Origin of the sequence: Cytophaga aurantiaca DSM 3654 (assembly GCF_000379725.1) — a bacterium.
GTDB classification, from domain to species: Bacteria; Bacteroidota; Bacteroidia; order Cytophagales; family Cytophagaceae; genus Cytophaga; species Cytophaga aurantiaca.
The window spans coordinates 1-45,493 of record NZ_KB903640.1 but is presented as its reverse complement, the minus strand read 5'-3'; the positions used below and the strand labels follow the sequence as shown (position 1 = coordinate 45,493).

The window sequence follows — 45,493 nt, the reverse complement described above, 5'->3', positions numbered from 1 at the left end:
TAGCTGAGCAGTACTAATAACCCGATAATTTTCTTTGCAAGAGTACTTTGATATACCACTAATCATTAGGTCAAACTATTATCGTTTGCAGCGGAGTTCCAACGGAACTTGACAGTTACAGACAACATCCTTAATGGTGGTTATAGCGTTGGTGTTCACCTCTTCCCATTTCGAACAGAGAAGTTAAGCCCAACAGCGCCAATGGTACTGCAGTCAAATGTGGGAGAGTAGGTCGCCGCCAACTTATTATTAAAACCCCTTCACTAAACAGTGAGGGGTTTTTTTTATTTTAGAGTATTTTTTAGATTAGTCAGTCAAACAAAGTCGTTTCTTATGTTGAAGGAATGCTGCCGACTTTAGATTGTACGTACGAATTTCTGTACGATACCTTGGGACGCAAAAAATAAATAATAAGAAATCATAAAGGAGATGTATTATATATATGATCGCTCATTGTAGAGGCTTTTAAAGTGGTTTTAAGCCTGCTCAGCAATCTTTCTCATTAATTGCCACCATCTCAACGGAAGATTGTCGTTGTTAAATTTAAAGATACCAACGATCACCACATTCGATTTTGGATTAACATATATCTGTTGTCGATACATACCAATCGCTGTGAAGTCACCGACTTCTTTTTCTCCAATATAAAAACTGCTGTTGTATCCAATATTCTTTCCTAATCCATTAACATTTGAAGTGGATTGCTTTACCCAATTGCTGTCAATGATCTCTTTTCCATTCCACATACCCTTGTTCATATAGAGCCTGCCAAACTTAGCTAAGTCTCGTGTAGAGCCACCAAAGAAACTGAATGAGCGTGTATGGTGTGATTGAAAATCATATCCCCAAACAGTAGAGTCACATGTACCTATCTTAGTCCAGATATTTTCAGAAAAATATTCATGCATATCTTTTTTCGTAACACGCTCAATCAGTAAACCCAACAATGTATAATTTGTATTAACATATTCGATCTTCTCACCAGGCTTGCTGGTAAATTTAATATTTCGTAAAACCATTTCAATCTTGCCATAATTAGTTCTTGCCAGATTATTTACGGATTCTTTAACACCGGATTCCTGATTTAACAGGTGGTTTAATGTAAGCAGATCAAAATTTTTGTCGTAATTAAGTTCTGGTAAATAGTCTTTTACGAGGTCATTTATAGATTTTATATAACCCTGTTTAATAGCAACTCCCAGACTTGCGGATACCATGCATTTGGTAATAGAAAAGATAGGAGAAGGCTCGTAGCTTGTTAATTTTTTATTATTGTATTCAAAAACAATACTGTCGTTTTTGATGACCATAAAATGGTTGCACTTCTGATTTTTAAGAAAATCCTCTAATGGCAGATAGGATAAAGGTGATTTGTGCGTCCAGTTGCTAACAAAAATAGGCTTATTGGGAGCTTTATGAAATTCAAAACACGTATCTGCATGTTTAACGGTGACATGCTTAAAACGCTTTATATCTTTCTGGTCTGGTACAATATGAATGTATGCATCATAAGGCAGACAACTGCTGAAACTAAAGAAAATAATGAATACGTAAAGAGTGATTTTATTAAGGGTAAAAGCAGATGACATTGAAGAATAGTAAATTGGAAATACGATGATATGCAAACGATTTATCAAGCCAACAATTTACGAGAGTTTTTAAAAAATATCTTATTATACTGAATAAAAGATGCTAAAAGGTCAATTAAACTGATTTTTATAATTTGCCTTTGTCTTTTTTCCTTGGACGTTTCTGTTTGGCAGACTATCGCTTGGTGCAACAATATATGTTCTGGACTGAGATTTTTGTGTTTTTTGATCCCGAAGTGAAATGGTATCCTCTCTTAAAATGTTGGAGTGGCGGTGGTGAAATGTATTGGAGTGTTTATAGTTATCTTCTTCTGGAGTAGCAGGGATCTGGGCAACGGTAACCTGTGTGCTTATAATAAATAATACAAAAGACAATAGAATAAATTTCATTATTAATTTCTAAATTTTAATCGGGGGGCTTTTACTGTTAAGAGTAAAACACGTATAAAATAACAGGTATTTAGTTGATTATGGTATCCGTTAAAATACTTATTTTGTTGCTTAACAAAGAACAATTCTATTTATTGAGAGAATCTGTTAAATAGAAAAATCAACATATTGATTGCGGATTTATATTTTAATTTATACAAAAGAACATGTCGAATATTAAGCTCATTATCGAAGAACGTTCAGCCAATATTGGAAATTTTATGGTTGGCCGGTTGCTGCCATTTCGGGAAAAGCGCATGGTTGGCCCATTTGCGTTTATTGATCATATGGGACCTGCAAAGATGAATGCATATGAGAATCTGGATGTGCCTCCGCATCCACACATTGGTCTTTCAACCTTAACGTATTTATTTGAAGGTAGCATTACACACAAAGACAGCCTTGGTTCGGATATTGAAATTAAACCCGGTGCCGTAAATTGGATGACTGCAGGTAAAGGAATTACACATTCTGAACGCACACCAGAATATCTGCGCCATAGCGATAAAGGATTACACGGTTTGCAGATCTGGGTTGCATTGCCAAAGCATCTGGAACAAATGGAACCCACATTTACACATATTGAAGAAACAGATATCCCGACATGGAATGAAGATGGTTTAACCTATACCTTGATAGCCGGAGAAGTATTAGGGAAAAAGTCTCCAGTGCCCGTTTATAGTCCGCTGTACATGATTGAGATTAAATCTTCGAAGCGCAGTACGGTTTCTATAGGCGAAGCATTATTTGGTGAAAGCGCTTTATATATTTTAGAAGGAAAAGTATTTAACGAAGGAAATTCATTTGAACCAAAACATATATTGATAGCAAAAGATAGTAAACTTTGTACATTTGAATTAGAAGCAGGTTCAACGGTTTACATTTTTGGCGGTGATGCCTTTCCTGAAGAACGATATATCTATTGGAATTTTGTAGCAAGCGATTTGGCTTTGATTGAAAAGGCAAAGACTGCATGGAAGGAACAGCATTTCCCAAAAGTACTTGGTGAAACAGAATTTGTGCCCTTGCCTAATTAGTGATCAGTTGACAGTATTGAATATCATAGAGTAATTGGTCGTTGGGACAACATCGGGGTGATTTGTGCGGAAGCATTGTCAATTACTGAGTACTGTCTACTGTTCACTGACCATTAATAAGAGTATTAACAATCACTTAACATCTTAATTTTTTTAAGGTGTTTTTTTATGTGTAACTCACAGAATAATAATTTATTCAGCTGGAAATAAAACACATTGAACTAACCGCATATGCCAATAGCAATCATACTTGCAGCCGGTAAAGGAACTCGAATGCGCTCGCATTTACCTAAGCCGATCGTACCATTTAAAGGCAAACCTATTGTATCGCATTTGATCGATGCTTTTATGCATGCAGGAGTTAATGATATTTATCTGATTGTTGGGCATGGCGCAGATGAAGTACGTGAGGAAGTAGGAGAAGAAGTACATTATGCATTTCAGAAGGAACAGAAAGGAACAGCGCATGCAGTATTACAAATGCAATCAACGGAAGCATGGAAAGATACCAATGTGTTTGTATTTGTTGGTGATAGTCCGTTGATACAAGCTTCAACGATTAAATTATTAGAAAAGTATCACAGAGATTCAAATGCAAGCTGTACGTTTTTAACAGCTGATTTTCCAATCGATTTGCCTTATGCGCGTGTTTTGAAAAATGAAGCTGGCCAATTGATTGGATGTGTAGAAGAAAAGAATGCTACAGTAGATCAATTAGAAATTAGGGAACTGCTTACTTCACATTTTATTTTTAATGGCAACGATTTGTTTGATAATCTTTCTGAGATCAAAGCAGACAAGGATAATCAGGAATATTATTTAACGGATATCATAGATGTGTTCTTACGTAAAGGTATGCTTGTTGAAACCTTAAAAATAGATTCTTACAAAGAACTGGTGGGTTTGAATACCCCTGAAGATATAGCATGGGCAGAAGAAGCCCTTCAAACAAATTAAATGTTTATGGAAACCCTCGAACAATTAATTTCAACAAATTGTAAGAACTTTGAACAGTTCTTTCAATCGCCTCCGGCACTAGTAGCCTATGCTCCGGGAAGAATAAATATCATTGGCGAACATACCGATTACAATCAGGGTTTAGCAATGCCCTGTGCAATTAACAGATGGGTTACTGTGAGTATCTCTCCACGGACGGATGATCAGGTGCATGTTGTAAGCATTGATTTTGATGGCAAGATGATATTCAGTCTCAATTCAATATATGAACCTAAGACGCTATGGGAGCAGTACATATATGGATGCATTACATTGTTCATGCAAATGCATTCGATCCCATCCGGCTTCAATGCCATGATATCCGGGAATGTACCCATTGGTGCCGGCGTATCTTCATCGGCGGCTCTGGAAGTTGCGTTTGTGAATGCCTTAAATGAATTTTTCAAAGTAGAATTAAACGGTCTTGAAATCATAAAATTATGCCAGCAAGTTGAACATCAATATTTGCATGTTAAAAGCGGTTTGCTTGATCAATATGCTTCTCAGTTTTCTAAAAAGGATAAGGTATTGATGTTGGATTTTCATTCACTGAGTCATACGTATATCAATGCAGAAACAACCGGATATGTATGGGTTTTATGTGACAGCAATATTAAAAGAACTTTGGCTGGAAGTAAATACTCTGAACGCGTACAGGAAACGCAGGCGGCGCTCAAAAACCTACATGAACAAATTTCGGATATTACGGAATTTAAAGATATTGAATTAGAGCATCTTTCTTTGTTAAAGGATATCGTTCAACAAAAACGAATGCGACATTATTTAAGTGAAAACTATCGGGTGAAAGCGGTTGCTGAAGCATTAAAAAATCATGATTTTATTTTATTCGGAAAGCTGCTTACGGCATCACATATATCGTTGAGAGAGGATTACGAAGTAAGTTGTAAAGAATTGGATTATCTGGTTGAACTGGCGCTTGATACAGACTATTGTCTTGGAAGCAGAATGATGGGTGGAGGCTTTGGTGGCTGTACGATTAATTTAGTGAAAGAAGAATATGTAAAAGAATTTTGCAATAAAATTCAAGAAGGGTATTATCGCAAATTCAATATCGAAGGAATCATTAACATATACGAAACCGTAAACGGAGCAGGTACATATCCTGTACATAAAAATGTTCAGTATCACGCGTGAAGATTTTTTTGGAGAAGAAACAATTAAATTATCTGACCCTATAACAGGTGCTTATACTTCAATCATACCAAGCTTTGGAGGGAATCTAAATGAATTGGTTTTAGAAGAAACAGGTCGGCTGCATTCAATTATCTCTGGTGATGCCTCTTTAGATAGTTTGAAGGGGGAGCAGGTTAATTTTTATCGTGGTGCAAAGTTGAGTCCATTTCCCAATCGGGTTGCAGATGGACAATATAATTTTCGAGATCAGATATATACATTGAATAAAAACAATGGTGCATATGCCTTGCATGGATTGATTTGGAATTGTCCTTTTCGAATTGTGAGGGAAGAAGTAACCGCAGATTTTGCTGTTATAGAATTGACATATGATTATATATCCAATTATACCGGGTACCCATTTAATTATTCCATATGCATTGTATATCGATTAGAGTGTTTTCAGTTGATCTGTTTTACAACGCTTCAAAATAAAGGAAATGAAACCATACCTATAGGTGATGGCTGGCATCCATATTTTCACGTAAACAATATGGATCTGATGAAGTTGAAATTACCAGCATGCAGACAACTCGAAATGGATGGATGTATTCCTACAGGCTCTTATGTTGAATCAGATCTTTCAAATAAAGAAGTTTCATTAAAGGATCAGGAATTGGATCATTGCTTTGAACTTATAGTTGAAAACGGTATTACTGAAACACACCTTATTGACCAGGATCATAAGCGTGAAATTGTTTTGTGGCAGGAATGTTCTGAAAATAAATATTCGTTTCTTCAGATCTATATACCACCGGATAGGAAGTCTGTTGCAATTGAGCCTATGACCTGCGCCCCGGACGCATTCAATAATAAAATGGGATTAATCGAACTGGAGCCAGATGAAAGGATTAAAATTAGTTTTGGTATTCAATTAAAACCTCTATGACAAATTCATTTCAAAGAGTATATTTGGTTATTAACTCTTAAGAAAATGAAATTTTATTCCACTCTCTTTGTTTTTTTATTCTGTATACATTCTTCTTTTTCTCAAACTTCAGCATCCAAAGCACTTGAATCAGCTGAAGCGCTGGCTGTAAAAGGAAAATACAAGCAAGCGATTGCTGTATTAGACAAGTTGTTAAGTTCAGAAAATTCTTCAACGGCGATTATAAATAAAACGGGTTACCAGTTTGCATTGAAGGATTATGAAGGAGGCTTCACTACTCTTAGCAATGGAATAGAGCGTATGCCTGATTCGGTAAAGTTATATATGTTGAGGGGGAATATACTTGAAAAAAATCGCATGTATAAAGAAGCAATCAGCGATTATTCAAAAGGATATTTAAAATCTAAAAATGATAAAACCGCTGCTGTATTCTTATCCAATAGAGGTGGTACAAAAGCAAATATATTGGATTATCAAGGTGGCTATAAGGATTTGATTTTATCCATAAAGCTGGATTCAACAAATGTGAATTCTTATATTAACATTGCACCCATATGTAATCATTTAAACAAAAATGATGAAGCGATTTTTTATTTAAAAAAAGCAATCCGTTTGGATTCATTAAATGAAGGCATCTATGTGAATATTGGTTATTGTTATCAAAATATGGATAAGCATCAATTAGCTGTGGATGCATTTAATAAATCTCTAGAGATAAATCCGAATGAACCTTTGGGATATAGCAACAGAGCCTATTCAAAATACAAATTGGGGGATCTGAATGGAGCAACTGTTGACATCAATAAATCCTTAAAACTCTTTTCAACAAATTCTTATGCTTATAAGATAAGAGCATTGATCGAGTTTGCAGAAGGCAAGACAAAGGCAGGCTGTGAAGATATTAATAAAGCTATTGAATTGGGTTATATAAACCAGTATGGAAATGAAGTGCTGGAATTGAAAGCAAAGTATTGCGAATAATAATAAATAATCCTTAATCGAAATCCGGACAAGGTATTTTTTTCATTGGTTTGGTACGCGACTTTGGATCACCAAATAAAAAAGTAATGTTTAGTTCGTGCGCACCGCCAGTCTTGGCTGTTGTAAGCTTCGAAACAGTAAAGTCGTAACTATAACCGATACTAAAGTTTTTGATTTTATAACCAAGCAACACAACAACAGATTCGTTATTGATCACTTTTTTAGAATAATTTTTAATCGGAATTCCTCTGTACCACATACCTAACATGGTATGATTTAAGATTGCATATATCCCTAGATCTAATTGATCTGACTTGCCCTGAGATTTATAATGTGCTGTAGGAATTAAATACGATTTACCTTTATCTGATAAAGAATTCGCAAATGAATTTCTTGAAATTAAAAACTTATAACCTCCTGTTAAACTGTATTTGGATGGGAGTGGACTATTATCGCCATAAAAGGATTGATTGGGTTTATTCATGTGTGCGTAAGCCAGGCTGACCCAAAACTTCTCGGAATAGAAAACGCCTCCGGAAGAAAGATCTAAATAATTTTTCTTTTCACTTCCATAAGGCTCTGCAGTGCCGCTTCCGGTGGGACCGTTTACGGTATATTGATCCGGAAAAGTCAATATGGAATAATTGATATTGCGTGATACATAACCTGCTTGCAAACCTGCACGGAAAGAATATTTTTCTGTTAAATGCAATTCATAGGAATATTGAAACTGAATGTCGTTGGTGCTGATATTAGAACTGCCTTGCACATCTTTTGTATACAAAATTCCGATGCCGCTGTTTGCATTGTTGAAGTAGTGATCAAAAGAGATGGCAGATGAAGTATATTTCGCATCTAAGGCTGGCCATTGCAGACGTTGATGCAGAATGACTCTGTTCTTATGTGCACTACCTGCAAAGGCAGGATTCAGATATAATATGTTTGCATAGAATTGAGAAAATTGATAATCCTGTGCATAGGTTTTATACAAAGATGCAATAAGCAACAAGCCGGTCAATAGATATTTTAACAGAGCTTTCATCAATAAAAATTAAACTCGCCGTTAAATTTCTTATTCTTCTTCGTTGCTTTGCTTACTTTGGCATTTGCTTCATTTAATTCTTCCTGCTGTTTGGCGTTTTTCTTAGTCGCTTTTTTAACATTTTTGTCTCTGTTCTCCAGATTTTCGCTTGTTAAAATATGCGCCTGTTTGGCTAAATAGTGGTGCGATTTTTTTGCCTTCTCACTTAGCTGATGGTCTTTGTTGGTGCGATACGTTTCAGTATTACACGAAATAAAAACCAATAAGAAACAGATGTGTAGGATGAATATTTTCATACTTACTTTATTAAAGTTACGCTGCCTTCTAATGTATACGGACCTTTATAAGTGTCTGTATCACCTTCGTATGTTATAATGTAAGGATAAACACCAACAGGCATTACTTCACCTTTATAGTATCCATCCCAGAATGTTTTTTTATCCGTTGATTGAAAGATCACTTCTCCCCAGCGGTTAAAAATTGTTATTGAATATGCTCCAACGTGATTATCAAATGTTTCATAAAAATCATTTACATGATCGCCGTTTGGTGAAAAAGCATTTGAAAGGAATAATGACGGCTTACATTCTTCTTTTACAAACGTTCTTCTTGTTATTTTACACAAAAAAGAGTTATAAAGCAATACCTCGTAGGTGCCGGGCGTGCCAACCGAAATGGATTGTGTGGTTTCATTTGTTTGGATCCAATGGTATTTATAAGCATTTCCTGCATCTAAGGCTATAGTATTTCCATTATCTGAACAAAATATATATTCTTCCGGCAAGGACGAAGTGGGTAAATCGTGCACAATAAGATTTACCTGTTCACTTGCCGAACAATTATATAATGAAGCTTTTATACTATAAGTACCAGCATTGTTGGTTGAAAACAGCTTTGAGGTTGAAACAACGGATGAATTATATTTCCATTCGTATGCGAGCTGTGATAGTAAATTTGAAGGGATGTTTGTTGTTAGTACTTCGAAAGCAGCAATAGAATCAACACAGATTTCAGCATCCGATATCGTGAAATGGGGGATTGGTGTACCTATGGCAACAATGCTATCTTTATTTACACATCCATTCAGATCAGTTTCCTGTACGAAGTACTTACTTGAAGAAAGCGGTGCAACAATATTTGTACTTGATCCATTTTGAATAAACGTATTATTTGAATCAAACCAGGCATATGTTGAACCTGTAGCAGCTGTAGTATATAAGTTGATGGAACTTCCTTCACAGGATGATAATGTATCCGGACTTGTTAAAATAGGCTTGGCGTTTACTACAACAAGCACATCCTTACTGCATCCTAAAGTTTTATAGGTTAATGTATATATCCCTGAAGAAGTAGCATTCAGATCTGAAGTAACCGCATCGTTTTGAAGAACCGTATTGGTCAGACTCCAGATATAGGTTGCTGAAACAGGCGGTATGTTTGATGCATTCGCATGAAGCGTTAATCCTGAACTCAAACAATATGGACCGCCTGGATTTAGATCAGGAAGCTCATACACACTTACAGAAATGGTATCTGTATTTTTACACAGCTTAGCATCTGTGGATTCCAACACAAATGTATTTGCACCTGTTACATTCTGTGCCGTATATGCAATCTGATTTGATACGACTGTCTGCGAAGGAAGAGTATACCATTTGTTTGTTGCAGCATTGGAGTTTCCTGCAAAGGAAATTGAAGTTCCTTTGCAGATCAGTGAATCCTTTCCTGCATTAGCAATCGGTAGTGCATTGATGATAATTTTTAATATGTCGGAAGAATCCGGACAAACTCCTTTAGATGCTGTTAATGTTAAGTTGATCTGAGTTGCATTGATTTCACTTGAATTCAATGTGTAATTCGTTGATAAAGCATTCGGATTTTGAAATGTCCCTAATCCGCCAGACCATGCTAAGCCGGCTGTATTGTCGCCCGTTGCCGCAAGGGATACAACCGTTTTACCTTTACAGATTTCTATCGGCGGACCGACTTCTATTTCTGCTGGTTTATTAAACAGGATGTTGATGGTATCATCTTCCTGTGCACATAAACGTGTACCGGTAGATGTAAAGATCAGACTAATATTTCCTGCTGACAGATCTGCCGGAGATATAGTATATGTTGTGGAAGTATTTGTTGCTGCTGTATACGTTCCATTAGCCCCCGACCATATTCCTGTTGTGGTATTTGTAAGTGCTGCCGTAAGGGAAATTGTTTTAGTACGTGAACATAGAATTCTGTCCGTACCCACATTGATGATCGGTGCTTTTTCAAAACGAATAAGAATAGAATCTTTTGCATTCGGGCAGCCGCCAAGAACGACTGAAGAAGAAAGAAATAATTTTAGAGATCCTGCGTTTCGTTCTGCTAAAGTTGGGACATACAGCGGATCTACAACATTTCGGGAAGGAGTGAAGCTGCCGGAACCACCGGTCCAGCTTCCTCCATTAGTACCTGAAATATTTCCCTTTAGCTGGTAGGAAGGAATATGTTCACAAACCAAACTGTCATTTAATTGGCTTGGTAGGTTTCGCGTATCTGCATCCACGATTGCAGGCGGAAGATCAAAAGTTAAATTATCTGTTACAATATTGGGATACCACCAGGTGTTTATTGTTTCTGCAGAGCTATTATTTCCTCTGTTCTTCCATTTGTGACAGCCGGTAGTACTGGTACAGCCTGTTAAATTTACTTTTGCATCTAAAGCTGTTCCTGCAGTTATTGCTGCGTCGTCCCAATATAACTTAGGCTTTGGACCTGCGGGACGAATCAGTTCTACAATGTAGCCATCCGGGTTTGCTTCCACATCGTACAGGGGTAAGTGTGTTACACCATTCAGATAATTCACCTGAAGCGGTATGGTGGTGAGGTTTGTAATATCGTTACCCAGTCCGTCTTTGCTATTCCATGGAATGCAATTTACTCCGGCTGTAACATTTGTTATAATTAAAAGATCTTTGGTATTCGGTTGATAGCCACTTGTGCCATTCAGGTCTAAAACGATTTCAATTTGTCCTGGTTTATTAACCGTGATATTTATGCATCGGTGTAAAGGATCACAGCCCGTAACCTTACTTGGTGCAATGATACTACCGAAGCTTCCTGTAGGGTAGCAAGCAGGGTCTGGATCATTCAGGAAAATTTTATATTCTGGCAATGTATAATCACCAACCTTACTTGCTCTGTCTGCAATTACATTTCCTGTATTGGAAAGACCGGTAGAGTTTGCTGTAATCACTGCACCAAAGGGCTGCATGCCATTAAAATCAATTGCTGTAACAATACTGTCTTTGGATAGTATGTACATTTTTCCTGTAAATGGATTGGTTGTAGCATTGGTATTCATATCCCATGAATACGACCATAGACGTCCGGTTTTAGCTGTAGATCCCGAAGCTACCGTAATATCAAAGAAATCAAAGATGCGCTGCGCGTTTCCCGGGTTATCAAATTCAATATAATAATCACCGTCTACCAGTGAAGCATAACTCATTGCATTGTATCCTGCAGCTCCTACGATCTGCTGCGGACCGGCAACGGCTTGGTTGTAATTGGCTATGTAGCCTGCGCCTGAAGTTGGCAATGCCTGTGCAGGAACAATGATGTTTCCTGAGGGATCTTTTAAACGAAAAGAAATGTCATTGTCGGGTTGTTTGAAGCCAAAGTAAATGATCTCACCCGGACTGCAGATGTGAATGTATAAGCGGTTTAAAACAGGAGCATTGTAGGTTGCAAATTTTCTTCCGCGATCATTGATTTGTATGAAACCAAAATCGCTTGAGGTTGGCATTAGTTCTTTTGTACCTTCAGCAAAAGAAGGATAGGCAAGTAGAAAAAGAATCAATAAAGAGAAATAATGAATGATTGTTTTACCAATCAATTTGCGGGAAAAAGCAAAAGTAAATTCAGGACTGTATGTAAAAAGTATTTTTAACATCATAAAGCAATGGTTCTTTACCCTTACTTTATAATACAAGCGGTTTTCTGAAAAGTAACGAAATCACTAATAAAGATGTGAATATAAAATAGACTTATTCAAACCTTTGTATTTTAATTAGATAGAACAAAAAAAGAGACCCGATTAAAGGTCTCTTTTAGAATTTCAGGAATGAATCGAATTAGTTGATTGAGATCAATTCCACATCGAAAATCAATGTAGTATTCGGTCCAATCAATTCAGAAGCACCACGAGCGCCATATGCCAAATCAGATGGAACATATAATTGCCATTTAGAACCTGTAGGCATTAACTGCAATGCTTCGATCCAGCCGGCAATAACACCATTAACCGGGAAAGTAGCAGGCTGTCCGCGTTCAACAGAACTGTCGAATACTGTACCGTTGATCAATGTACCATGATAATGTGTTGTTACTTTATCCGTTGCTTTAGGTTTGGCTCCGTTTCCTTCAACCAATACTTTGTATTGCAAGCCGCTTGGAAGTGTAATTACGTCCGCTTTTGCGCCATTTGCTTTTAAGAATGCAGCACCTTCTTCAACATTTTTAGCGTGCTTACGTTGCTGCATACCTTGAAAATATGCGTTTAAGATTTGTCCACCTTTTTCTTCATCTATCTGTAAAGCTTTGTTGCCGAATACATCTGTTAATGCAGCAGTTAATGCTTCTAAATTTAGATCTTCAAATCCTTGATTTTTAAGACTTGTTGCAATGTTTACACCAAGACTATAGCTTACGGTATCTTTTTCTGTTGTGAATGCCATTGTTGTTGTTATTATAGATTTTGAACGTACAAGTTCCGATTTTAAAAAACAAATCCCAAATAACAAAAAACAAATTCCAAATGGATCAAACTAGTATGCCACTTGGCAGAACTTATTTTGATTAAAAAAAAACGGCTGAAATAGAACAATTTATGTGTCTATTTCAGCCGTTTGAAATTAGTTTTTTATTTGGGATTTGTCCTAAGCGACAACTTGGTAAGGTTTTAATTTAATAACACGAATCTTATTAAGGAAACGCATCATTTGATAACCTGAATCAAATTCAAACCATTTGATTGAATTGTTTGGATTTTGTGGGTTCGCGTGGTGATTGTTGTGAAAGGATTCACCCCAAAAGATTACATCAATCGGTAATATGTTTTTAGATGTGTTGTTCATCTTACAATTCACATAACCAAATTTATGTGCCCACCAATTTACAGCAACACCTTGTATTGAACCCATTAATATAGTTACTGGAAGAAATAAGAACATCCACCATTCGGTAGCGAATTGTACATAGAATAACGTATATATAGCGATCCAGATAAAGCGCATATAGAAGTTGTGTACAAATTTTTCAAAAGCAGGCCAATCAGGTAAATTTTTAGTATAACGTTCATCTACAAATGTCTTGCCTGTATATACATCAATGTAGTTGTTCCGTGTTTGCCACATCATCATCAATGCATTGGCAGAGTTTTGCGGAGAGTGCGGATCTTCCGGTGTATCTGTATGAGCGTGATGCAAACGGTGCAGTTTTCCATAAGCATTGGCACTGATATATGATGAACCTTGAGCTAGGAAACAGCCTACATAGAATATTTTTTCCCATGTTTTAGACATCGTGAAAATCCCATGAGCGGAATAACGATGGTGAAAAACAGATTGAAAAAATAGCGACACGTACCAGTGTATAACAAGGAAAGCAAATATGATCATATTAACGTATTAAGGATAAATTATTCTGAAAATGAGGTAATTGCATCATTTTCCGTTTTTGAAGGTACATCTAATTTGTGGATATAACTATAAGTATTTGAGTTGCATAGATAAACACCAAACCCTCAAGCCATTTACTTTTTAAATATATGTTTAATTATACGCTCATTCATTAAAATGGTTATAGTCTAAAAAAGCGCATTAAAAAAAAATAAATTTATATTTGAAAATATTTTCTTAAAACTCCATGAAAATTAAATCGAAACCTATTTCAAAAGATTATTCGAATTTGCGTTTAGAAGAAAGTGAATATGATAATCAATTGTTTTTAAACTGTGATTTTACCAATGCAAAATTGAATGGAGTCGAATTTATCGATTGCATTTTTGATAATTGCAACTTAAGTAATGCTTCATTGGATGGTGCAGCATTGAAGACCTGTACATTTAATGCCTGCAAGATGTTGGGTTTGTCGTTTTCTCAGACGCGTGATTTTGGTTTTGAGATCCATGCAGTTGAATGCAATCTTTCCTTTGCATCGTTTGATAAAAAGAAGTTGTATAAAAGTACGTTTAAGCAATGCAACATGGAAGGAGTGAATTTTACGCAGGCAGATCTTTCTAAAAGTAAATTATCCGATTGCAATTTACTTGATGCATTGTTCAACACAACAAACTTAAGCGGAGTAGATTTTAGAACAAACGTCAGTTTTTTGATTCATCCCGAAGCGAATAACATAAAGAAAGCACGGTTTCAATCACAGGATCTGCATCGCTTGCTTGCAGGTTATAATATTATTGTAGATTGATTTGTAGAAAATTGTACGCCAACCCCGATTCAACAAGGTTGGCGCTTTTATTTAAAAAATGTTTAAAAACACAGGCTACACAATTGTACTTTCGGCGTGGTACCAAAATAAAATGATTGTTTTGATAACGCCTGCGCTAGATTGACTGGTGTAAAAGTACAGCTCTAACTTTACCGAATCGTAACCGGAGTGATATGCTATAATTAACGAATTGTCTGTATCTTTATGTTATCATTTATTCTTTATGCAGAAAGCACAGGTAAACCTGAATAAAATACTTGTTATACAAACGGCATTTATTGGCGATGCTATTTTAGCAACCGCTTTGCTTGAATCCATTCATAATTCATTACCAGAAGCACGTATTGATCTATTGGTGCGCAAAGGCAATGAATCCCTTTTTCAACAGCATCCATTTTTAAATCAGGTATTGATCTGGGATAAAAAGCAATCCAAGTATAAGAATCTGTTTGCATTGCTTAAAACGATCCGTGCTTCGAAATATGATCTCGTTATAAATCTTCAGCGCTTCGGAGCTACGGGCTTACTTACGGCATTGTCGGGCGGAGGAATTACGGTAGGATATAATAAGAATCCATTCTCGTTTTTGTTTACAAAGAAAGTTCCTCATGAGTTGGATAAAGGCCTGCACGAAGTGGATCGCAACAATCAGTTGGTTGCCTGGTTTGCTTCAACATTGAAGAGGCAACCGAAACTGTACCCAACGAAAGAACACTACGCAAGGGTAGAAGTATATACACAGAAATCATTCATTTGTGCTGCACCAAACTCTGTGTGGTTTACGAAACAATATCCTGCACATAAGTGGATCGATTTTTTAAATCAGGTTCCCTTAGAGTATACTGTTTACTTACTTGGTGCACCAGGCGATGCGGAAAGCTGCAGCTGGATAAAATCTCAGGTTGTAACAAACCTTCGGATTGAAATTCTTGCAGGTAAGTTGTCTTTTTTAGAGTCTGCTGCCTTGATGGAAAAAGCAGCGATGAATTATGTGAATGATTCGGCACCTATGCATATTGCGTCTTCCATGAATGCACCGGTAGCAGCGATTTTTTGTTCAACGGTTCCAGCCTTTGGTTTCGGTCCGCTATCCGACACCTCATTCAACATCGAAACAACAGAGAAACTTGGCTGCAGACCTTGCGGATTGCATGGGTATAAGGCGTGTCCGGAAGGACATTTTAAATGTGCTGAGGGGATCGGCAAGGAGCAGCTGGTTGATGTTCTAAGTAATAGGTTTTAAGTTTTAAGAAGTGTAACCGTATCTTAGGTTATGGTTCATACTTATCTCATACTATTGGTATGGTAATTATAGGGTATTACTATGCTATACTCATACATACCTCGTACTAGGTTCATACAGTTGTCATACTATGCTCATACTGTGTTCATACTTACTTCATACTATGCTCATACTATATCCATACTTACCTCATACTATCGTCATACTTGACTCATACTTCAACCATACATAATTGGTACATTATTCAAAGTGTTTTATACAGAAAAAGCGTTACAGATTTTATTCTAATTACTAAAATAGCTTTACACCTTTCATTTAATCCCTAAATGGACTTTACATATTATCGAGTGTGTTTCTTTGGATGATTGTTGTAATCATAATCCCGTAGGGATGAAATGTTGGTAGAAAAGAAATACAAATAGAAAATCGTGCGAGTCCCATAGGGAAGGTATGTTGTTTGTGTTTGATTGTCGCTCCTAAACGGAGCTCCGTGCGTATTGGGTGGGAGGAGGTTGTCTTTCTACCAACATGACGCCCCGATGGGGCTAGCATGCCGGCGCAAGCATTCGCTTGTGCCAAAGATCATGGTGTGGGGGCAAAAAAAATGGTAAACAATTTTCATGTTTACCATTTTTAAGAGCCTCTTGTCGGGATCGAACCAACGACCTACTGATTACAAGTCAGTTGCTCTACCAGCTGAGCTAAAGAGGCTTTTACCCGTAAAGGGAGTGCAAATATAAGAACGTTTTCGGAAATATCAAACGTGTGTTTTAGGTTTTAGTTAATAAGTTTTAAGAAGTGCTGTAAAATGATGTATCTCTTTGGGTTACTATCCGTTTAATTTGGTATTAATGGTATGTTCTTCAAAGATGGTATTAATGGTATGTTCTTCAAAGAGAAATCTTGATATATTTTTATAAAGTCGGCTTTAAAACAACAACTAATGATACCAATAAATTTAAGGTTTACCATTATTTTTTTGATCCTGTTTATTCCTGTTAAAGTATTTGCTCAGCCGAGCCCAGGAGATAGCTGTGTTATTACGACTATTATTCGTTTTAGATTGTTTGAAGGCAACAAGCTTATTAAAAAAAATAATGAGCAATATGTTGTTCATACTTCAGACCCTGAAGCTGAATCGGCATGGAAGTATTGTCCATGGCAAAAGGATTCTGTTTATGCTTTTATGCTTGCACTTGATAATACAATTAACAATCCACCTTATATAATTTATATAGTTAGAAAAGAGGACACAATGGAGGTTGTAATTAAAGATATTTATTATAACTGGTTTTATATAGATTCTATACCATTTATGACTGGTCGTTATGAAATAGAACTTCCTGAAAAATCAACAACATGGGTTGATGGTAAATATTATCTGTATCAGTTCTATAAATATGGAAATTACGGCTGGGTTCTTACACCACCTTCTTGGGAAGCAATACGAGTTGATGACAAGAGGAAGAATAAAAAGAAATGAAGAATAAAAGGAAATAATTCAATTTAAAGAAAATAGCTATGCTTCGTTTTTTAAAATTTACTTTTGACTTTACATCTTTTGTAATTAATAAATTTACAACAGCTGTAATTTTCCTTTTTTTTAATTCCATTTTGTTGCATGCTCACAACACTTCTGATACAATCATTACTGTACATAACCATATTTTATTTTACGGTTATGGTAGTCACGCCCAAATGGTCGTAGTTGTTAATAATGAATTTAATGCATCAACGAAAAAATGGACTGTTACAATGGATCTCTATGGCCATATTTCAAAAGATGATTATGAATTTAACAAAATGAAAAAAGAGATTCATTTTGAAAACCTATATGAAAAAGAAATTCTTAATGGTACCTGGGTCAAAGGTGATTCTGTCAAGAATGGATATTGGATTCAATATGATTATGATTTTGCTAAAATTCGTGAAGGATTTGTTGTAAATGGCTTACGAGAGAACAAGTGGATTGAATACGATAGTGGAATTAAAATAGGAGAGGGTAACTATTTACACGGGAAAAAAGAAGGTGTGTGGATTGAATGGGTATATAATCGTAGAAACATTTACAGTGAAAAAAAAGGGATATATAAGAATGATTTGAAACAAGGTGAGTGGCTGGAATATCCATACTCTCTGAAGACTGGAGAGAAGTCATCTGTGGGAAGGAAAATCTTATATCTGAATGATACGTTAACCGGTAATTATAAAAAGAATTATCTGGTAAAATACAATAAAGAATCGGCTAATTGTGCAGCCTGTAGTCTATTGAAAGAAAATCTGATTTACATTTCCTTAAGAGGAAAAGCTGCGGAAAATATGTATCAGATAGTAAGGATTCTTGATTCTTTGAATTTAGATCTATACTCGGACAAAGTGCTTCGGACATATACAGATGAAAGCGGGAAGACTAAGATATTGACCGTACGCGAACACAATCAAAATGTTTTTGCCGGTCAATGGTGGACAGGAATGGGAAGAGGATTCGAAGGCCCTCAAGTCAACTTGAATACTTTGGTTGTAGAAAAAAAACAGGGAGCTGTCAATGGGTTCATTGATACTTTATTAAAGCAACTTAAACAATATGAATTTATAGGAAGGGCAATGCCATTATGCACTTATACGCTGGGGCCAGATCCTCTTAAAAGATCAATATCTGTAGATAACCTTTCTGTAGATGATAAAGCTGTAATTTTAAAAGCCCTTAAGATATCTCCCTATAATTCTAATCCGATTGCAGCAACAACTTATTATGCTTATTATAATATTCATGAATTATCTATGAAAGAAATTAATAAATTATTTAAGATACTTATTGAAAGCAATTCGGTTAAGAAAATTTATTGCGCGGAAGGTTATATTGTAAATTATTAGAAAGTAAAGCACACTGGGCTGTTGGCCGATGGCACAACAGCGAGTTGAGTCGTGGGTAGGTGAACGTGAGGAGCCAGCAGGATATGTTAGCACAAGCGAGAATGCTTGCGCTAGCGAGCACTTCTCAAAAAAAGAGCAAAAAAAAACGGTTCACAAATTGCGAACCGTTTTTCAATTTATGAGCCTCTTGTCGGGATCGAACCAACGACCTACTGATTACAAGTCAGTTGCTCTACCAGCTGAGCTAAAGAGGCTTTTACCCGTAAGGGAGTGCAAATATAAGAACCTTTTTTTTGATTGCAATAGATAGCCTGAAAAAAAGCAAAAAATACTTATCAACCTGTTGAAAACTTTAGCCTGTTTTATCTCTGTTTAAACGCGTTAAACAGGCAGATTTTCACTATCTTGTATCGTTATTACAAGCAATAAATTTCTTTTAAAAATATATGTCTGATCAACCTATTTCAGGAGGCACAAACATCATCCCGATCAATATCGAGGATGAAATGAGAGGTGCTTACATCGATTATTCCATGTCCGTTATTGTTTCAAGAGCATTACCGGATGTACGCGATGGTTTAAAGCCTGTTCACCGTAGAGTGTTATACGGAATGGAAGATTTGGGTGTGCATTACAACAAAGCTCATAAAAAGTCTGCCAGAATTGTCGGTGAAGTATTGGGTAAGTATCACCCGCATGGTGACTCATCTGTATACGATACCATGGTTCGTATGGCTCAGGAATGGTCGCTGCGATATCCAATGGTAGACGGACAAGGTAACTTTGGTTCTGTCGATGGAGATTCGCCTGCTGCGATGCGTTACACGGAAGCACGTTTAAAGCGTATTGCGGAAGAAATGCTTGCGGATATCAATAAAGATACAGTTGACTTTCAACCCAACTTTGATGACTCGTTACAAGAGCCGTCTGTATTGCCTGCAAAAGTTCCCAACTTATTAATAAATGGTTCGTCTGGTATTGCCGTAGGTATGGCAACCAACATGGCACCTCATAATATCTCTGAAGTAATTGACGGTATTGTTGCGTTTATTGATAACAACGATATTACAATCCCTGAATTGATGGTTCATATTAAAGGACCTGATTTCCCTACAGGTGCTACCATCTACGGTTATCAGGGAATTCGTTCTGCGTTTGAAACGGGAAGAGGTCGTATCGTACTTCGTTCGCGTTCAACCATTGAACATACTTCTACCGGAAAAGAGCAGATCATTATCTCTGAAATTCCATACCAGGTAAACAAAGCTGCCATGATCGAGAAGATCGCAGCCATGGTAAATGAAAAGAAAATTGAAGGCATCAGCGATATCCGTGATGAATCGGATAGAGATGGGATGCGTATCGTTTTCGATCTAAAAAGAGATGCCATCTCAAATGTTGTCTTAAACAACTTATTCAAATATTCTCAGTTACAATCTTCTTTCAGTGTAAACAACGTGTGTCTTGTTAAAGGTCGCCCGATGACATTGAACCTAAAGGAGATGATCATGTATTTCGTTGAACACCGTCACGAGGTTGTTACACGCCGTACAGAATTCGAATTAAAAGAAGCTGAGAAAAGAGCACATATTTTACAAGGTTATTTAATTGCTTTAGATCACTTAGATGAAGTAATTAAATTAATCCGTGAATCCCGTGATCCGGAAGCGGCTCGTATCGGCTTGATGTCGAACTTTGGTATGTCTGAGATTCAGGCGAAAGCGGTACTTGACTTAAGACTGCAACGTCTTACAGGCATGGAGCGTGACAAGATCATCAAAGAATACGAAGAGATCATGGCCTTGATCAATCGTTTGAAAGAAATTCTTGGAAGCAAAGAACTTCGTATGCAGATCATCAAAGATGAATTGGCAGAGATGAAAGAACGTTACGGCGATGCCCGTAGATCTGACATTGTTCATGCATCAGATGATATCAATATCGAAGACATGATTCCGGAAGAGCAAATGGTTATTACTATTTCTCATGAAGGTTATATCAAACGTACTGCATTAACAGAATACAGAACACAAGGCAGAGGCGGCGTTGGTTCTAAAGGAGCAGGTTCTAAGGAGTCTGATTTTACAGAACATTTATTCGTAGCGTCTACACATAATTACTTACTGTTCTTTACGGAATTCGGTAAAGTATTCTGGCTGAAAGTATATGAAATCCCTGAAGGAGGTAAGACTACAAAAGGTCGTGCGATCCAGAACGTTATACAAATTGAACCGGGTGATAAAGTTCGCACCGTCATCAATGTGAAAACATTAACAGACGACGATTATATCAATAACAATTATCTTGTTATGTGTACCGAACAAGGTGTGATCAAGAAGACAACTCTTGAGGCTTATTCAAGACCACGTACCGGCGGTATCAATGCGATAACAATCCATGAAGGAGATCGTTTGTTAGATGTAAAAATGACATCGGGCAGCGATGAATTGGTGATCGCATTGCGTTCAGGCAGAGCGATTCGTTTCAACGAAAGCAAAGTTCGTCCAATGGGAAGAACAGCAGCAGGTGTGAAAGGGGTTACATTAGCGCACGATAAAGATGTAGTTGTAGGCTTGGTAGCAATCAGTTCTCCGGATACAACTTTATTGGTAGTTTCTGAAAAAGGATACGGAAAACGTTCGGACATTGAAGATTACCGTGTAACAAACAGAGGTGGTAAAGGTGTGAAGACGCTTAACATCTCTGAAAAAACAGGTAACCTGGTAAGTATCTTAGGTGTGAACGATCAGTATCAGATCATGATCATCAATAAATCCGGTATCACGATACGTATGGCGGTATCTGATCTGAGAGTAATGGGTAGAGCAACGCAAGGTGTTCGACTTATTAAGATTCAGGAAGGGGATTCGATTGCTTCGGTAGCGAAGTTTGAATTCACCGATATCATCGACGAGGAAGGTGAATTAGCAAAACCGGATCTGAGCGATGTAATTGTTGCTGAAGAAGGTGTTGCAGATGAGGCTGAAGAAGAAGCGGAGGATGAAAGTCCGGAAGATTCTACAGAAGAATCACCTGAATAATTAAAATAAACTATTGTAAATAAATCAATTACATGCAAAACCATAAATCTATACTGTAGGTTTGTGGTTTTGTTGTTTATAGGGTAAATTCTAGCCATTTAAATCCGTTGGCTAAAGCCAAACGGCAATTAATGCTAAGTTTATGGTTATATTTAACATCTGCTCGGCTTTCATTGCCGTCTCATTTATGAGACGGATCAATAGATTTATTTTGGGTTTTTAATTTTAATAATTTAAAGTTCATTAACATTATGGCATATTAATTGAATTATTTTGGGTGCTATTGTTGGTGTTTGTGCCTGAAGGTATGTGCAGGTAGAGGAAGCGCATTTGCGCAGATCACCAACAATCCAGGCAGAGTTAACTATTGAGATTAATGGGTTGTTGGTAGCCCGCGTTGTTTTCTGATCATTAAAATAACATTTAAGCGTGCGGGAATACCAACAACAGCGTTCATTTCTCATAACCAATAACATTGATTATTAATTACCTATAACCGTTTTACTGATATGAGTCGTTTACTTGCCTTCGTTTTTATACTTGCTTCATTCACTTTGCAGGCACAGGTTGCTACCTTAACCAATGCTATTTTGTACCACAACGATGGTAATCTGGTAAAGGCGAAGGAAGAAATTGATAAAGCATGTGTCAATGAAAAAACGATTGTTATGCCGAAGACCTGGTATTATACCGGTGTTATTTACAAAGATATTTATCAGGCATCGACAGCTGAAGGGCAGACATTGAATGAGGCGGCGTTAAAAAAATCTACAGATGCCTTTTTGAAAGTATATGAACTGGAAAAACCTGCGGCAGAGTTTAGCAAAAAATCCAAAGAAGGGTTGGAGCAGATCTGGGCAATCTCGATCAACAATGGAGTAAGTTTGTATCAGGAAGAAAAATACAATCCATCTATTGTTGAGTTTGAGCGTGCGCAGAGCATTAAGCCTGCGGATACTACAGCGTATGTATATGCTTTTTATGCAGCCAATGAGTTGGAGAATAATGAATTGCTGGAGAAGTATGCTGCTAAACTGGTTGCATTAAATTATTCAAGCGAAGCGATCTATTACATACAGATCAAAATGTTGATGGATAAAAATTTGTTGGATAGTGCGCTCGCAAGTTCGAATAGAGCGGTATTGAAATATCCATCCGATGTTGCTTTGAAAACACAGCAGACAGAGTTGTATGTTAAGATGAATAAATCGAAGGAAGCGATTGAAAATCTAAAAGCTTTATCCGCGAAGAATCCGAATGATGTTCAACTATTGCTAAATATTGGTTCTCAGTACAGCAATCTGAATGATGTTGCAAATGCTGAGACGTATTATAAAAAAGTAATTGCATTGGATTCAACAAACTACATAGCAAATTTTAATATGTCTGTGTACAGTGTTAAAAAGGCGGAAGCGATTGGTAGTAAGATCAGTGCTTATGACAATGCGCAACGCAAAGCCAGCAACACCTATTTCCCGAATCTGTCAACCGATCCGCTGCGCATTCAATTGCGCAACGAATTAAAAGAAACTAAAAAATACGCAGATAGAGCTGCAGCTAAGATTGGCACTGATGCTGATAAGAAGAAAAACATCGATGCTATTTTGAACAACATCAAATCGTTTGAAAATCAGTTTTTGAAGTAGGCGAGAGCTTTATTTTACGTTTTGTTCACGAACGACACCTTCAAGGTTTTGAAAACCTTGAAGGTGTTTCTACATAGGGATAAGTATGTTCTTATTAAATAGCTAGAATGTATATATTTTATTATTGAATGGATGAGTAAAGAACTAGATGATTTTTTGAGCGGAAAATCAGAACATACCCAAATGTTGTTTGATCATTTCATTCAGACCTATAAGACGATTGGCAAGATTGAAATTCTTCCTGCGAAAACAATGATCGGAATTGGTAACGGCCACAAACGTGTTGCCTACATTACACAACTGGGTAAGAATTTTATTCATGTTGTATTTCCTTTTAAACAACCTTATAACGACAATCTCTGTTTTCAGAAAATTGCTCAGGTACCCGATGATAACAAGCAGTTCAATCATCATTTTCGCATGCTGTTATCAGAAGATATCAATGCTGAAGTGATGGATTTTATGAAGCTTGCATATACAGAAGAAGGAAAAAAGTAAACCGAAGAATGGCTTTAATGTGATTTATACAACGTGCTATCTTTCAGTTTGTATTGTAGTGTTGTTGATCTCATAAACGGCGGTGCTGCGATTATACATCGCCAGTATTTTTTGAATGTCCTGATTGTCGGCATGGCCGTTTACAAAAGGTTTTAACTCTTCCATTGATGTTGCTGTAACATCATCGGACACGTATCCATAACCTAGATATTTTCCGGATTCAATAAGTATCACTGCATATTCACCTACATAGCGTCCGGATTGTTTGATCACATACGTTCGCTTGTTGTCATCAAATGAACGCACCGCTGTTTCGATTTTTGCATTGTAAGCACCGATTGAAATCCGTCCGTTGCAAGCCGAGCATTGTATAATTGCTGAACAATTTGCTGTTTGCAATCCACTGCGGCGGTGACAAAGTTCATGCTCCCGTACTTTTTCCAGTAAAAACCCCCGAGCTTCACCAATGCTTGGGAAAGAAAGTACAGGCTTAAGTTGTTTGCTTACAGGAGCGATAGAGAAACGCTGATAGCCAACCGAATCTTCGTATTGGAAGATGCCGTAATTCTTTTCGCTTAATTTCTGAATCCTGTTGTGCGGAGGCCAGTACTTTTTGATCTCAGCAGATTCCAATAGTAGTGCAAGCAATTCGCTTCCACAGATCTCTGAACTTACACCATAAATGGTGTTCATGAACTGCTGGCTTTTTATGCTGTGTTGTTTACCGGAGAAGTGACTGATCACACGTTTTTTGATGTTGATCGCTTTACCTACATAAATGATTTTTCCTTTTGCATCGTGAAAATAATATACTCCCGGTGTGTCGGGCAATGCATCAAACTGTTCACGCGGCAGGTGTGCGGGCAGCAAGGTTTCTCTTGAATTCGACTTGAGGGATTTGCTTATAAAATTCTCTGTATCATTCAGTAATAGTTTGTGAAGTAACTGTGTTGTTGCAGCTGCATCACCCGTAGCGCGGTGGCGATCCTGTATATTAATAGACAGACTGCCGCATAAATTACCAAGGCTGTAGGATGGAAGTCCGGGGAAAATTTTACGGCTCAAGCGCACGGTACACAACTTAGGACGATTGAACGGAATGTCAAGTGTTGCTAGTTCCTTTTTCACAAACGTATAATCGAAGTTCACATTATGTGCCACAAAAATACTGTCTTTGGTAAAGCTTAGAATTTCTTTCGCAACATCTCTGAACACAGGTGCATCAACAACCATTTCGTCGGTGATGCCTGTAAGTGAAGTAATGAAAGGAGGGATGCGGCGCTCCGGATTTATCAGTGTATGATAACTATCGACAATCGTTTCTCCGTCGAAATTGTATATGGCAATTTCGATGATGCGGTTGCCCGAAGCATGTCCGCCGGTGGTTTCGATATCTATGATGGAATATAGCATTCAATTTTGTATTGTTTGTTTGGGCAAACCTCCAAGGATTTCAATAATTAGAGTTATTTGATTATCAATTGTATTTAATCCTTGGAGGTTTCGAAACAATCTGGACTATAGCTTATTCTTTAATGTGATCTCTTATTTCCAAGCACCCGTTTTACCGCATCCTGTCCGTATTTTACACGAATCTTATCCATGGCAGCGTACAGATTGTGTGTCTTTTCGGGCTGTTCAAACAGACTTGCCTGATAGTTTCCATGTACCAGATTGCTCAGACGAACACCAATGAGGCGTACGTATTTCTGTTTGTTATAAAGCGAATCAAACAACGGTCCGATCTTTTCCATCAACACCGCATCTGAAGATGTATAAGAAAACGAACATTGTTTGGTTTCTTTTTCAAAGTTTGAATACTTGATCTTAACGGTCAGGCAGCCTGTGAGAAATTTTTTCTGTCGAAGTGTAAAGCAAAGCTCTTCAACCATTTTCAATAAGTTGATGCGCATGCCGTTCACATCTTTGCTGTCTTCGCGAAAAGTGGTTTCGGTAGAAATGGATTTGCGTTCGGAGTATGGTTCGATCGCAGAGTGATCGATTCCATTGGCACGCATCCACAAGCCGGAGCCGTGTTTACCAAGCAGCTGTTCAAGCTTTAACACAGGTGTATTGCTTAATGTTCCTATATCGAAAATACCGGCGTTGTGTAAAATCTCTGTCGTCTTTTTGCCAACCATCGGAATTTTTTCGATCGGTAATGGTGCAAGAAATTCTTTTTCGGTGCCTGCCGGAACATATAAAAAGCCATTCGGTTTGGATAAGCCCGTAGCAATTTTAGAAACAACTTTATTGACTGATAATCCGCATGAAATGGGCAGTCCGGATTCTTTTATAATGGTTTCACGCAGTTCGGTTGTCCATTTTACAATTCCGAAAAAGCGATCCATGCCCGTGATATCGAGGTAAAATTCATCGATGGATGCCTGTTCGTACACAGGCGCTTTTTCGTGGATGATCTGTCGTACGATCTTCGAATATTTGCTGTATTCTTCCATATCGCCATGGATAAATATGGCATCCGGACAAAGCTGCTTTGCTTTTTGGCTGGACATGGCTGAACGTATGCCGAATTTGCGGGCTTCGTAGCTGCAAGATGCAACCACGCCGCGTTCGCTGGAACCGCCAATGATCAAAGGTTTTCCTCTAAGTTCAGGCCTGCGTAAAAGCTCAACCGAAACAAAAAATGAATCCAGATCCATGTGTACAATTGAGCGTTCCATAGTATATTTGCTAATTATATTAGTAGATATACAGCATAAAAATGAATTTAATAACTAAATATGTTAGTATTATTTATGTTGATTGCTGGAAGATTTACTATATAATACAATTTACTAATATATATAGACTATGAATCTGCATAAAGTATTGTGAGTTAAATGAAATAGATGAGAGAATAAAAACTTGGTATTAGAGATAGGCAGTACTAATTTTCAATAGTATTATTCAAATATATAGCGTTTCGTAAGTTTGATTTCATTTTAATAAATTCTACATAATATGTCTGCTAACAATTCTAACAAGAATACAATGCAGTAGATGAATCGGGAATAAATTAATATTCTAAAACGAATAAGAAGCTCTGCAATGGAATCATAATGTATGTGTATAAGCGGTATATTATCAAATATTTACCTGTATTTGTGTTATATAATTTACATTATGTTAAATAAGATATTGAATAAAAGGAATACTAATCCCCTTTATAATGCTGTATGATGATTGATTTGATTTTGAATGGTTGTTGTTAAAATGAAATCTAAAACTGTTAAAAAGTATGTGCTCTCTTCTTGTGTTACACAAATCAAAAATTGTATTATATGTAAATCTATTTTTTTATTTCCGCCTTGGCTGCTTCATTAACTTTGCTTCTTTTTTTTAATCCGACTTAACGATACAGTTGTTATCCCTAAATATGATGCAATGATATTTTGAGGAATTCGGTTAACAATATTGGGATTTTGTAAGATCAGATTTTTGTACCTGTCTTCGGGTTTAATTTTTAGCAAGTCTACAATCCGTTTGTTGTAGATCAGAACGCGTTTGATAAATGTTTGATAAAAAATATCCTTAATGTGTTCGTTTGAAGATAAATATTTATCAAAATCGATTTTTGTTACAATGCAAAACGTACACTCTTCAAGTGTTTCTACATTAAAAATACTTGGTTCATTGAACATGAAACTTTCTACAGAAGTAAAAATTTGCTCTTCAAATAATAATGCTGTAGTAACTTCCTTTGTAAGATCCTGATACCAACCTCTTACACAACCTTCTTTGATTAGATATAACTTATCCGTAAAACCTCCTTCAGCTATTATCAATGTTTTAGCAGGAACAGTAATTTCGGTTGTAAAAACTGAGTTGATAAAATCTTGCATTTCTATACTTAATTTAAGTAAATATAGTAAAAATACAACTTAATGAATGATAAAAGTCACTTTTTTACTTTTAAATCGAATTGATAATCTGTAAATTGTTGTATTACAGATTATAATAAACGGATTTTTCCAGGTACAAAATATGAAATCTCCTTTCTGCTGGCCAATTTTTCCATTCACCTCATGCAAATTAGAAATTCTAAGAATTACATTGAATCTAAAATCTGCTGAAAAAAAGTACTACGTTATCCATCCGATACTCTAAGTAACAAATATTTACTGAGATTTTCAGCATGGAGATTTGTTTTAATTATTGAAAAATATTAATACAGGTAGATTACTAAAACCTGTATCAATTAATAAGTCTGGTATGAGCGCTGGAAGTTCGGGCAAGGAATAATTCTGCTAGTTGCTCTCGACTTTTTATAAGGAACTTTGAATTGATAGATCAATGAAATTTCATGTGATCCGCCACTTTGTTTTGTAGTCAGCGATGAAATGGTGTAATCGTAGCTATAGGTAAATGCCCAGCCTTTCTGCACATAACCGATCATGGGAATAAGTGCTTCGTTGTTCGGTTTTCCATTGTTTGGCAATATCGGTATTCCTCTATACCACAAACCAATCATGATGGGATTGTATGTATAATAAACTCCTATATCCAATTGATTGTTTGATCCTTGGCTCTTAAAGTTTAAAGTTGGAGTTAAGCTGATTTCTTTCTTTCCTGAAGTATGATTTTTATAACCTCCAGTGCCGTTGAGCATGATCTTGTATCCTGTTTGAAGATTTATCCGCACGGGCAGATCATATCCGGAAATATTTGTAAAGGATTGATTTGGGGTATTGATGTGGTTAAATCCTGCTCCGAACCAAAAATATTTATTGTAGACCAATCCTCCTGCTCCGATATCTGCAAATGTCTTTGATTGGCTGGTTTGAAGAATCGGATCGTTAGAGCCTGCACCGGTTGTTCCGTTGTTATCGATCTGATCTCCGAACAGTGCATTTGTATAATTACCATCTCGAATTACCATTCCAATCTGAAGACCCGGTCTGAATGACCAGCCATTTTCCAAAGGAACTAAATAAGAAACAGACCCATTTATTTCTGTTGAGTTGGTCCGCGCCTGACCTTGCGCATCACGCATGATCCAAAGTCCTACGCCGGTGCGGGCAGATTCAATCAAATGATCCCCCCAAATTGCAAAGGTATTATAGGGTTTGGCTACATTGGTCCATTGAGTACGGTAATTTAATCCGAATCGTGTATTGTTTCCGGTTCCGGCAAATGCAGGATTGGAATACAAGGGCGCATTGTAATATTGAGAAAACTGCACATCCTGTCCATGCAATAGAAAGCTATTGATGGAGACCAAAAAGACAGTGAATTTTAAAAGGATTTTCATATTTCGGAAAAAACAAAAATAGCTATTTATTCTATTAAATGTTGTTATTGGAACGGAAACAATACCTATTTTAGTACACAAATTCGAAAATATGCAAAACACGTATTGGGAATGTCAGCGGTTACAATTGCCATTGAAGTATACCTGGAAGATCTCCAGAAATGCTTCCACTGAAAAGATCAATCTGCTGGTGTTGCTGCATCATGCTGATAAAACGTATGCAGGTGAAGCTGCTCCAAATATTCGTTATGAAGAAACAATTGAATTGATTGAATCTCAATTTATTACTTTTTCCAATGCATGGAGTTCCAGATTCTTAACGGATGAAAATGCCTATAATGAATTGCTCGACTCATTAAAACTTTGCCAGTCGTTGCGGTTTGCATTGGAAAGTGCTTACGTACATTTGCGTTGCGATGCTGACAGTCAATTTTTTAAGCGTTATACGAATCTTGATCTTCATACGACTCCCCTTGCAACTTCCTACACCTTGCCTATCATGGATCCGGGTGCTATTCAGGAGTTTATCAAGACGCACAATTTAACACGTTTTGATTCTTTAAAAATTAAAACCGGTAAAGAAGAAAGTAAAGAACTGATCAAAACAGCACATCGCTATTTTGAAAAAGCGATTCGTGTGGATGCGAATGAAGCCTGGGAAGATCCGGATCTATTGATCAAAGAAATGGAAGATTTGAGGTCTTTACCTCTGGAATTTATGGAACAGCCTTTTGCTTCAGATCAGAAAGATGCCTATAGATACCTTAAAAAGTACAGCAAAATTCCAATAATTGCAGATGAGTCGATAACTTTTAGCCCAAATTTAAAAGAAATTAAAGAACTTTTCCACGGGGTAAACATGAAGTTAATGAAGGCCGGTGGTTATCGTGAAGGGGCTCGTATTTTGCTGGAATCTAAAGAGTTAGGCTTAAAAACAATGGTAGGTTGTATGGTCGAAACTACCATTGGAATACGCTCTGGTATGTGGATTTCAGGCAATTCCGACTATATTGATTTAGATGGAAGTTTTGTAATTGACAATGAACCTTTTAAATTAGTATCCGAAAACCTTGGAAGGTTAGTCATTCACAAAAGTAATTTTTTCATTGAAAGATGGCAAAAGTAGCGAAAAAGAACGCGAGTAGTTCAAAAAAAAGTACAACTACCAAAAAAGTAGTTGCGAAAAAGGCTGAGAAACCGAAAAAAGCACCTGCTAAGGCTGCACCTGCTGCTTCCAAAAAGAAAGTAGTGGCAAAGCCTGTTAAAAAGGCAGCTCCTGCTAAAAAGGTTGTTTCCAAGAAAGTTGTTGCGAAAAAAACTACTAAACCAGTAGCTGCTAAGAAAGTTACCTCTAAACCGGTTGCTAAAAAAGCTGCTGTAAAAGCTAAAGCACCGGCTGCTAAAAAGCCAGTTGCTAAAAAAGCTGTTGTTCCGGTATCTAAAAAGGCTGCTCCTGCTGTAAAGGCAAAAGTTGCTCCTGCTGCTAAAAAGGTTGCTGAAAAAGTACTGCCTAAAAAAGTTGAAGCACCTAAAGTTGTAGTTCCAAAAGCAAAAGCTGTTGAAACCAAGACTAAAGCTCCGGTGGTTACTGCTCCGGTATCAACACCTGCTGCTGCCGGAAAACCGAGACGTAAAAAGAAAAATGATGACGATGATGACGATGACGAGGAAGTAGTTGTTTTCCGCAAACCGGTAAAAACAGCTAAGCCTGCTGCTAAAAAGTTGTCAGCGAAATATGCTTCTGAAGAATTGACGATGGAAGGTCCAGCTCCAAAGAGAGTTGGTCAGATTACCATGACTTCCGATGAAAAAATAAAACTGAAGAAGGCTTTATTAAATAAGTGTATTGACATTCAAAAAAATACAGTTTCCATTTCTAAAAAAGCAATGGAAGATGCATTGACGAGTGCGAATGCAGAAAAAGTAACAGAAGAGTTATCCGATTCATTTAGAGAATCTATGCATGCAACACGTGATATGTATGCAAGACAAGCAAATGAAGGCGTTAACAATTTAGGTCTGTTGAACAGAATCAATATTGTTGAGCACGATAAAGTTAAATTCGGTTCGGTTGTATTTACAAACTTTCAGAATTATTTTATCAGTACTGGCTTGGGAGAAATTAAAGTAGATGACTTGAGTTTTCAGGCGGTGTCTACCCTTGCTCCTCTATTCCAGATATTGGTTGATAAGAGAAAAGGTGATACCTTCATGTTCTTAGATAGATTGTATACAGTGATTGAAGTATTTTAACTAGTCACGTTGACATATGATATAAAAGCCTCATTCGACCAGATCGGATGAGGCTTTTTTTTGTTTTAAGTTCTAAGTAATAAGTTCTAAGAAATGTTTATCAAAACATTCGGACTTAATGTTGAGCAATTATGATAGAATATCTTAGAACTTAAAACTTAAAACTTATACCTTTGCCCTATGATTATTCAAGACTACATCGACTACTGGGACGAACAAAATATCGAATTAGAAAAAATTAAGCCGGAGTCTGTACATACAATTCCGTTACCTGTAGATATACTGGAGTTTCTTTCAATGGTTGGTTTACCTAAGGAAGCTGCGCCTTACCTGACTTTTAACATAACCACCTTCCCTGCTTTTACTTCGCCGGATGACTTGTATGACCTGGAAGACAGACCTGATCTGTCGGATTGGTTTATCATTGGTGAAACAGGCGAAAGCAATCCCATCTGCATTGACCCGATGAATGGATACCGCATCTGTTATGTTGAAACAGAAAACGATTTCAAGGCAGTCTTTATGAATAGTTCATTGGATAAACTTGCGATCTGTATTTATCTGTATGAAAAGTTTATTGAAAATTATTCTACAGAAGAAAGCGAAAATTTAGTGTTTGCAGATGCTGATTGGGAATATCTGAAAAAGCAGTTTATTGAGATTGATCCGGAAGCTCTAGCAGAAGGTTCTTTTTGGGATTATTATCTGGAGTATCTGTTGGTAGATAGAGAAGATTAGTAGTCAGTAGACGGTGGTCAGTTGTCAGTATAAAAAAGCGCTCTATTACAGAGCGCTTTTATTTTATTACAGCAGCTTTACTTGTTAATAAAAGGAGTGTTCGTTTTTCCTGAACTGCTAAAAGTAGCTATCTGACCATCTTTCTCAACAGCAAACCCTTCAGATGCATCGTCTATCTTATCATAGATGGGATCAAGTATAGATCTTCCATTGTAGCCTGCGATGCCATGTTTACCATTATTTTTTGTACGAAATATATTTCCATTCATTGTGATTTCTTCATACGGCTCATTGTAATTTACAACAGATCCATTTGCAAAATAATAGATAGAATTTTTACTGACTACAGATACGTTGTCATATATATCTATAGAGCTGAATTCAATGGGCAGAATTATTTTTCCAGTATTATCCATACTTCCTATTTTATCCATTTTCTTCACCAAAAATATTTTATCATAGTTATATGAAGAAAGAGTTGGTGAAGAAATATCATCGTACTCTAATGGGATAACAACATAATTTTTTTCGTTCAATATTCCATATTTACCATCTTTTTTCACTCTGATAGCATTATTATATAAGCTCGATAATTCTTCATATATAATAGGGATAATAATTTTGTTATCAATCGTAATAAGTCCTTGTTTGCCATTTTTTTGAACAAGAAATAATGTTTTATCAATCTGTTGAATGTATGTATATTCAAATGGAATGATTTCATTTTCATTCATATCAATTAATCCAAACAAGCTATCTTTATTAGCTACCAGTAAATTTGTATTGAATCTTTTGTCGTAATATAGAGACTGATATAAAAATGGCATTTTTATTTTCCCTGTGTAATCAATCAGTCCGTATTTAGCAATAGAGTTTGTATCACGAGCAATAATATATGCATCTGAAAAATATCCTAAGCTAGAATATTGGAAAGCAATACTAGTATCGCCGGATCTGTTTAATAAACCTACATACCGATCTTTCTGTGCATAGAAATGGTTATAGCCAAAAGGATATAGCTGGTTATATATAAAAGGAATTATTATGACACCATCCGCTGCTATTAATCCATATTTTCTATTTGTAAATGCAAATAGAAAATAGTCGTCATACACACGTGGAGTTCTGCTATAACAACGTAGAATTTCTTGCATATCTTTATCAAGCACGATGCAATCATGCATTTTATCAACGGGATTGATTATTTTTTCAAAGGAAAAGTAATCAGTACGCAGTGAAATAGGAAAACCAGATTCGTATTTTTCATTTTTCTTACCAATAAACTCCGAAACTTTATATGGTTGTTTTACATTTCCATGCAGATCTATGACACCTGTTTTATCCCCCTTCTCAGATATGATCCGGGCAGCTTCTGTATTTCCTAAATCATTATTGATATAATAAATGTCTCTTAGATATTCGTATTTACATGGTAAAACCATTTTTAAGTTTTTGTCCATGTAGCCATATTTTCTTTTTTGTTTGATTAGTATAAAAGACGCATCAGAAGTGCCTATGTGATCATACCTGAATGGTAATAGTATTTTTTCAGAAGGAGTAATAATACCATATGTTGTTTCTTTTTTCGCAACAAGCATTCCGTTCCACAAACTCAATGATTTAAACGTCATGGGTATTCTAACTTCTCCGGTATAACTTAACAAACCACATTTGTTGGTTGATGCAGATTGTACGATCATAAAATCAGGATGTAAAGCAATCGTTGAAAAGGTGTCTGTACATAGTATAGTACCTTTTTCATCTGCTAGTTGATAGGCACCTTTTTTTACATCAATCATGTATCTGTTTTCCTTAACAGGAAAGATTCTATTGCAGGTGCGGGAAAAAAGAGGCTTTCCTGTAAGGTCTATTATGCCTGCCTGCTCTTCCTGTTTGAAAGAATACATCCCGAAATTCATATCAAGTTCATCATATAATATAGGTAAAATCTCTCTGCCAGATAAATCATAAGAACCTTTAAGACGGGAATATTTATTCGTAACAATAAGCCGGTTGTCTTTTATATTAATTACTTCAAGAGTTGATGGGAATTCTGACAGCGTAACTCCTGTTTCGTTAATCAAATAGAAGTGTTCCTGTGTAGATGCTTTTAGGATAAAGCCGTCGGTAGAATTTTTGTAACACATAATATCATTGTATATCGGTGCAATAAGTACCGATCCATCCCTATGGATAACACCGATTTTATTATTGATAGATATTACTGCAAAATCTGTATCAATTAAATATTTGACATCGTCATATAGAAGAGGTACAATAACTTTTCCATTTGTATTAATAACACCGCATTTGCCATTTTTTACTACTTTCCAGAATTGGGTGCTTGTTTGTACATCCACATACCTACCATATCTACTGTAGTGTCCATGCACAATATATAAATAGCCGGCTTCAGCTTTCGCTTCATGACAGGGTGTTATTTTCTCATACTCAGGCAGGGTGATTTTGGTATGTGTTTCAACAAATTCCAGCCCTACATAGCCATCTTTTTGATAGGTAGAATATTGTCTCTGAGAAAAAGCGGGAATACATACAAGCAAAAAAAGCGCATTAAAAAAAGCGATATATTTCATAGGTTGGTTTTGGAGTTTTGAGTAGAACGCCTCAATGTGTAATTCATTTCATTTAGCACGGTGTAATTTTCAATGTGGAATATATGTTACTATAAATCAATATTATAGTTTATTTCTCATGCTTCGGTTTTGGTTATGTGAGAGCAATTTCATGTAATTAAAGCCTTGATATCGCTAGTATAGAGACAGGCTATAGAGGAAAAGGGTTGCCTCATAATAACAACTCTTTTGCTTATTGGCATATATGCTGTAACGAGAATCCCTTTTAAAATTACATTATAAAATAAACAGTTCAGCCTAGCTTTAGGCCTTAAGCTTTTAGCGTTAAGCATTATAACATTTTTCAGCAAAAACGCTTATTTAATTTAAAACTCAGGTGGAATCTTTTCCACCTTCCCTATTTTTTGAGCCATTGAAACCGTATCTTTGTACCTTCAATTGACATTTGAACATCATGATCGTTTTCGCGAAAAAAAGTACCGGCACCATCTATGCCATCCATACTGAAAATCCTTTCACAAATGAAGATAAACAAAAATTAAACTGGCTGCTTGATGGCGAAGTTCTTTCAGATACTTCTCTTCTAGGATTTTTTAAAGGGCCACGTAAGGAAATGTTGACTCCCTGGGCAACCAATGCTGTTGAGATCACTCAAAACATGGGTATTGCAGGCATTCTTCGTATTGAAGAATTTACTACCGTTGAAAATGCGGAAGCCCATCACGATAAAATGCTTGAAGTAGTTTATCAGAACTTAACTCAAGAACTTTATAATATCCATATTAAACCTGAGCCAATCAAGTATATTGATGACATCGCTGCCTTCAACAAACAAGAAGGTTTGGCATTGAGTCAGGAAGAAATTGATTACTTAGATTCAGTTGCTAAAAAACACAACCGCAAGTTAACCGATTCAGAAGTATTTGGGTTCTCTCAAGTAAACTCTGAACACTGCAGACATAAAATTTTTAACGGTCGCTTTATCATTGATGGCGTTGAAAAAGAATCTTCTCTTTTCAAAATGATTAAGAAGACTTCGGAAACAAATCCGAATAAAATTGTTTCCGCATACAAAGACAACGTTTCGTTCACCAAAGGTCCAGTGATGGAACAGTTTGCTCCAGCTACGCAAGACAAGCCTGATTATTTTGAACGCAAGCATGTTGAATCTGTTTTATCTCTTAAAGCAGAAACGCACAACTTCCCTACTACCGTTGAACCATTCAATGGTGCTGCAACCGGTTCGGGCGGAGAGATCCGTGACCGTATTGCCGGTGGTATCGGTAGTGCGCCATTAGCGGGTACTGCGGTATACATGACTGCGTATTCCCGTTTAACAAAAGACAGACCATGGGAAACAAACGGAATGAAAGAACGTGATTGGTTGTACCAAACACCGATGGATATTCTGATCAAAGCATCGAATGGTGCGTCTGATTTTGGTAACAAATTCGGTCAGCCGGTGATCAACGGTTCGGTGTTTACATTCGAACACGAAGAGAACGGCAAGCGTTATGGTTTTGATAAAGTGATCATGCAGGCTGGCGGTATTGGATATGGCGTTTTAAAAGATGCTAAAAAAGGCTTGCCAAAAACAGGAGATAAAATTGTTGTGATGGGTGGCGACAACTACCGCATTGGTATGGGCGGTAGCGCGGTGTCTTCGCTTGATACAGGCGCATTGAACAGTGCAATTGAATTGAATGCCATTCAGCGTTCAAATCCGGAGATGCAGAAGCGAGTATATAATGCAATCCGTGCAATGATGGAAAGCGGGAACAACCCGATTGTTTCCATTCACGATCACGGTGCGGGCGGACACTTAAACTGTTTGTCTGAATTGGTAGAAGCTACCGGCGGTAAAATTGATTTAGCAAAATTACCTGTTGGCGATCCTACCCTATCTGCTAAAGAAATTTGCGGCAATGAATCACAGGAACGTATGGGTCTTGTGATCAATCAAAAAGACATCGCTACCCTTGAACGCGTTGCTGCACGTGAACGTGCACCGTTGTATGTAGTTGGTGACATTACAGGCGATCATCATTTTACATTTGAATCATCTGTTACAGGTGCGAAGCCAATCGACTGGCCGCTGGAAGATATGTTTGGTAATCCGCCGAAGACCATTCTTCGCGACGAAACGCCAACAACAACGTTTGAAGAAATTACATACGATCAATCTAAGCTAAACGAATATTTAGAATCTGTTTTACAATTAGAAGCTGTTGCTTGTAAAGATTGGTTGACAAATAAAGTAGACCGTTCGGTAACGGGTAAAGTTGCACAGCAGCAAAATGTAGGTTCACTACAATTGCCCTTAAGTAATTTTGGTGCGATGGCAATTGATTACAGAGGTGTTGCTGGTGTTGCTACTGCTGTGGGCCACGCTCCTGCTGTTGCCTTGATTAACTCTGAAGCAGGTTCACGGATTGCAATTGCTGAAGCATTGGCAAATATTGTTTTTGCTCCGATCGATGGCGGTTTGAGTGGCATCTCATTGAGTGCAAACTGGATGTGGCCATGTAAAAACAAAGGTGAAGATGCACGTCTGTATGCAGCGGTTGAAGCGGTAAGCGACTTTGCATGTGATCTTGGAATCAACATTCCTACAGGGAAAGATTCTTTATCCATGACACAGAAATATAAAGACGGAGTTGTGTATGCTCCCGGAACGGTGATCATTTCTGCTTCCGGTGAAGTAACAGATATTCGTAAAGGAGTTACACCAAATCTTGTAAAAGAAACCGGTACAGGTTTGATCTATGTAGATCTCACAAGCATGCCGTTAACATTAGGCGGTTCATCGTTTGCTCAGGTATTAAATAAACTTGGTGCAACTGCACCCGATATTTTAGATACCGATCATTTTGAGCGTGCATTTGATGCGGTTCAAGGTTTGTTGCAGGATGAATTGATTCTTGCTGGTCATGATGTTTCAAGCGGTGGTTTGATTACAACTTTACTTGAAATGTGTTTCCCTGAAAATGGCATCGGTGCTCAGGTTAATCTTGATTTCTTAGGTGAAACAGATTTAATAAAATGTTTGTTTGCTGAAAACCCTGCATTGGTACTGCAAGTAAAAGATGCAGTTAAAGTTCAGGACATACTGGTGAACAAAGGTGTTGGCGCTGCCATCATTGGTATGGTTGAAGCAGGTACTGCTGTCTCTGTTCGTTTGAATGGCAACACAACAACGTTTGATGTTGCAGCTTTACGTACAGTATGGTACAAGACTTCTTATTTATTAGACGAAAAACAAAGCACTCCTGCTTATGCGAAGGAGCGTTTTGAAAATTATAGCAAACACGAAATTCAATTTACATTCCCGAATAGCTTTACCGGTAAGTTAGGTGCTTACGGATTAGATGCTGCGCGCACTACAAAGAGCGGTGTTAAAGCAGCAATTATTCGAGAGAAAGGTGTAAACGGAGATCGTGAGATGGCTTATTCTATGTGGCTTGCAGGCTTTGATGTGAAAGATGTTCACATGACGGATCTGATTGCTGGTCGTGAAGATTTGAGTGATGTAAACTTTATTGTATTCGTCGGAGGCTTCTCAAACAGTGATGTATTGGGCTCTGCAAAAGGTTGGGCTGGAGCATTCTTATATAATGAGAAAGCGAAAAAAGCATTGGATAATTTCTATGCCCGTCCGGATACGTTGTCTTTAGGGGTTTGTAACGGTTGTCAGTTAATGATCGAATTGGGATTAATTAATCCTACTCACGATGCAAAACCGAAGATGCATCACAACAGTTCAGGTAAATTTGAATCCATCTATCTGAATGTAGATGTAGCAAAAGAAAATAAATCTATTTTATTAAAATCTATTGAAGGCTCTAAGCTTGGAATCTGGGTTGCACACGGTGAAGGTAAATTCTACTTCCCGTATGATGTAACGAAATATAATGTTGCATTGCAATACAGTCACTCTACCTATCCTGCAAATCCAAATGGTTCGCCTGTAAATGCGGCAGGTATTGTATCGGATGATGGAAGACATTTGGCAATGATGCCTCATCTTGAGCGTTCGATCTTCCCATGGCAGTGCGGCTACTACCCGACTGATAAAGCGAAAGATGAATGTACACCTTGGCTGGAAGCATTTGTGAATGCAAGGAAGTGGGTTGAAAGAAAAAAATAGACACGATTAAAGGATGCCAAGAAATACAGGATTAAAATAAAACAAAAAAGGTCTCGTTCATAAACGAGACCTTTTTTTGTTAGAGAGATACTTTTCATTTAACATGAGAAGTAATCCTGTCTATCCTGAAATCTTTTTAATCGTGTACTAATCCTGTCTTTCCTTCAATCCTTTAATCGTGTTCGTGTCGTGTTATAGCAGAGGATTACTACACAAAAGGACAATCTTTTTCAAGTGGTTCAGCTGAATAGAATCTGTTACATCCATTGAGAAGCCAAGTATATTTGTTTGTCCGGTTATTGGGTTGAAGAAGGGTATCTTGTGTGTTTTGAATGAATAAGAAGAACCGTTTGCTAACGAAAAACTTTGAGAAGGAAGTTCAATGGCACTTTTGGTTTTTAATACTCGATCATCTGTTTCTTTAATAAGGGTTAATTCGTCCTCATCTTCTATGAAATGCTCGTCATTTTTGCCAATTATTTCTTCTTCCGGCTTCTCAAATAATTTGGCTTCAAGTGCGTTTATGAGCTGATATGTACTATTTTCATCTTTAATAAATACCGGAAAAGGCATACTTTCTATGATGATTTTTAAAAATAAATTTGTTTTATCAACAGCAATGCCTTCAAAATCTTTCTCATTATAGTCGGTATAAACTGAACTATTTTTATAATCAAGGCTTAAATTACTATTGCTATCTGGATTTTCATTTTTTATACTATCGATAATTGACTCTAAATATTTAACCTTCTTTTCAATATTTGATATCTTTTTGTCGTATTCAAGCATAATTTTAAAGTTATTATATCCCATAAGTCATACATTTTAGTTAAATGCAATTAATTACTGATGATTAAATATAGAACATAACAATTGTATTATTCTGTTAATGTAAGGTTAGTTCAACATCTTGATTATTCTTTGAATTTTTATAGAATTGCCCCTCAAAAAGGTTTTTAATATGTAAGTTTTTTTGATTTTAAAACATGATATTGTTCATATTTATGTACAAAAAATCATATTTTTAAATGTATTTTTTTGTGTGAATTAGTTAAATTTAATATAATATTAGAAAGTTACTATTTGTACATATTACGTATATAAGTAAGTAGAATCTGATAGTATTATATAATTACAACTTTACTCAATCCCCTATGAGCATTAGAATCAGGAATTTATTTATCATTTCATTATTCCTTTTCTCCGGACAATTGTTCTCGCAAACTCCTTATTTTACCAGTACGGAGTATAAAAAGGCACTTTGGATGACTACCCGTTTTTATGGTGGACAACGTTCCGGAGACAATAACTGGTTGCTTTACAATCACCAACCAAGTGGAGTAAGTGCTGCATTAAAAGGTAAATCTTTTATGGGGGATGGCGATGCCGGTTATGATTTATCGGGTGGATGGCATGATTGCGGGGATCACGTCAAATTTGGTCAAACCGAGTTTTATTCTGCGTATATGCTTTTAAAGGGATATGAAGCTTTCCCTACAGGTTATGGCGATTATTATGCATACGATTATCAAGGATATAAAACAGCTAACAGCTGGAATTTTGAAGGAACAGGACATGCACCAAATGGTATTCCGGATGTTTTGGATGAAGTAAAACATGCTACAGATTACTTTATTAAATGTACACGAAACTCTACAACGTTTTATTATCAGGTTGGACAAGGTGGCCCGGATCACATGTTATGGGAAACTTCTGTGCAAATGCAGACACAATCTGTGTCAAATGGTGGTGAACCGCGAGTAGCTTATAAGAACCCAAGTGATGCATCTATGCCATCTTTTTGTGGTGCTGCATTGGCATTGATGTCTCGTTTATATAGACCATATGATGCAACTTATGCAGACTTATGTTTAGTGCATGCTAAATATGCATACGATTATGCAAAAGCACATCCAGGTGTTGCCGGTACAGGTGATGGAGGTTTTTATGGTGCAAATGATAACTGGAAAGATGATTACTCTTCTCTGTGTGCTGAATTGTTCTGGGCTACAAATACTGCAGCTTATAAAACAGAAGCACTTTCATTTACAATAGCATCTGCTCCGGGACAAGGTTCAGATATCTGGGGTAAAAATTATGGTTTTGATTATACAAACAATGGAGACATTGCTATTTACAATCAATTCTTATTAGGAAATGCAGCAGCTAAAACTGTATTGAATACGATTGTAAATTCATTTTATTTAGGAAATGTACAAAGTGATGGGCAGTTCAATGGCGGTAACACAGGTTGGGGGCCTACGCGATACAATGCGAACACGGCATTTATTGTTGCTTTGTGGCAAAAAGCATATGGAACAGATGGGACACCTCATAAATACATTTATGATAACATTGATTATTTATTAGGTAAGAACTCAAGCAATCAATCCTTTATTGTAGGCTTTGGTACAAAGTCTCCTAAATATCCCCATCATAGAAACGTTTATTTAACAGACAACAATCCTTCCGATGCTGTTAAACAAACAATGACCATTCCTACTAAAAACCAACAATTCGGTTTGATGGTTGGAGGTACAAGAAATCCTTCATCTTACAGTGATAATGTTGTAAACTATCAGCACACAGAAGGCGGTATTGATTATAATGCTTGTTTAGTAGGTGTGCTAGCCTATTTGAATTCTGTTTTGGCTCCAGTATCTCAACATCCGGTTCCAAATCTTGGTGCAGATATATCTTTATGTGGTGTAGGTAGTGTTGTATTGAAATCGAATATTGCTACAGATGGTAAGAAAACATTTGCATGGCAAAAAAACGGTACAATCGTTCAGGCTGCTTCCACAACAGCAAACACATATACTGCAAATACAGCCGGAACATATACCTGTGTTCTTGATTCATTGGGCAAGTGGTCAACAAGTGATGATATTGTGGTTAGTGCTACATTACCAGCAGTTAATCTTGGGTCATCTGTTGTATTGTGTAATCCTGCTACGGCAACATTAGATATTGGAGCTACAGGTACTGGATATACCTATCAATGGAAAAAGAATAGTGTTGTTATTACAGGTGCTACTTCAAAAACATATACTGTTTCTTCTGCAGGAACATACGTTGGTACATTGAGTGCTTCCGGATGTACGTCAACTTCTGGAAGTATTACAGTGACCTCTTCCCTTCCTACTGCAGGACATGATACATTATGCGCCGCAGGTACTGCTGCATTGACAATCACAGGAAGCGGCGGTCCATATCAATGGTATACTGCATCTACAGCAGGCACTTTATTAACGACAGCAAATAGTTACAATCCAAGTATTTCAGCTAGTACCACCTATTATGTTCAGGACGGAAGTTCTGTAAGTGTAACAGCAGGACCTTCTTCTGCAAGTAATCCATTAACTGGAGGAACAAACGGAGGAAATGTTGGTATTCGTTTTACTGCAGCCAAAGCATTTAGCATTACTCAATTAAAAGTGTTGCCTTATGTATATAGCTGCGGATCCAGTGACAACGTAACTGCAACATTTGATCTGTTCCAGGGTGCTACAAAAATTGGTACCTATACTTCTACTGCTGTTCCTTGTACAGGTACACAAAGTGGTTCACCATTTAATACGTATTATACATTAAACTTTGCTACAGCAATCGCTGTCCCTGCTGCCGGTGCTTATACCTTAACTCCTAATGGAGGAAACGCAATCGTTTGGTTTGGCGCAGGTGCAAACTTCAGTACAATGGATGCAGCCGGTGTAATGGATATTACAGACGATACACGTGATGATATGTCTAATTCATTTCCGGGTATTTTTGATATAAAAATCCAAGCGGGTTCAGCTTGTGCAAGAACACCTGTTTATGCAATCATTGATCCTGCATATGCAAATTGTTCAGCAGCTAAAACAGCTCAAACAATTACATTTGGTGCGATTGCAGCTAAAAAATACGGAGATCCTAATTTTACATTAACAGCAACAGCTTCTTCAGGCTTAGCCGTAACGTATACAAGCAGCAATCCTGCAGTTGCAACAGTAACAAGTGCAGGTGTTGTAACTATTGTTGGTGTTGGTTCTACAACTATTACAGCAAATCAGGCGGGTAATGCAACATACGATGTAGCACCTGCAGTAACACAGACATTGGTTGTAGGTAAAGCAGATCAAACAATTACATTTGGCGCGATCGCTGCAAAAGTAGTTGGTGATGCAAACTTTACCTTAACAGCAACTGCTTCATCTGCACTAGCCGTAACCTATACAAGTAGTAATCCTGCTGTTGCAACTGTAACATCTGCGGGTGTAGTAACGATCGTTGGTGTTGGTTCTACTACAATTACGGCAAGTCAGGCAGGTAATACAAATTACAATGCAGCAACTGCTGTACCACAAACATTGGTTGTAGGAAAAGCAAATCAGACGATTACGTTTGGTGCGATCACAGCTAAAGTATATGGTGATGCAAACTTTAGTTTAACTGCTACAGCTTCTTCAGCTTTAGCTGTAACTTATACAAGCAGCAACCCTGCTGTTGCAACTGTAACATCTGCCGGTGTAGTAACGATCGTTGGTGTAGGTTCTACAACTATTACAGCGAATCAGGCAGGTAATGCGAATTACAATGCGGCAACAGCAGTAACACAAACATTGGTTGTTGGAAAAGCAAACCAGACCATCACATTCGGAGCTATTGCTGCTAAAGTAGTTGGTGATCCGGACTTCACATTAACAGCAACCGCTTCTTCAGGCTTAGCAGTAACATACACAAGTAGCAATCCTGCTGTGGCAACCGTAACATCTGCCGGCGTGGTAACAATCGTAGGCAATGGTTCTACTACCATTACTGCAAATCAGGCAGGTAATGCAAACTACAATGCAGCAACAGCAGTAACACAAACTCTTGTTGTAGGAAAAGCAAATCAAACGATTACATTCGGTGCCATTACTGCAAAAGTTTATGGTGATGCAAACTTCACATTAACAGCAACTGCTTCTTCAGGTCTTGCAGTTACTTATACAAGCAGCAACCCTGCTGTAGCAACCGTAACAAGTGCCGGTGTTGTAACCATTGTTGGTGTTGGTTCTACAACAATTACAGCTAGTCAGGCAGGTAATGCAACATATAATGCAGCAACAGCAGTAACACAAACTCTTGTTGTAGGAAAGGCAAATCAAACAATTACATTCGGTGCCATTGCTGCAAAAGTTTATGGTGATGCAAACTTCACATTAACAGCAACAGCTTCTTCAGGCTTAGCAGTTACCTATACAAGCAGCAACCCTGCTGTAGCAACAGTAACATCTGCGGGTGTAGTAACCATCATTGGTGTTGGTTCTACTTCAATTACAGCTAGTCAGGCTGGTAATACAAACTACAATGCAGCAACAGCAGTAACACAGACACTGGTTGTTACTAAAGCAAATCAGACAATCACATTTGGTGTAATTGCTTCTAAACAAGTTGGCGATCCAAACTTTACATTAACGGCAACTGCTTCATCCGGTTTAGCAGTAACTTATACAAGCAGCGATCCTACAGTTGCGACAGTAACAAGTGCTGGCGTAGTAACAATTGTTGGACCTGGTTCTACTGTTATTACGGCAAGTCAGGCTGGTAATGCAAATTACAATGCTGCTACTTCTGTAACACAAACATTTGTAGTTACCTCTCCTACTAAGACAAATCAAACGATTACATTCGGAGCAATCGCTGCAAAAGTAGTTGGTGATGCGAACTTTACATTAACAGCAACGGCTTCATCCGGCTTAGCAGTTACCTATACAAGCAGTAATCCTGCTGTCGCAACAGTAACATCTGCCGGTGTTGTAACAATCGTTGGTGCAGGTTCTACAGTGATCACTGCAAATCAGGCGGGTAATGCAACCTACAATGCAGCGACTGCTGTAGCTCAGACATTAACTGTAACAAAGAAAACGCAGACCGTAACGTTTAATCCAATCACCGGAACAAAAACATATGGTGATCCGACTTTCACACTCACTTCTTCATCTACATCCGGTTTACCGATTACTTATACAACAAGTGATCCATCGGTAGCAACGGTGTCAAGCACTGGAGTAGTAACCATTGTTGGCGCAGGTACAGTAACAATTACTGCAACGCAAGCAGGTGATGGAACGTATGCATCTACTTCTGTTCCGCAAACAATAACGATCGGAAAAGCAAATCAAACAATTGCATTCGGAGCACTTGCTTCAAAAGTAGTTGGTGATCCAAACTTCAGTTTAACAGCAACTGCCTCATCCGGTTTAGCCGTTACCTATACAAGCAGTAACCCTGCAGTTGCAACGGTAACATCTGTAGGTGTGGTAACTATTATTGGTGCTGGTTCTACAGTGATCACTGCAAGTCAAGCTGGAAATACAAACTACAATGCAGCTACTGCGGTAACTCAAACACTAGTTGTAACGACTCCTGCTAAAACAAATCAGACAATTACCTTCGGAGCGCTTGCTTCAAAAGTAGTTGGTGATCCAAACTTTAGCTTAACAGCAACAGCGTCATCCGGTTTAGCTGTAACCTATACAAGCAGCAATCCTGCTGTAGCGACAGTAACATCTGCGGGTGTAGTAACAATTGT

At 37.2% G+C, this 45,493-nt stretch carries 30 protein-coding genes, 2 tRNA genes and 1 rRNA gene; 18 read left to right on the top strand and 15 right to left on the bottom strand.

Going from position 1 to position 45,493, the window contains the following annotated elements:
* Positions 1-132: 132 nt before the first annotated feature.
* Positions 133-244: ribosomal RNA gene (rrf, locus tag A3EE_RS0110950) — 5S ribosomal RNA — on the top strand.
* Between the two features lie 232 nt (positions 245-476).
* Here the strand turns inward: rrf and A3EE_RS0110945 are convergent.
* Positions 477-1,589, bottom strand: coding sequence for a serine hydrolase domain-containing protein (locus tag A3EE_RS0110945; RefSeq protein WP_018343487.1), 1,113 nt, complete (start codon positions 1,587-1,589; stop codon positions 477-479).
* Between the two features lie 111 nt (positions 1,590-1,700).
* Complete coding sequence (locus A3EE_RS0110940; protein WP_018343486.1) at positions 1,701-1,979, bottom strand: hypothetical protein; 279 nt, start codon at positions 1,977-1,979, stop codon at positions 1,701-1,703.
* A 206-nt stretch (positions 1,980-2,185) separates the two neighbouring features.
* Between A3EE_RS0110940 and A3EE_RS0110935 the strand changes: the two genes are divergently transcribed.
* From A3EE_RS0110935 to A3EE_RS0110915, 5 genes are all read left to right on the top strand, one after another.
* The gene (locus tag A3EE_RS0110935; RefSeq protein ID WP_018343485.1) at positions 2,186-3,055 is read left to right on the top strand and encodes a pirin family protein; all 870 of its coding nucleotides are present in this window, start codon (positions 2,186-2,188) and stop codon (positions 3,053-3,055) included.
* A 231-nt stretch (positions 3,056-3,286) separates the two neighbouring features.
* On the top strand, positions 3,287-4,012 hold the full coding sequence (locus tag A3EE_RS0110930) for an NTP transferase domain-containing protein (RefSeq protein ID WP_018343484.1): 726 nt from the start codon (positions 3,287-3,289) through the stop codon (positions 4,010-4,012).
* Positions 4,013-4,018: 6 nt separating this feature from the next.
* A complete protein-coding gene (gene galK / locus A3EE_RS0110925; RefSeq protein ID WP_157446981.1) occupies positions 4,019-5,206 on the top strand; it encodes a galactokinase in 1,188 nt (395 codons plus the stop codon).
* On the top strand, positions 5,187-6,134 hold the full coding sequence (locus A3EE_RS0110920; RefSeq protein ID WP_018343482.1) for an aldose 1-epimerase: 948 nt from the start codon (positions 5,187-5,189) through the stop codon (positions 6,132-6,134). Before galK ends, A3EE_RS0110920 begins: the two co-directional genes overlap by 20 nt.
* A gap of 45 nt (positions 6,135-6,179) precedes the next feature.
* Positions 6,180-7,115, top strand: a complete 936-nt coding sequence (locus tag A3EE_RS0110915; protein ID WP_018343481.1) for a tetratricopeptide repeat protein — start codon at positions 6,180-6,182, stop codon at positions 7,113-7,115.
* A gap of 13 nt (positions 7,116-7,128) precedes the next feature.
* On the opposite strand, the gene A3EE_RS0110910 is transcribed toward A3EE_RS0110915, so the two are convergent.
* The 5 genes from A3EE_RS0110910 to A3EE_RS0110890 form a co-directional block, all read right to left on the bottom strand.
* The gene (locus A3EE_RS0110910; protein WP_018343480.1) at positions 7,129-8,157 is read right to left on the bottom strand and encodes a PorP/SprF family type IX secretion system membrane protein; all 1,029 of its coding nucleotides are present in this window, start codon (positions 8,155-8,157) and stop codon (positions 7,129-7,131) included.
* The gene (locus A3EE_RS0110905) at positions 8,157-8,453 is read right to left on the bottom strand and encodes a hypothetical protein (protein WP_018343479.1); all 297 of its coding nucleotides are present in this window, start codon (positions 8,451-8,453) and stop codon (positions 8,157-8,159) included. The genes A3EE_RS0110910 and A3EE_RS0110905 overlap by 1 nt, the downstream gene beginning before the upstream one ends.
* A 2-nt stretch (positions 8,454-8,455) precedes the next feature.
* Positions 8,456-12,094, bottom strand: a complete 3,639-nt coding sequence (locus tag A3EE_RS0110900) for a gliding motility-associated C-terminal domain-containing protein (RefSeq protein WP_018343478.1) — start codon at positions 12,092-12,094, stop codon at positions 8,456-8,458.
* A gap of 178 nt (positions 12,095-12,272) precedes the next feature.
* Complete coding sequence (gene bamJ, locus A3EE_RS0110895; protein WP_018343477.1) at positions 12,273-12,875, bottom strand: BamJ family beta-barrel-assembly machinery protein; 603 nt, start codon at positions 12,873-12,875, stop codon at positions 12,273-12,275.
* 201 nt (positions 12,876-13,076) lie between these two features.
* Positions 13,077-13,817, bottom strand: coding sequence for a fatty acid desaturase (locus tag A3EE_RS0110890; RefSeq protein ID WP_026209732.1), 741 nt, complete (start codon positions 13,815-13,817; stop codon positions 13,077-13,079).
* Positions 13,818-14,064: 247 nt separating this feature from the next.
* On the opposite strand from A3EE_RS0110890, the gene A3EE_RS0110885 reads away from it, so the two are divergent.
* Together A3EE_RS0110885 and A3EE_RS0110880 are read left to right on the top strand one after the other, a co-directional pair.
* Entirely contained in the window at positions 14,065-14,625 is a 561-nt protein-coding gene (locus A3EE_RS0110885) for a pentapeptide repeat-containing protein (RefSeq protein WP_018343475.1), read from the top strand.
* Between the two features lie 244 nt (positions 14,626-14,869).
* Positions 14,870-15,889 carry a glycosyltransferase family 9 protein gene (locus A3EE_RS0110880; RefSeq protein WP_018343474.1) on the top strand — a complete coding sequence of 340 codons (1,020 nt, stop codon included), beginning with the start codon at positions 14,870-14,872 and terminating at the stop codon, positions 15,887-15,889.
* Positions 15,890-16,527: 638 nt separating this feature from the next.
* Here the strand turns inward: A3EE_RS0110880 and A3EE_RS0110875 are convergent.
* A tRNA-Thr gene (locus tag A3EE_RS0110875) sits at positions 16,528-16,600 on the bottom strand.
* Between the two features lie 232 nt (positions 16,601-16,832).
* Here A3EE_RS0110875 and A3EE_RS0110870 point away from each other — a divergent pair.
* Together A3EE_RS0110870 and A3EE_RS0110865 are read left to right on the top strand one after the other, a co-directional pair.
* The gene (locus A3EE_RS0110870; RefSeq protein ID WP_018343473.1) at positions 16,833-17,372 is read left to right on the top strand and encodes a hypothetical protein; all 540 of its coding nucleotides are present in this window, start codon (positions 16,833-16,835) and stop codon (positions 17,370-17,372) included.
* A gap of 38 nt (positions 17,373-17,410) precedes the next feature.
* Complete coding sequence (locus A3EE_RS0110865) at positions 17,411-18,763, top strand: toxin-antitoxin system YwqK family antitoxin (RefSeq protein ID WP_018343472.1); 1,353 nt, start codon at positions 17,411-17,413, stop codon at positions 18,761-18,763.
* 181 nt (positions 18,764-18,944) lie between these two features.
* Here the strand turns inward: A3EE_RS0110865 and A3EE_RS0110860 are convergent.
* Positions 18,945-19,017 (bottom strand) — tRNA-Thr (locus A3EE_RS0110860).
* Between the two features lie 192 nt (positions 19,018-19,209).
* On the opposite strand from A3EE_RS0110860, the gene gyrA reads away from it, so the two are divergent.
* The 3 genes from gyrA to A3EE_RS0110845 all read left to right on the top strand — a co-directional run bounded on the left by gyrA (position 19,210) and on the right by A3EE_RS0110845 (position 23,948).
* Positions 19,210-21,804, top strand: a complete 2,595-nt coding sequence (gene gyrA / locus A3EE_RS0110855) for a DNA gyrase subunit A (RefSeq protein ID WP_018343471.1) — start codon at positions 19,210-19,212, stop codon at positions 21,802-21,804.
* 509 nt (positions 21,805-22,313) lie between these two features.
* Positions 22,314-23,450, top strand: coding sequence for a tetratricopeptide repeat protein (locus A3EE_RS0110850; protein WP_018343470.1), 1,137 nt, complete (start codon positions 22,314-22,316; stop codon positions 23,448-23,450).
* A 132-nt stretch (positions 23,451-23,582) separates the two neighbouring features.
* A complete protein-coding gene (locus tag A3EE_RS0110845) occupies positions 23,583-23,948 on the top strand; it encodes a DUF5655 domain-containing protein (protein ID WP_018343469.1) in 366 nt (121 codons plus the stop codon).
* A gap of 36 nt (positions 23,949-23,984) precedes the next feature.
* On the opposite strand, the gene A3EE_RS21340 is transcribed toward A3EE_RS0110845, so the two are convergent.
* The 4 genes from A3EE_RS21340 to A3EE_RS0110825 form a co-directional block, all read right to left on the bottom strand.
* Complete coding sequence (locus A3EE_RS21340) at positions 23,985-25,361, bottom strand: exonuclease domain-containing protein (RefSeq protein ID WP_018343468.1); 1,377 nt, start codon at positions 25,359-25,361, stop codon at positions 23,985-23,987.
* 119 nt (positions 25,362-25,480) lie between these two features.
* Positions 25,481-26,632, bottom strand: a complete 1,152-nt coding sequence (dinB, locus tag A3EE_RS0110835) for a DNA polymerase IV (protein ID WP_026209731.1) — start codon at positions 26,630-26,632, stop codon at positions 25,481-25,483.
* 639 nt (positions 26,633-27,271) lie between these two features.
* Positions 27,272-27,793: a Crp/Fnr family transcriptional regulator gene (locus A3EE_RS0110830; RefSeq protein WP_018343466.1), complete on the bottom strand. Its 522-nt coding sequence runs from the start codon at positions 27,791-27,793 to the stop codon at positions 27,272-27,274.
* A 356-nt stretch (positions 27,794-28,149) separates the two neighbouring features.
* Positions 28,150-29,202 carry a PorP/SprF family type IX secretion system membrane protein gene (locus A3EE_RS0110825; RefSeq protein WP_018343465.1) on the bottom strand — a complete coding sequence of 351 codons (1,053 nt, stop codon included), beginning with the start codon at positions 29,200-29,202 and terminating at the stop codon, positions 28,150-28,152.
* Between the two features lie 91 nt (positions 29,203-29,293).
* Between A3EE_RS0110825 and A3EE_RS0110820 the strand changes: the two genes are divergently transcribed.
* From A3EE_RS0110820 to A3EE_RS0110810, 3 genes are all read left to right on the top strand, one after another.
* Entirely contained in the window at positions 29,294-30,328 is a 1,035-nt protein-coding gene (locus A3EE_RS0110820; protein ID WP_018343464.1) for a dipeptide epimerase, read from the top strand.
* A complete protein-coding gene (locus A3EE_RS0110815) occupies positions 30,316-31,455 on the top strand; it encodes a hypothetical protein (protein WP_018343463.1) in 1,140 nt (379 codons plus the stop codon). The genes A3EE_RS0110820 and A3EE_RS0110815 overlap by 13 nt, the downstream gene beginning before the upstream one ends.
* A 180-nt stretch (positions 31,456-31,635) precedes the next feature.
* Positions 31,636-32,193 carry an SUKH-4 family immunity protein gene (locus A3EE_RS0110810; RefSeq protein ID WP_018343462.1) on the top strand — a complete coding sequence of 186 codons (558 nt, stop codon included), beginning with the start codon at positions 31,636-31,638 and terminating at the stop codon, positions 32,191-32,193.
* A 77-nt stretch (positions 32,194-32,270) separates the two neighbouring features.
* Here the strand turns inward: A3EE_RS0110810 and A3EE_RS0110805 are convergent, their stop codons facing one another.
* Positions 32,271-34,787 carry a WG repeat-containing protein gene (locus A3EE_RS0110805; RefSeq protein ID WP_018343461.1) on the bottom strand — a complete coding sequence of 839 codons (2,517 nt, stop codon included), beginning with the start codon at positions 34,785-34,787 and terminating at the stop codon, positions 32,271-32,273.
* A gap of 454 nt (positions 34,788-35,241) precedes the next feature.
* Between A3EE_RS0110805 and purL the strand changes: the two genes are divergently transcribed.
* Positions 35,242-38,934 carry a phosphoribosylformylglycinamidine synthase gene (gene purL, locus A3EE_RS0110800; RefSeq protein ID WP_018343460.1) on the top strand — a complete coding sequence of 1,231 codons (3,693 nt, stop codon included), beginning with the start codon at positions 35,242-35,244 and terminating at the stop codon, positions 38,932-38,934.
* 192 nt (positions 38,935-39,126) lie between these two features.
* Here the strand turns inward: purL and A3EE_RS0110795 are convergent, their stop codons facing one another.
* Positions 39,127-39,747 (bottom strand): PAS domain-containing protein, encoded by a 621-nt coding sequence (locus tag A3EE_RS0110795; protein ID WP_018343459.1) that lies wholly within the window; start codon positions 39,745-39,747, stop codon positions 39,127-39,129.
* 341 nt (positions 39,748-40,088) lie between these two features.
* Between A3EE_RS0110795 and A3EE_RS20385 the strand changes: the two genes are divergently transcribed.
* Positions 40,089-45,493, top strand: a 5,405-nt coding sequence (locus tag A3EE_RS20385) for a glycoside hydrolase family 9 protein (protein ID WP_157446979.1), incomplete at its 3' end; no start/stop codon positions are given.

What these genes read in the sequence shown, in the direction of transcription:
- A3EE_RS0110940 (WP_018343486.1), bottom strand. Translation starts at nt 1,979, where the DNA reads ATGAAATTTATTCTATTGTCTTTTGTATTATTTATTATAAGCACACAG.
- A3EE_RS0110945 (WP_018343487.1), bottom strand. Translation starts at nt 1,589, where the DNA reads ATGTCATCTGCTTTTACCCTTAATAAAATCACTCTTTACGTATTCATT.
- A3EE_RS0110810 (WP_018343462.1), top strand. Translation starts at nt 31,636, where the DNA reads ATGATTATTCAAGACTACATCGACTACTGGGACGAACAAAATATCGAA.
- A3EE_RS0110815 (WP_018343463.1), top strand. Translation starts at nt 30,316, where the DNA reads ATGGCAAAAGTAGCGAAAAAGAACGCGAGTAGTTCAAAAAAAAGTACA.
- bamJ (WP_018343477.1), bottom strand. Translation starts at nt 12,875, where the DNA reads ATGGCATTCACAACAGAAAAAGATACCGTAAGCTATAGTCTTGGTGTA.
- A3EE_RS0110870 (WP_018343473.1), top strand. Translation starts at nt 16,833, where the DNA reads ATGATACCAATAAATTTAAGGTTTACCATTATTTTTTTGATCCTGTTT.
- A3EE_RS0110915 (WP_018343481.1), top strand. Translation starts at nt 6,180, where the DNA reads ATGAAATTTTATTCCACTCTCTTTGTTTTTTTATTCTGTATACATTCT.
- A3EE_RS0110845 (WP_018343469.1), top strand. Translation starts at nt 23,583, where the DNA reads ATGAGTAAAGAACTAGATGATTTTTTGAGCGGAAAATCAGAACATACC.
- A3EE_RS0110880 (WP_018343474.1), top strand. Translation starts at nt 14,870, where the DNA reads ATGCAGAAAGCACAGGTAAACCTGAATAAAATACTTGTTATACAAACG.
- A3EE_RS0110885 (WP_018343475.1), top strand. Translation starts at nt 14,065, where the DNA reads ATGAAAATTAAATCGAAACCTATTTCAAAAGATTATTCGAATTTGCGT.
- A3EE_RS0110930 (WP_018343484.1), top strand. Translation starts at nt 3,287, where the DNA reads ATGCCAATAGCAATCATACTTGCAGCCGGTAAAGGAACTCGAATGCGC.
- A3EE_RS0110850 (WP_018343470.1), top strand. Translation starts at nt 22,314, where the DNA reads ATGAGTCGTTTACTTGCCTTCGTTTTTATACTTGCTTCATTCACTTTG.
- A3EE_RS0110820 (WP_018343464.1), top strand. Translation starts at nt 29,294, where the DNA reads ATGCAAAACACGTATTGGGAATGTCAGCGGTTACAATTGCCATTGAAG.
- A3EE_RS0110910 (WP_018343480.1), bottom strand. Translation starts at nt 8,157, where the DNA reads ATGAAAGCTCTGTTAAAATATCTATTGACCGGCTTGTTGCTTATTGCA.
- A3EE_RS0110805 (WP_018343461.1), bottom strand. Translation starts at nt 34,787, where the DNA reads ATGAAATATATCGCTTTTTTTAATGCGCTTTTTTTGCTTGTATGTATT.
- A3EE_RS0110900 (WP_018343478.1), bottom strand. Translation starts at nt 12,094, where the DNA reads ATGATGTTAAAAATACTTTTTACATACAGTCCTGAATTTACTTTTGCT.
- gyrA (WP_018343471.1), top strand. Translation starts at nt 19,210, where the DNA reads ATGTCTGATCAACCTATTTCAGGAGGCACAAACATCATCCCGATCAAT.
- dinB (WP_026209731.1), bottom strand. Translation starts at nt 26,632, where the DNA reads ATGGAACGCTCAATTGTACACATGGATCTGGATTCATTTTTTGTTTCG.
- A3EE_RS21340 (WP_018343468.1), bottom strand. Translation starts at nt 25,361, where the DNA reads ATGCTATATTCCATCATAGATATCGAAACCACCGGCGGACATGCTTCG.
- A3EE_RS0110890 (WP_026209732.1), bottom strand. Translation starts at nt 13,817, where the DNA reads ATGATCATATTTGCTTTCCTTGTTATACACTGGTACGTGTCGCTATTT.
- purL (WP_018343460.1), top strand. Translation starts at nt 35,242, where the DNA reads ATGATCGTTTTCGCGAAAAAAAGTACCGGCACCATCTATGCCATCCAT.
- A3EE_RS0110865 (WP_018343472.1), top strand. Translation starts at nt 17,411, where the DNA reads ATGCTTCGTTTTTTAAAATTTACTTTTGACTTTACATCTTTTGTAATT.
- A3EE_RS0110830 (WP_018343466.1), bottom strand. Translation starts at nt 27,793, where the DNA reads ATGCAAGATTTTATCAACTCAGTTTTTACAACCGAAATTACTGTTCCT.
- A3EE_RS0110935 (WP_018343485.1), top strand. Translation starts at nt 2,186, where the DNA reads ATGTCGAATATTAAGCTCATTATCGAAGAACGTTCAGCCAATATTGGA.
- A3EE_RS0110825 (WP_018343465.1), bottom strand. Translation starts at nt 29,202, where the DNA reads ATGAAAATCCTTTTAAAATTCACTGTCTTTTTGGTCTCCATCAATAGC.
- A3EE_RS0110920 (WP_018343482.1), top strand. Translation starts at nt 5,187, where the DNA reads ATGTTCAGTATCACGCGTGAAGATTTTTTTGGAGAAGAAACAATTAAA.
- A3EE_RS0110905 (WP_018343479.1), bottom strand. Translation starts at nt 8,453, where the DNA reads ATGAAAATATTCATCCTACACATCTGTTTCTTATTGGTTTTTATTTCG.
- A3EE_RS0110795 (WP_018343459.1), bottom strand. Translation starts at nt 39,747, where the DNA reads ATGGGATATAATAACTTTAAAATTATGCTTGAATACGACAAAAAGATA.
- galK (WP_157446981.1), top strand. Translation starts at nt 4,019, where the DNA reads ATGGAAACCCTCGAACAATTAATTTCAACAAATTGTAAGAACTTTGAA.